Consider the following 56,819-nt stretch of genomic DNA (forward strand, 5'->3'; position numbering starts at 1 on the left):
CAGCTGGACCTGATCAGCTTCTTCTTCACTCTCGCCGCGCTCCATCATATCGCGCAGCGTGAAGCGGGTGACCACCTGCGTCAGGGTCATCGGCTCGTCAATCTCAGATCCTTCAAGCATTTCGGTCATCCAGCTGAAGAGCTGGTTAACGTTTTTCATGCGCATTTCTGCCGCTTTCGGGCTGGCGGAGGTTTCATACAACCAGGATTCGTAATCAATGCCGTGGATCAGGTCGCGTACTGCCGCCACGGGTTCGCGCTCTGCCAGACGCTGCACCTCACCCAGCCAGTGGGTAAATCGGGTTAAGGCGTCATAGCCGCGCCCGGTCAGGGTCTGGCTCAGCCCCATATCGAAGCTGGCGGTGAACAGACTTTTGTTGCGGGTCATCGCCCATTCACCCAGCTTTTGCAGCGTCGCAGAGCCAATCTCGCGCTTCGGCGTATTTACAATGCGCAGGAAAGCGCTGTCGTCATCCGGGTTGGTCAGCACGCGCAGATAAGCCAGCAGATCCTTGATTTCCGGACGCGAAAAGAACGACGTACCGCCGGAGATTTTGTAGGGGATGCGGTTCTGCATCAGCATCTTTTCAAAGACGCGCGACTGGTGGTTTCCGCGATAGAGGATCGCGTAATCCTTGTATTCAGTTTTGTTGACGAAGTGATGGGCAATCAGCTCGCCGGTTACGCGCTCCGCTTCGTGCTCTTCGTTATTGGCGCTAAGGACTTTCAGCTCGGTCCCGTAACCCAGTTCAGAGAACAGGCGCTTCTCAAAGACGTGCGGGTTGTTGGCAATCAGGATGTTCGCCGCCTTCAGGATACGCCCGGAAGAACGGTAGTTCTGCTCCAGTTTAATCACCTGCAACGCCGGGAAGTCTTTGCTCAGCAGCACCAGGTTTTGCGGACGTGCGCCACGCCAGGAGTAAATCGACTGATCGTCATCACCTACGACGGTAAAACGCGCGCGCTGTCCTACCAGCAGCTTCACCAGCTCGTACTGGCTGGTGTTGGTATCCTGGTATTCATCCACCAGCAGGTAACGAATTTTGTTCTGCCAGCGCTCGCGCACCTCTTCATTCCGCTGAAGCAGCAGCGTCGGCAGCAGGATCAGATCGTCGAAATCCAGTACGTTGCAGGCTTTCATATGCGCGTCGTACAGGCCATAGCAGTGGGCAAAGATGCGGTCACGCTCGCCTTTGGCACTTGCCGCAGCCTGGGCCGGCGTCATCAGATCGTTTTTCCAGTTCGAGATCGTCGAGATCAGCTGTTGCAACAGCACTTTGTCATCTTCGATCAGCCCTTCCGTCAGCTCTTTGAGCAGCGCCACCTGGTCGGTGTCATCAAAGAGCGAAAAGTTGGACTTCATTCCCAGCGCCGCGTATTCGCGCTTGATGATATCCAGACCCAGCGTGTGGAAGGTGGAGATCATCAGCCCGCGCGCCTCTTTACGGCCCAGCGTCTGGCCGACGCGCTCTTTCATCTCACGCGCCGCCTTGTTGGTAAAGGTGACCGCCGCGATATGGCGCGCCTGGTATCCACAACCCCGAATTAAGTGGGCGATTTTGTTGGTGATCACGCGTGTTTTACCGGATCCCGCTCCCGCCAGCACCAGGCAGGGTCCGGTGACGAATTCGACAGCTTGTTGTTGTCCGGGGTTTAAACGCATAAATGATCACTCAATGAAAGTCGGGAGAGGAGGAAAAACGCGTGGTAGTATACCGATCGTAAACTCGTTGACTCAAGGCACGATCATGGCAAAAACAGCAGCAGCACTGCATATCCTTGTTAAAGAAGAAAAACTGGCACAGGATCTGCTCGAACAGATTAAAAACGGCGCCGACTTCGGCAAACTGGCGAAGAAACACTCGATTTGCCCGTCAGGCAAACGCGGTGGTGACTTAGGCGAGTTCCGCCAGGGCCAGATGGTTCCGGCGTTTGATAAAGTGGTCTTCTCCTGCCCGGTGCTGGAGCCAACCGGCCCACTGCATACGCAGTTCGGCTATCACATTATCAAAGTGTTATACCGCAACTAATCAAAAGCCCGGTGCATTAACTCACCGGGCTTTTTTATTTGAGTGTTCCAGCGTTCAGATACCGTCGCCGTATTCGAAGGTGTGGTGAATACCGTTAAAGTGCTGATCCATATCCATCGACGGTTTATCGCTGTCTGGCTTACCGACGATGCGCGCCGGGACGCCAGCGGCGGTGGTGTGCGGCGGTACAGGCTGGAGCACAACCGATCCCGCGCCAATTTTTGCGCCGCGTCCGACTTCAATATTGCCAAGGATTTTAGCACCCGCGCCAATCATCACCCCTTCACGAATTTTCGGATGGCGATCGCCGCTGGTTTTACCGGTACCGCCCAGCGTAACGGATTGCAGAATCGACACGTCATCTTCGATCACCGCCGTTTCACCGACAACAATGCCGGTGGCGTGATCGAGCATGATCCCGCGGCCAATTTTCGCCGCCGGGTGAATATCGACCTGGAAGGTCACGGAAACCTGGTTTTGCAGGAAGATGGCCAGCGCGCGGCGTCCCTCATTCCATAACCAGTGGCCGATGCGGTACGCCTGTAAGGCGTGGAAGCCTTTGAGATACAGCAGCGGCGTGGAGTATTTATCCACCGCCGGGTCACGCGTGCGCACGGCCTGAATATCGCAGGCGGCAGAAGCAATCATTTCCGGATCGGCAGCGTAGGCCTCTTCCACCACCTCGCGAATAGCGATAGCAGGCATGATAGGGGAAGCCAGTTTATTGGCGAGCATGTAGCTCAGGGCGCTGCCGAGATTTTCGTGCTTGAGTAGCGTCGCGTGATAAAAACTGGCCAGCATGGGCTCACAGTCGGCCAACGCTCGGGCTTCGGCTTTAATATTATTCCAGACGATATCCAGTTCTTCACACGGCATTGCTTGCTCCAGACGATAGTTAATGACCAGCCAGTTCTGCGCTGGCTGGGTCATTCAGGTGACGATACTTCCCGGCTAATTGCTGCTGCGCTCGTCCTTGCGCGCACGACCTAATAAGGTCAATGCTGCCTCGCGCGCATTTTTTCCGCAATACAATACCTGATAAATTTCCTCGGTTATTGGCATTTCGACACCGAAACGATGCGCCAATTCGCGAACTTCTTTGGTATTGCGATAGCCTTCAACCACCTGACCAATCTTCTCCTGCGCGCTTTTGACATCGCTGCCCTGTCCGAGCATCATGCCAAAGCGGCGGTTACGCGACTGGTTGTCGGTGCAGGTCAGCACCAGGTCGCCCAGCCCAGCCATCCCCATAAAGGTGGCCGGATCGGCGCCCAGCGCTTCGCCCAGGCGTGACATTTCGGTCAGGCCACGGGTGATCAGCGCCGTACGCGCATTCGCGCCGAAGCCGATGCCGTCAGACATCCCGGCCCCGATGGCAATGACGTTCTTCACCGCGCCGCCCAGCTGTACGCCGATAAAATCAGGGTTGCTGTACACGCGGAAGCTTTTGCCGCAGTGCAGCAGTTGCTGAAGATCGTCGGAAAATGCCTGGTCGGTGGACGCCAGCGAGATCGCCGTCGGCAAGCCCGCAGCCAGCTCTTTGGCGAATGTCGGCCCGGAGATCACCGCCAGCGGGATCGCTGTTCCCAGCGCTTCGCGGGCAACGTCCTGCAACAGACGTCCGGTTTCCGCTTCCAGCCCCTTCGTCGCCCACACAATACGCGCATCCGCACGCATCAGCGGCTTAATCTGACGCAGGACTTCGCCAAACACATGGCTTGGCACCACAATCAAAATATTGCGGCTGGCCGCCAGCGCGGTTGCGAGGTCGCTTTCCAGATACAGAGAGTCAGGGAACGGAACGTCCGGGAGAAACGCCACGTTGCAGCGGTCGTGTTGCAACGTCGCGATATGTTTTGGATCGTGGCCCCACAGGACCACGTCGTGACCATTTCTTGCCAGTGTGATGGCAAGAGCGGTGCCGTAAGAGCCGGCACCGATCACAGTCATTGACGCATTAACAGTGCTCATCAGGCATCCTGATGTTGTTCGGCACCTTCGCCAGCCTGCTGCTGTAGATAGTTCATAAACAGCGCATCAAAGTTGACTGGCGCAAGGTTCAGTTGCGGGAATGTACCGCGAGAAACCAGGCTGGTGATGCATTCACGCGCATACGGGAACAGGATGTTCGGGCAGTATGCACCCAGGCAATGCGCCATCTGGTTACCTTCGATGCCGCCGATAGAGAAGATACCGCCCTGCTGGACTTCGCACAGGAATGCAGTTTCTTCGCCCAGGGAGGCGGTCACGGTGACACGCAGTACGACTTCATACACGTCATCCGCCAGCTGGGTGGATGCGGTATCCAGATCAAGTTTAACCTCTGGCTGCCAGTCTTTCTGGAAAACGTGCGGCGCATTTGGCGCTTCGAAAGAGACATCCTTGGTGTAGATGCGCTGGATCTGGAAAGTCATCTCGGTGTTGTTTTGTTCTGACATGGAAAAACCCTTTTTAATTGTCCTAAAGTCTCTAGCTCAGCAGCGGATCGAGTCCACCGCGGGCGTCGAGCGCATACAAGTCATCACAGCCGCCAATGTGCTGCGCATCAATAAAAATCTGTGGAACCGTTGTGCGACCACTGCGTTGGATCATCTCTTCGCGTTTAATCGCGTCACCATCAATCGGCAGTTCCTTAAACGTTACGCCTTTGCTGGACAGCAGCGCTTTCGCTCGGTGGCAGAACGGGCACGTTGCTTTGGTGTAGATCTCAATATTGGCCATCACTTAACTCCTTATTTACCGCGCACTAAAGGAAGATTCTCCCCGCTCCAGCCGGAGATGCCTTCTTTCAGCACCGTTACGTTTTCAAAGCCTGCTTTATGCAGTGCGTTGGCAGATTCCTGCGCCTGCATGCCAGTGCCGTCAACAACAATAATCGGCTGGGCTTTATGCTTCTCCAGCTCACCAATGTTGTTCGCTTTAATTTCCGCTGGCAGCAGGTTGATAGCACCTGCAATATGGCCCTTGCGGAAATCGTCGCGCTGACGCAGATCGACAACCACGGCGTCCTCTTTGTTGATCAGACGTGTCGCTTCACCGCGGGTGATCACCTTAATTTTAGACGTCAGTCCCTTAAATGTGGTGAACAGTACAGCGACCAGCAGGCCAATCCACGCGATGCTCAGAACCGGGTGGCGGCTAACGAATTGCATAATTTCTTGCATGGGGGGTAACAACTCCCGACTAAGTGATTAAAAAAACCAGGACAGGAGTATACCTGTGCGCTGTGGCAAATACAGCCAGCGACATAAAGCTAATCTATTTTCTGCGGCATGCCACGTAAAAAAAGCCTCAAAATGGCCTGAGAACAGCCTTGCCCCCGCGCTTTCTTTGATCTTCTGCGGCTATTTTATCGATTCAGCTGTAGTAAAATTACGCAAATTTTTTGTCTCTTGAGCATGAGGTTGTCGCAATGTCGGTTTCTAAAAAACCTATGGTACTGGTGATTCTGGATGGCTATGGCTACCGTGAAGATCAACAGGATAACGCCATTTTCAACGCCAAAACCCCGGTTATGGATGCGCTATGGGCAAAACGTCCCCACACCCTGATTGATGCGTCTGGTCTGGAAGTCGGCCTGCCGGATCGTCAGATGGGCAACTCTGAAGTGGGTCACGTTAACCTGGGCGCAGGCCGTATCGTTTATCAGGACCTGACGCGCCTGGACGTTGAAATCAAAGAACGTACATTCTTTGCCAACCCAACGCTCACCGGAGCAGTTGATAAAGCCGTTGCCGCAGGCAAGGCCGTTCATATTATGGGCCTGCTCTCTGCGGGCGGCGTTCACAGCCACGAAGATCACATCATGGCGATGGTAGAGCTGGCCGCTGAGCGCGGTGCGGAAAAAATCTATCTGCACGCCTTCCTGGATGGTCGCGATACGCCGCCACGCAGCGCAAAAGGTTCTCTGAAAGCCTTTGAAGATAAATTTGCCGCACTGGGCAAAGGCCGCGTGGCATCCATCGTTGGTCGTTACTATGCCATGGACCGCGACAACCGCTGGGACCGCGTTGAGCAAGCCTATGATCTGCTGACCCTGGCAAAAGGCGAGTTCCAGTTCCCGACCGCCGTTGAAGGCCTGGAAGCGGCTTACGCGCGTGATGAAAACGACGAATTTGTGAAGGCAACCGTGATCCGCGCTGAAGGCCAGGCCGATGCCGCTATGGTAGATGGCGATGCGCTGATCTTCATGAACTTCCGTGCTGACCGCGCGCGCGAAATCACCCGCGCCTTCGTCAACAGCGATTTCGACGGTTTCGCCCGTAAGAAAGTGGCGAAGATCGATTTCATCCAGTTGACCGAGTATGCAGCGGATATCAAAGCCCCATGCGCGTATCCACCCGCTTCCCTGGAAAATACCTTCGGCGAGTGGATGGCGAAAAACGATAAAACGCAGCTGCGCATCTCCGAAACTGAGAAGTATGCGCACGTGACCTTCTTCTTTAACGGCGGCGTAGAAGAGCCGTTTAAAGGCGAAGACCGCATCCTGATTAACTCACCGAAAGTCGCCACATACGATCTCCAGCCAGAAATGAGCTCTGCGGAGCTGACCGAAAAACTGGTGGCCGCGATCGAAAGCGGTAAATACGACACCATCATCTGTAACTATCCGAATGGCGACATGGTGGGCCACACCGGCGTGATGGAAGCTGCCGTTAAAGCGGTTGAAGCGCTGGACCACTGCGTTGAGCAGGCCGCGAAAGCGGTTGAATCCGTGGGCGGCCAGCTGCTGATCACCGCTGACCACGGTAACGCAGAACAGATGCGTGACCCGGCAACCGGTCAGGCGCATACTGCCCATACCAACCTGCCTGTTCCACTGATTTATGTAGGTGATAAGTCAGTGAAAGCAGTGGAAGGCGGCAAGCTTTCCGACATCGCGCCAACCATGTTGTCGCTGATGGGTATGGAAATCCCTGAAGAGATGACTGGCAAGCCGCTGTTCATCGTGGAATAATCGCTCCCCATGAGGGGAAAGGCGATTTTTTCAATCACATGGGTCGTGAAGCCGTTTCGGTTATCAGTCAGACCTCTGCTTTGCGCCAGCGCACTCAGCGCTGGCGTATTGCTGTGCGCCGCATCTGCCCACGCGGATGACCGCGACCAGCTCAAATCCATTCAGGCCGATATCGCCGCCAAAGAGCGTGTGGTACGCCAGCAGCAGCAGCAGCGCTCTGCCCTGCTTGCCCAGCTTAAAAAGCAGGAAGAGGCCATTTCCGCCGCCGCGCGTAAGCTGCGTGAAACGCAAAACACTCTTGCCCAGCTCAATAAGCAAATCGATGAAATGAACGCGTCGATTGCGAAACTGGAGCGTCAGCGCGATGCCCAGGAGCGCAACCTTGCTGCACAGCTTGACGCCGCTTTCCGCCAGGGTGAGCACACAGGCCTTCAGTTGATCCTCAGCGGTGAAGAGAGCCAGCGCGGTCAGCGTTTACAGGCCTATTTCGGCTATCTCAACCAGGCTCGTCAGGAGACCATTGCGCAGCTGAAACAGACGCGCGAAGAAGTCACCACGCAAAAAGCCGAGCTGGAAGAGAAGCAGAGCCAGCAGCAAACGCTGCTCTACGATCAGCAGGCGCAGCAGGAGAAGCTTGAGCAGGCGCGCAATGAGCGTAAGAAGACGCTCGCCGGGCTGGAGTCCTCTATCCAGGCAGGACAAAGCCAGCTGAGCGAAATGCGCGCCAACGAATCCAGACTGCGTAACAGCATTGCCCGGGCAGAAGCCGCGGCCAAAGCGCGCGCCGAAAAAGAAGCGCGCGAAGCGCAGGCGGTGCGTAATAAGCAGCAGGAAGCCTCCCGGAAAGGCACCACCTACAAACCGACTGAAAATGAACGTTCCCTGATGTCGCGTACCGGCGGCCTCGGCTCCCCGCGTGGTCAGGCTTACTGGCCCGTTCGCGGTACGATCCTGCATCGCTATGGCGAACAGTTGCAGGGTGAGCTACGTTGGAAGGGGATCGTTATCGGTGCGTCTGAAGGTAGCGAAGTGAAAGCCATCGCCGATGGCCGCGTGATCCTGGCCGACTGGCTACAGGGTTACGGGCTCGTGGTGGTGGTCGAGCACGGTAAAGGCGACATGAGTCTTTACGGCTACAACCAGAGCGCGCTGGTCAGCGTTGGCACTCAGGTGCGCGCGGGTCAACCCATTGCCCTTGTGGGCAGCAGTGGCGGTCAGGGCCGCCCGTCACTCTATTTCGAAATTCGTCGTCAGGGTCAGGCGGTCAATCCACAGCCGTGGTTGGGAAGATAAGTTTTGCTTCAATTTCGTCGAATTGTTTTTTCCGTCGTCAGCGCACTGGCGCTGGCTGCACCGGTTTATGCAGGCAAACTCGCGATTGTGATTGATGACTTCGGTTATCGACCACACTATGAAAATCAGGTGCTGGCGATGCCGTCAGCCATCTCTGTCGCCGTCCTGCCTAATGCGCCTCACGCGCATGAAATGGCGACCAAAGCGCACAATGGCGGCCATCAGGTTCTCATCCATCTGCCGATGGCCCCTCTCAGCAAGCAGCCGCTGGAAAAAGATACCCTGCGTCCGGACATGAGCAGCGACGAGATCGATCGCATCATCCGCGATGCATACAATAAAGTGCCGTATGCCGTGGGTCTGAATAACCATATGGGCAGCGCGATGACCTCCAGCCTGTACGGTATGCTGAAAGTGATGCAGGCGCTGGAGCGTTACAATCTCTACTTCCTCGACAGCATGACCATCGGCAACAGCCAGGCGATGCGTGCCGCTCAGGGGACGGGTGTAAAAGTCATCAAGCGCAAAGTCTTCCTGGACGACTCCCAGAACGAAGCGGATATCCGCGTGCAGTTCAACCGCGCGGTTCAGCTGGCGCGCCGTAACGGTTCGGCGATTGCCATTGGGCATCCGCATCCGTCTACCGTTCGCGTTTTGCAGCAAATGTTGCCGGGCTTACCCGCCGATATCACGCTGGTACGTCCGAGCGATCTGCTCAATGAACCTCAGGTGGATACTTCCCGTCCGGGTAGCGCGCAACCACCCGCAACGCAGCCGCGTAATCCATTCCGCGGCGTGAAGAACTGCTCGCTGAAACAGCCGCCTGAACCGGTCTATGCAACCCGCTTCTTCACGGTGATTGGCGAAAGCATCAGCAGCAGTACGCTGGTTAAATACGTCCAGCAACAGTGGCAGGGTTGGGGAAAAAAAGCCTGATCGGCTAACGCCTATTCTGCCAGATAAGAGTCCGACTGCTCTTTTGCAACGGACTCTTTCTTTTCTCGATCCTGATACCAGGCCTTGAAATACTTCAAAAAACTGTACGCCGTGGCATAAAACCCTGTCACCACACCCACTTTGCCCTTACGCCACGCACCGCTAAACAGATACCATTTGAAAAATGCGCCGATAGCGCTGATCGCGCCGCGACCAAGAGAGGGACGTATCGTCTGATATTGAACCAGGCGAGTGGTATATCCGTTTAATTTATTGAAAAGTTCATGCAGTGAATAAAACGTATCATGTCTGACATAGCCAGGAATACGTTCAGAACGGAGAAAACCTTCAACCTGATCGTCTACTGGTCGGTTATTAAATCGCGACTGCGTACGGTTAAAAAGACGCACCGGATAATCCGGAGATGAGACTGGATAAATCGTTCGGACATTTTCTCCCAGAACAAACCAGTGACGACATATCCGCCACGCCATATCCGATTCGGGTTCATCGCCCATTTTTAATTTTAAAATAGCACCAACGGTTTCTTGATCGAGTATTTCGTCACTGTCCATGCACAGCACCCAGTCGTTGTGCGCATGGGATATGGCATGGTTCATCTGCTCGCCGTGCCAGCTATATTTTTTGAATATGGGCGACAATCCATAACTCTGGCAAATATATATCGTTGCGTCTGTACTGCCGGAATCAACTACAACGAATTCATCCGCTATTTTTAAAAGAGGAGGAATAACATCGTGCAACGTTCTTTCGGAGTTAAACGTTAATAAGCAAACCGTTATTTTAAACATATTCTCGCTCTCTCAAAAACAACATAAAATTTTTGCGCTAATACTATCGAATTGAGAAGAGGCGATTAAAGTCTTAAATCGCACTTTTAAAATAAGCGCGTTTAAAACCTTTCCTTATAAAAAGACAAAGAAATACAAAAAATCTATTTTATTTCAGTAAATTCTTTATAATGCGGTCAGATGAAGGGTAGCATACGGATTCAGACATGCCGCAAAAACGTAAAATCCTCCTCCTGGACACAGGCAAAGAATGGGGGGGAGGTACCAACAGTATGCTTGAGCTTCTGAAGCGAATCAACCGCGACAAATTCGACATTACCTGTTGTTTTTACAGTGATTATAGTCGTGCTGAAGGTCAAACGATAGGCCAGGTGCTCAACAGCATTGGGATCCCATTACTCGTTATCCCTCAACGTAAGCAACCGGCATGGGCAAAACTCCTGAAAGAAGCGGGACGTGGTCTGCTGTTTTTCTCGCGTTCGGCGCGCAAAGCATTTACGCGGCATATTGATACCCTGTGGCGTATCCGGCCCAACGTCAGCAAGATCGAGACCATTTTCAGGGAAGGTGGATTCGATACGCTGTATATGAACAACCAGCCAGGCTCTAATGAAGAAGGGTATCTGGCGGGCGCAAACCTGCGTGCACGGATAATCCAGCACTGCCGGATTGAACCAGTGCTGACCCCGCCGCTGGTGAAGCTGGTGAATGCCCATGCCACAAAAATCATTGCCGTCTCGCACGGCGTTGAACGCGTGCTACTTCAGCATGGCGTCCGGCCAGAGCTGTGTACCACGGTCAGCAATGCCATCGACATCCATCAGCCTTTGCCGGACCGATGCGCGATGCGCCAGCGACTGAATATTGAAGACGATACGTTTGTATTCGGCAGCATTGGCTCGTTAATCCCTCGTAAGGCCAACCACCACACGCTGGAGGCGCTGGCACAGTTCAGCCAGAGACACCCGCAGGCAAAATGGAAAATGGTGCTGGTCGGTGAAGGGGCTGAACGCGGCGCGCTGGCTGCACAAGCTGATGCATCAGGTATTGCTGAGCACGTCATTTTTACCGGTTTCCAGAACACACCTTTTGACTATCTCGCCACTTTTGACGCGTTCATTCTGGCCTCGCAGAGCGAAGGCTTGCCCCGCGTCGTGCTGGAAGCAATGCTGCTCAACATCCCCGTGATTGGTTCAAAAGTGACCGGCACGGCAGAATTGATCGACCATGAGTCGACCGGGCTGCTGTTCCCCTGGAGCGACGTGTCGCAACTTGCTCAACATCTGGATAATATCTGGCAGGATCCTGCTCTGCGCGCCCGGCTCGCCGCAGCCGCGCACCAGAATGTCTGCAACATGTATGCCATTGAAAGCTATGTTAACGGTGTCGAGGCCGTTCTTGGCGCGCAATAACCAAACGAGAAGAACATGTTTAAATTCCTGAATGCTCGCTACCGCCACATTACCGGGCGTCATAACATTCCTTACGCTTCCCTTCCGGTCACGCGCGATCTCGTTGCGGTTGATTCCATTGTGATCCCGTGTACGGGCGCGGATTTCGTCGAAGAGGCGTTATTGTCAGCGACCTTTGCAGAGCGTTATGCCTCTGACGTCAGCGAGATTGTTATCGTCAGCGATCAGCCTGAATCCGCTTTCGGCGAACTGCCGCCAAAAACCCGCGTTGTTACCCTCACGCTTCCAAAACGTGAAGAAGGTTACCGCTATAAGCAGATCTACCTCAGTCGTCTGGTGAAGCTTAACGCTCCGTTGCAGGCGCGCGGTGAAGGTGTGCTGATGATCGACTCCGATCTCAACCTGCTTAAAATGCCAGAGATCAACATGGCGGATATGCACATCTACTCCAGCTTCCGTCAGGGCAAAATGATTGCCAAGCTGGACGGTGCGCCAGCGGAGAAAGTGCCGGCGTATTACAAAGAAACGGTGCGCCCGTATCTGGTCGATCACGTTAACGGCGCGTTTCTTGCCGCCACCAAAAAGACCTGGCGCCGTATCTGCCCGCTGTGGCTGACGCTGTTCCAGGATACCTGGGAGCTGATGGACGATACGCAGCCGCCGACCGATCAGCTGCCGCTCGCTGCGCTGCTGGACATGCTGGATGTCAAAACGGTTAACCTGGGCGACTGGATGAACTGGCCGGTCTCCAAGAAGATCGGCGGACAGGAAGCCGTTGTGCCGAAAGAGGTGATTGGCGCGCACGGCGGTTTCCCGCTTTCCGAATGGCAGAAGTATCTGGAATCACCGGATAATAAGCTGCTGTTCAAAGGTCAGGATTACACCCGCAAGGTGCGTTACCTGACGGACGAAGAGAAAAAGAATCAGTAAAAAAGGGGCCTCAGGCCCCTTTTTGATTACTTATCCCAGCTCAGGATCACTTTCCCTGACTGGCCGGAACGCATTGCGTCGAAGCCCTGCTGGAACTCATCGATGGAGAAACGGTGAGTGATAATCGGGGACAGATCCAGACCGGACTGGATCAGCGCAGCCATCTTGTACCAGGTTTCGAACATCTCGCGGCCATAAATGCCCTTAATGAACAGCCCCTTGAAGATGACTTTGTTCCAGTCGATGGACATATCTGACGGCGGAATACCCAGCATCGCGATACGGCCTCCGTGGTTCATGGTGTCGAGCATGGTGCGGAACGCCGGTGGCGCGCCGGACATCTCCAGACCCACGTCAAAGCCTTCGGTCATGCCCAGCTCTTCCATCACGTCTGTCAGGCTCTCTTTCGAGACATCCACCGCGCGGGTGACGCCCATTTTGCGCGCCAGCGACAGGCGGTATTCGTTCACGTCGGTGATCACCACGTTGCGCGCACCCACATGCTTCGCCACGGCTGCCGCCATAATGCCGATGGGGCCCGCGCCGGAAACCAGCACGTCTTCACCCACCAGGTCGAAGGAGAGCGCCGTGTGTACCGCGTTGCCGAACGGGTCGAAGATGGAGGCCAGATCGTCAGAGATATTGTCCGGGATTTTGAACGCGTTAAACGCCGGGATCACCAGGTATTCCGCGAAGCAGCCCGGACGGTTCACGCCCACGCCGACTGTGTTGCGGCACAGGTGCGTACGCCCACCGCGACAGTTGCGGCAGTGACCGCAGGTAATGTGGCCTTCACCGGAGACGCGGTCGCCAATGTTGAAGCCTTTCACTTCCTGGCCAATGCCGACCACTTCGCCGACATATTCGTGGCCGACAACCATTGGCACGGGAATGGTTTTTTGCGACCACTGGTCCCAGTTATAGATGTGAACGTCAGTACCGCAGATGGCGGTTTTACGAATTTTGATCAGCAGATCGTTATGACCGACTTCCGGCTCCGGCACGTCGGTCATCCAAATCCCTTCTTCCGCTTTCAGTTTGGATAACGCTTTCATCACACGTCCTCAGGCAATTACGCCCAGCTGTTTGCCGATGCGGGTAAAGGCTTCCACCGCACGTTCAATTTGTTCAGGCGAGTGCGCCGCAGACATCTGGGTGCGGATACGCGCCTGACCTTTTGGTACCACCGGGAAGAAGAACCCGGTCACGTAAATCCCTTCTTTCTGAAGCTCACGAGCAAATTTCTGCGCGACAACCGCGTCGCCCAGCATCACCGGAATGATCGCATGGTCAGCGCCGGCCAGGGTGAATCCTGCGGCACTCATTTTTTCACGGAACAGGCGGGCGTTAGCCCACAGGCGGTCGCGCAGCTCAGCCCCGGATTCCACCATCTCCAGCACTTTAATAGAGGCGGCTACAATCGCCGGCGCCAGGGAGTTGGAGAACAGGTACGGGCGGGAGCGCTGACGCAGCCACTCAACCACCTCTTTGCGCGCAGCAGTGTAGCCGCCAGACGCGCCACCAAGCGCTTTGCCCAGCGTACCGGTGATGATATCTACGCGGCCCATTACGTCGCAGTATTCGTGGGAGCCGCGGCCATTTTCGCCGACAAAGCCAACCGCGTGAGAGTCATCCACCATTACCAGCGCGTCGTATTTATCCGCCAGATCGCACACGCCTTTCAGGTTGGCGATCACGCCGTCCATGGAGAACACGCCGTCGGTGGCGATCAGCACGTGGCGGGCACCGGCTTCACGGGCCTCTTTCAGGCGGGCTTCCAGCTCAACCATGTCGTTGTTGGCGTAGCGGAAACGCTTCGCTTTGCACAGGCGTACACCGTCGATGATGGAGGCGTGGTTCAGGGCGTCGGAGATAATCGCGTCTTCTGCACCGAGCAGGGTCTCAAACAGACCGCCGTTGGCATCGAAGCAGGAGGAGTACAGAATCGCGTCTTCCATTCCGAGGAAGTTCGCCAGCTTTTGCTCAAGCTGCTTGTGGCTGTCCTGGGTACCGCAGATAAAGCGAACGGAGGCCATGCCGAAGCCGTGGGTATCCATGCCGTTTTTCGCCGCGGCAATCAGCTCAGGGTGATTCGCAAGACCTAAATAGTTGTTCGCGCAAAAGTTGATCACATGGCTGCCGTCGGCAACGGTGATGTCCGCCTGCTGGGCAGACGTGATAATACGCTCTTCTTTGAACAACCCTTCCGCACGTGCGGTGTCGAGGTCGCTGTTTAACTGTTTGTAAAAATCACCACGCATTGCAATTCTCCAGACTCGGCAAATTTTGGCACATATTACCCAAACCAATAGTTCATGACGAGATGACGCCGTATCTCTTCTCGTTTTTGCAGCATAAATCACGTGTACCCCTGCTGCATATCGGTGAATGGCTGAAGACCGGGCATTGTGATGATATGATAAAGAGATTAGCGTTCGGGATGTTCCCCGGACTCCACACTTCAAAGGTTACAGTTATGATCATCGTTACCGGCGGCGCGGGCTTTATCGGCAGCAATATTGTTAAGGCCCTCAATGACAAAGGCATCACCGACATCCTGGTGGTGGACAACCTGAAAGACGGCACCAAGTTCGTAAACCTGGTGGATCTGAACATCGCTGACTACATGGATAAAGAAGACTTTCTTATCCAGATTATGGCGGGTGAAGAGTTCGGCGAGATCGAAGCCATCTTCCACGAAGGGGCCTGTTCCTCCACCACCGAGTGGGACGGCAAGTACATGATGGACAACAACTATCAGTACTCCAAAGAGATCCTGCACTACTGCCTGGAGCGTGAAATTCCGTTCCTGTACGCCTCTTCCGCGGCAACCTACGGTGGGCGCACTTCAGATTTCATCGAATCCCGCGAGTATGAGCAGCCGCTGAACGTTTACGGTTACTCCAAATTCCTGTTTGATGAGTACGTGCGTCAGATCCTCCCAGAAGCAAACTCTCAGATTGTCGGCTTCCGCTACTTCAACGTCTACGGACCGCGCGAAGGCCACAAAGGCAGCATGGCGAGCGTGGCGTTCCACCTGAACACCCAGTTAAATAACGGCGAAAGTCCGAAACTGTTCGAAGGCAGCGACGGCTTTAAGCGTGACTTCGTCTACGTAGGCGACGTGGCGGCAGTGAACCTGTGGTTCCTGGAAAACGGCGTGTCCGGCATTTTCAACCTGGGCACAGGCCGCGCGGAATCCTTCCAGGCGGTGGCAGACGCGACGCTGGCTTACCATAAGAAAGGCAGCATCGAGTACATTCCGTTCCCGGATAAGCTGAAAGGCCGCTACCAGGCATTCACCCAGGCGGACCTGACTAACCTGCGCGCCGCAGGCTACGACAAGCCGTTCAAGACCGTTGCCGAAGGCGTAACGGAATATATGGCCTGGCTGAACCGTGACCGCGATATAAATTCACAAAATCATTCGAGCGGTATCAAGGCGGCAACTAAGTGAATCTCCGGGAGCTTACAAAAGTAAGTGACTGGAGTGAACGCAGGCAGCCAACGCAGAGACAGCTTGAAGGATGAAGTGAATGAAAATACTGGTGATCGGCCCGTCCTGGGTGGGCGACATGATGATGTCGCAAAGTCTCTATCGCACGCTCAAGGCGCGTTATCCCCAGGCGATAATCGACGTGATGGCACCCGCATGGTGCCGTCCGCTGTTATCGCGTATGCCGGAAGTGAACGAGGCGATCCCGATGCCGCTCGGCCACGGGGCGCTGGAAATCGGTGAACGCCGCAAACTCGGCCATAGCCTGCGCGAGAAACGCTATGACCGCGCATATGTCCTGCCAAACTCCTTCAAATCCGCTCTTGTGCCCTTCTTTGCGGGCATCCCGCACCGTACCGGGTGGCGCGGTGAAATGCGCTACGGCCTGCTTAACGACGCCCGGGTGCTGGATAAAGAGGCCTGGCCTCTGATGGTAGAACGCTACGTGGCGCTGGCCTACGACAAAGGCGTGATGCGCAGCGCGAAAGATCTGCCGCAGCCGCTACTGTGGCCGCAGCTCCAGGTAAGCGACGGGGAGAAATCCCACACCTGCAACGCGTTTGGCATTTCGTCCGAACGCCCGATGATTGGCTTCTGCCCCGGCGCGGAGTTTGGTCCGGCAAAACGCTGGCCGCACTATCACTACGCAGAGCTGGCGAAACAGCTGATCGACGAAGGCTATCAAATTGTGCTGTTTGGCTCGGCGAAAGATCACGAGGCGGGCAATGAAATTCTCGCCACGCTCAGCACCGAGCAACAGGCCTGGTGCCGAAACCTGGCCGGGGAAACGCAGCTCGAGCAGGCGGTTATTTTGATTGCCGCCTGTAAAGCCGTTGTCAGCAACGACTCTGGCCTGATGCACGTCGCCGCCGCGCTGGATCGTCCGCTGGTGGCGCTGTATGGCCCGAGCAGCCCGGACTTCACGCCGCCGCTGTCGCACAAAGCGCGCGTGATCCGTTTGATCACCGGCTACCACAAGGTACGTAAAGGTGATGCCGCAGAAGGCTACCATCAGAGTCTGATCGACATTACGCCGCAGCGCGTTCTCGAAGAGCTCAACGAACTTCTGTTGAGCGAAGAAGGATAACGAATGCGGGTATTGATCGTTAAAACCTCTTCGATGGGCGATGTGCTGCATACGCTGCCGTCACTGACGGACGCGATGCGGGCCATTCCCGGCATTCGTTTTGACTGGGTAGTGGAAGAAGGCTTCGCGCAGATCCCCACCTGGCACGAAGCGGTTGACCGCGTGATCCCGGTGGCCATTCGCCGCTGGCGCAAAGCATGGTTCTCCGCACCGATTAAAGCCGAACGTAAAGCCTTCCGCGAAGCGGTGCAGGCCCGGCGTTACGACGCGATCGTTGACGCTCAGGGCCTGGTGAAAAGCGCCGCGCTGGTCACGCGTCTGGCGCACGGCGTAAAGCACGGCATGGACTGGCAAACCGCCCGCGAACCGCTGGCGAGCCTGTTCTATAATCGTCGCCACCATATTGCGAAGCAACAGCACGCCGTGGAACGTACCCGCGAGCTGTTCGCGAAAAGCCTGGGCTATGCAAAACCTGAAGCCCAGGGTGACTACGCTATTGCACAGCATTTTTTGCGCGAGACGGAGGAGCATGCCGAACCGTATCTGGTGTTCCTGCATGCCACAACGCGCGACGATAAGCATTGGCCGGAAACGCACTGGAGAAGGCTGATTGAACTAATGCAACCTTGCGGTATCCATATTAAACTCCCGTGGGGTGCAGAACATGAGCGGCAGCGTGCGGAGCGTCTGGCAGCAGGCTTTTCCCACGTTGAGGTGTTACCCAAACTCACGCTGGCGCAAGTTGCCGCACAGCTGGCGGGCGCTAACGCCGTCGTTTCTGTGGATACAGGGTTAAGCCATTTAACCGCCGCACTGGATCGTCCTAATATCACGATTTTCGGCCCGACCGATCCGGGGTTGATCGGGGGTTACGGTAAAAACCAGCATCAGATGGTCAGCCCTACGCAACAAACGAAGGATATTAGCGCAGATGCTATTTTTTCATTTTTACAGGGCAGCCATCGGCTTTCCAACAGGGATATTTAACCCATGAGTTATGTATTTCTGCTGATTTTACTCTTTCCGGTGAAACTCCTCCGGAAGCTGTTTCGAAAAGACACGGGCAAAAACCTTGTCATTCAGACAGCCAAAATCGGTGACTTTATTAATGCGACACCTCTTCTGGCATATCTGCAAAAAAGCGATGTGTTGGTCAGTCGCAGCGTTGGTGCGCTGGCGAAGCATGATGAGACTATCGAGCAGATCTATTTTATTGAGCAGCATAAGCGCAACCTGTGGCGTAAACTGTGCTTCGCGTGCAGGATCATGAACCGCTACGACAACGTCTACCTGCTACAACCCAACAGCGTGAACCTCTTTTTTGCCGCCGTCTGCAATGCTAAAAACAAACAATTTTTAACCATTTACACGCGCAGGTGGTATCACGGGATTTTCTATCTTGCGGCTGACGGTACCGTTGAGCATGGCAAAAAAACGCTTTCGGTGACGAACTACCTGAAACTGGCCGACCGCGCACTCACATGGCAAGACTCTCCCAAGCACGCCACAAAGCCGCTCTTTGAACCGACGACCTGGCCGGCCATTCTTGATAAACCTGACGTTATCCGCATCGGCATCAGTATTGCGGCGGGCAATAAAGCCAAAACCGTCCCTCCGGTTATCTGGAAGCGGATTGTTGATCAACTCGCTGATTTACCCTGCGAGTTTTATGTCTTCGGCGCGCCAAATGAACAGTCGTGGATGGACGATATCACCCGCCTTTACGGTGAAATCCCTAATTTTATCAATCTTATTGGCAAAATTTCGCTGGAAGAGCTTCCCTGGGCCATTTCTAAGATGGACTGTTATATCGCGTCTGACTCGGGGAATGTGTATATCGCAGACGCCGTTGGCGTTCCGGTAGTCCTGCTGTTTGGTCCGTGTTGTCACTATGAACAACGTCCGCTTGGCAATGTGTTGCTGATCGGGAATGACGACAACATTTGTTCTTATGTGTTTGAAACGCGCTATTACTTCCCGCAAGAACGGGAAGCACTATTCTCTGTCACTGACTCCGCGTTACACGATCTTCAGCAGTTTATCCGTACATTACCCAAAGCCCGCTCACTGGCTAGCGCTACCGACGCTCAAGGAAACTAATTTTTATGGCTTTTTTAAGCGTCATTATTGCTGCGCATAACGCTGAAGCTACGCTGCATGCCACGCTTTCAAGCCTGCTGGCAGCCACCGTTCAAGACACTGAAATTATTATTTTTAATGACAGTTCTGAGGATACCACGCAGGCAATAATTGAAGAGTGGTCACCTAAATTTCCTCAGATCATAACGCGCACCGTGAACTTTCGTAACGTCGGCCGGGTACGAAACAGTGCTGTCGCACTGGCATCCGGTGAATATATTACGATGCTCGACAGTGACGATTGCTTAAAGCCGGGCAGCCTCAGGGACGCAATTACCTTTCTGAAAGCGCAACGTCCGGATATGTTACTGACACGTTTGCTTGAGATTCGCGATCCCCGGAAAATGACTTCAGACTGGCAGGGATTCAACCCTGTGCCATTGTCACAACATGAAGCAGTCGCTCGTTTCTTACGCCATAAAGACTTTCAGGCGCATCTCATTGGCCAGTTTATTCATCGTAGCCTGTACGAGAGCAACCCTATTCCTCCAATGTTATGTTATGAGGATTTCGCTGTCTTCCCCGGAATGTTGATGCAGTCGAGCAAAATAGTCTATCAACGCCAGGGGCATTATTATTACGTCAAGCGTCGCGACAGTTTGTCGAGCAGTCTGGACGCCAGCAAAATATCAACGCTTGTCGAATGCACGTTACAGATGGAAAGAACATTTCCGTCAAGCTACAGGCATCTTGTCAATTGCCACTGGTTTGATATTTACAGCAACCATCGGTCCTGTCTTACAGACCAACAATTGCAACTCGTGAAACAACGCGTAAAGGCCATGTACACATTGTCTTTTTTCCTGTCCACCGATGTTCGTTTTAGCTACAAAAAAAGGGTTATTGAGGCGTTATGGAAAAAATAAAACCACGGCTATATCAACTGACGATTGCTTTGAGCCTCATCTCTTTGATGCTGGCACTAGTCAGTTCAGGGAAGCAAAGAGAGTTTTTCTATATTGCTATTTACGTCAGTATTATTGGCCTGGCTTTCGAATATAAAAAAATCACTCTTCGACCTTTTACTATAGCGCTGCCCATTTTGCTGATTGGGTTACTTAACCTCGGCTGGTACTTAATCTATGAGTATCATAACGAGGGACTCAATCTTTACAGCGACTATCTAGGCGCAAGCAAAAAGTTAATTTTAGCGAGTATCCTGATTTTCTATATTGACCGCTTTAAGTTTTACATTGATAAAGACAACTTCAGGAAATTTTTCTTCTACGCAGCGGCCTTAGGGTTTGTGCTCGCCACAGGATATGGCTTGTGGCAGGCCTCGCAAGGTATGACTCGCGTTGAGATGGCAATTAACCGTGCCACCGTTTCAGCCTATGTTTATTCTGTCCTGTCACTGGCTTTCGTATACAGTCTTTACCTTCAGCAGAACGTGAAGCTGTATGTTGTCGCGGGTTTCACTATATTAATCTCTTACTTCGTCATACTGTTGACGGGTACCCGTGCTGCGATGGGTTTATATCTGCTTCTGGCGATAGTGCTCACGCTATATCATTTCAGAAAAATTCATCTCAAATCCACTCTCATCTTTTTATGCATTGTGGCCGGCATTGTCGTCGTAAGCTACAAACCGTTGATTGCACCGAAAATAACGCAAACCCAAATTGAAGTTGAGAAATATCAGCAAGGCTATGACCGCACGTCACTGGGCGCACGTTTTTCGATGTGGACTGTCGGGATCGAGAATGGTCTTGCACATCCGTTGGGGCAATCACTTGAAGAGCGTGAAACGTGGACACGGCAGTATATAAAAGACGGTCATCCTCACCTTGGCAGTGCACTCGAATACATCAAGGTCCACCTGCATAATGAATTTATAGAGAAATATTCATTGCAGGGGATCCCCGGCGTGGCGGTAATGCTCTTTTTCTTCGTTTCGATGATTGTGTATGCCCTACGAAACAGAAACGCACTGCTGCTAACCTCGATGCTACTTTTGCTTTTGTATGGTCTGACGGATGTCATACTGCTCAGTTCAGAAGCCTTAATCTTCTTTATGGTTTTGTTTGCATTAAGTACACCTTTCACCCAAACAAAGCAGCAATAGCAAATATGCCCGCCTGGCGGGCATAACTATTTTTTGTACTGGTAAAACTCCGCCAGCGTCATCCCCACGGTCTTATCTGATAACCAGGTAAAGAGCTGCTCCAGATCCTGATAAAGCCCCTCAATCGCGGCCTCGTCTTTAAAAGTAGGGCTCCCGCCAGGCATAAATTCCGACGAATGCAGCATGAACTCTACGTAGTCATTTCCCTGAGACAGGCACTGCTGCGCAACCTTAATCATCTCCTGCGCGTTACCGCCGGACGGGCGTAACCAGTTAACTGACGGAGAACGGTACTTACCGCGCAGACGATCGTAACCCTGCTTCAGGGAATTCAGCCATGCCGGGTGTTTATACTGGATGCTCATTGGCACTTCGAGGAGAAGGCTGTTTCCCGGCCGGGAAATGTCGTCTACGTCCAAAAAGTAGGCACGATCGGGAAAATGCTGGTAATTCGTTCCGCCATTACCCTGCGGGGCACCTTTCGCGTTGCGCCAGTTCACGCGCGGCGTAACGGAACAATCTACCTGATACCCCAGCTCAATCAGCAACCGGGCGTAACGGCTGTCGAATGCCCAGCGCCCGGCGCGATGGCTGAGCATTTTTGTCTGGAAGGTCTCTTCCAGTAAGCGGGTCATGAACAGCACTTTCTCACGCATGACCTCGTCTGAAAACTCAATCAGATAAGGCTGCCAGCGCCAGTCATCACCGGTCAGATCGTGCTCCGGAGGGCTGTTCCAGGCATGGAGATGCATTCCTACCTCGCCCTGCCCCCGGGCTATGACCTCTTTCGCGAACTCAATGAACACCGGTTCGACGGCCATCTCGTAATTGGTGAGCCAGACAGGCTTAAAGCCGAAACGCTCGCAAAGCGTCTGAAACCGCGCCAGGTAGCGCGCGTTTTCCGTTTTGATGACCCGGTGGTTCTGCCAGAGATTATCCCCTTCGGTATCGATCGTGATGATAAACGCTGGTTTTTTCATAATGAGTCCGCAAGACAAAATAGTTAGCGCTATGTTACGCACGCCCGAAAGCAGGAGTAAACCCTTCCAGGGAAATTCCTGACATTATGGAGAAAGAGTGCAAGTCGTTACCAGGTCTATTAGAATTGCCAACAGTACAACGCCGATAAGATGATGATGAATAACTTACCTGACACGCCTGATTTGCGCATTTTACTGATTAAACTTCGCCATCATGGTGACATGTTACTCACCACCCCCGTCATCAATTCATTGCGCCAGAAATGGCCTGAAGCCCAAATCGACGTGCTTCTCTATGAAGAGACGCGAGACATGCTCGCCGCGCATCCGGCAATCGGTACGATCTATGGTATCGATCGTAAATGGAAGCAGTTGGGGACGCTGAAACACCTGCAAAAAGAGTGGCAGTTGCTTCGTGCTTTACGCGCTCAGCATTATCATCTGGTGATCAATCTTGCCGATCAGTGGCGCAGCGCACTGGTTACCCGCTTCACCGGCGCACCGGTTCGGCTCGGGTTCGCTTTTAACAAGCGCAATAATGCCTTCTGGCGTTTTTGTCACAGTGAACTGGTCTCGGTCGCCAGCCATCAGTCGCTGCACACCGTTGAACAAAACCTGTCCATACTGAAACCATTACCCGTTGCCGCCAGACCCGACGTCACCATGGCTTACAGCGCGGATGACTGGCACCATGCTCATCACAAGCTGACACAAAAGGGTGTGGGGGAACGCTATATCGTTATTCAACCCACTTCACGCTGGTTCTTTAAGTGCTGGGACGAAGGCAAAATGGCGCAAACTATCGCCGCATTGCAGCAGGACGGCCACACTATCGTCCTTACGGCGGGACCGGATAAGAAAGAGCTGGCGATGATTGACCGCATTCTTGCCGCCTCCCCGCAGACAGGTGTTGTATCGCTGGCAGGGCAGTTAACCCTGCGCCAGCTGGCCTCGCTTATCGATCACGCAGCCCTGTTCATTGGCGTTGACTCCGTCCCCATGCACATGGCCGCCGCCCTTCAGACGCCCTGCGTGGCGCTGTTTGGCCCATCAAAGTTGACGTTCTGGTCGCCATGGCAGGTTAACGGCGAGGTCATCTGGGCTGGTAACTACGGCCCGCTTCCCAACCCTGACGCCATTGATACAAAAACGACGGAACGTTATCTCGACGCCATCCCCGTTGATGCTGTCGTCTCCGCCGCAAGGAGATACCTGCAATGAAGCTTCATCGTCTGGCCATTGTGCGCCAAAAATATCGGCCGGATGGGGGAGCAGAACGTTTTGTCTCCAGGGCACTCACCGCGCTGAGCAATCAAAATCTTGAGCTCAACGTCATCACCCGCGAGTGGCAGGGCGAAAAGCAGGACGACTGGCATATTCATATCTGCGATCCACGAAAGTGGGGCCGCATCAGCCGTGAACGCGGCTTTGCACACGCCGCGCGCGCGCTGTGGCAGCAACAGCAGTTTGATATTGTACAGAGCCACGAACGTATTCCGGGCTGCGATATTTACCGCGCCGGAGATGGTGTACATCGACGCTGGCTGCTACAGCGTACGCGTATTCTTCCCGCCTGGCGCGCTAAGCTGCTCATGCACGATCGCTATCACCGCTACGTGATGAACGCCGAACGTGAAATGTACCAGGCTCCCGAGTTGAAAGCCGTTATCTGTAATGCGGAGATGATCAAGCGCGAAATCGTCGAAGACTTTGATATTGACGCAAAAAAGATACATGTGATTTATAATTCAATAGATTCCCGCCGCTTCGTTCCGGCAGAAGAGAGGCAGCGCGCTGTACTGCGTAAGCAATTTGGCTTACCCGCTGATGCCGTCATTTTCTGCTTCGTGGGTTCAGGGTTTGAACGCAAGGGGCTGGCAAGCGCTATTCAGGCTATAGCAGGAACATCGGCGTGGCTGGTTGTGGTCGGTCAGGATAAAGCGGAAAGCCGTTATCGCGACCTCGCCCGTTCATTAGGCTGTGAGGGGCAAATCCGTTTCCTGGGAATGCAAAAAGAGACGCTGCCATTTTATCAGCTTTCTGATGGTTTACTGCTGCCGACGCTGTATGATCCTTTCCCTAACGTCATACTTGAAGCAATGGCCTGTGGATTGCCCGTCATTACGTCAGAGAGTTGCGGTGGTTCAGAATTTATTGAGCAAGGCCAGAACGGGTTTTACTGTGATGCACTTGATATCCACACATTGAAGGAGGCCGTCATGTCCATCCCTTCACTGGAAAAAAATAACAATATGGGGCTTGCGGCGCGTGAACGCGTTAGAGAAGCAACCCCTGAAAAACTATCAAGTCAGCTTATTTCGCTTTATCAAAAATTACTGGATTAATAATGCGCATCCTAATGATTATTGATGGTTTACCCGGTGGAGGAGCCGAAAAAACGGTTCTCACCCTCTCCAGCGGACTGACAGAACTGGGGCATCAGGTCACCCTTTTCTCCTTACGGAAGGTGTGCGACTACGCCATTCCGGAAGGCATCGATTTTCAGGTCGTGCAGGATACCTGTAAAAAACCCTGGCGGAAGCTGACCGAGATCCCGCGTCGCGCCCGTTTGCTGGATCGCGCCATTGAGCAGGCAGAACGCAGCGGTAAATTTGACGTTGCCTTCTCGCATCTGCATAAAACCGACCGTATCGTGGCGCACAGCCGCGTGCTGGATCGGGATAAGGTCTGGTTCTGCATACACGGGATGTTCTCCTTTTCCTATTTGCGCCATCGCAGCGGGCTTTCTCGCTGGTTTAAGCATTATAAAATTCGTCATACCTATGAAAACCGCAACGTGGTGGCGGTATCCGGCGCCGTGCTGCACGATCTGTCTGAAGTACTCGCGATCCCCCTGCGGCGCAAAGCGGTTATCCATAACCCCTTCGATATCCCTGAAATTCAGCGTCTGGCGGAAGCGCCCTTTAAGATGCAGGGGCAGAATTATATTATCCACGTTGGTCGTTTTCATGAGCACAAACGTCACGACCGGCTGCTTCGCGCGTTCGCGATGAGCAAGATTGACGCATCGCTGGTGTTGATGGGCAAAGGCTCTGACGTGAAAATAAACCAGCTCAAACAGCTTGCCGCTAAGCTGGGAATTGAAAACAAGATCGTCTTCCGCCCGTTTGAAACCAATCCTTATCCGTGGATCAAAGGTGCACGCCTTTTAGTGTTAAGTTCCGACTGCGAAGGTTTTGGTAATGTACTGGTAGAGTCCATTATCTGTCAGACCCCACCGGTGAGTACAAACTGCCCTGGCGGCCCTGCTGAGATCCTTACTGGCCCCCTGGCGCGCGGTCTGACCGCGTTAACCGACGAATCACTGGCGAATACCCTGGCAGAACTGTATGCCTCTCCGCCGGTTGTTGATCGCGAAACGATCGCATCGTTCGGTATCAACGCCATTTGCCAGCAATACATTGCTTTGGTCGACAACCAAAAATAATCAGGTTTCATATGCAAAATTCAGCGCCTTTATTAAGCGTGGTGGTTGCCGTTTATAACGGTGAAGCTTTTCTCGATCAGTTCTTTACCTGCCTTGTAAATCAACACATCGACAGTATGGAAGTCATCATCGTGAATGACGGCTCCACTGACCGCTCGATGCAGATTGTCGAAAAATGGCGCGAACAGCTGCCACAGATGCAGGTCATTGAACAACCTAATCAGGGCGTGTCCATCGCGCGTAATACCGGCCTGGCCGTTGCGACCGGCCAATATCTCTCTTTCCCGGATATTGATGATGTCTTCAAACCCGGCATGTACCAGCGTCTGCTGGATATGGCCGTCACGCAGAACCTGGATGTCGCCACCTGCAATGGCAACTACGTCTGGGAAAATAACAAAAAACCGTCTCGCCCTATCTTCCCTGAAGATAAGCTCGCCTCAACGAGCGTCATGAATGGCGCGGCATGGTTAAAAAAGGCGCTGGATTCACGTAAGTTCCTGCATGTGACCTGGCTGAATATCTATCGTCACGATTTTATTCGTCAGCACGGCTTTCGTTTCGAGCCTGGCCTGCGCCATCAGGATATCCCGTGGACGACTGAGGTGCTGCTTGCTGCGGAACGCGTTCAGTACACCAGCGAACGCTTTTACGACTACTACATTCACTCCGCCTCGGTATCGCACACCCCGGATAATGACGACACGCTGATTCGCTCAGCGCGCCATTACATGAAGATCCTGAAGATGCTTGATGCCATTAACCAGCGCTACCCGGATAAAGTGAAAAATATCCCGGCCTGTCACTGGCAAATCGCCAAAGAGGGTCTGGGAATTATTCATACCTTCGACAACATGAAGGATGAAGCGAAGAAATCAATGATAATCAAAGAGTTCTTCGACACCGGGATCTGGAAGCTCATCTGGAAAAGTGCCAAAAGCCCGCGTTTGCGCTGGCGCCTGGGCCGACGCTACTTCCGTTTAAAACGGTATCTGGCATAAGAGATAGCTTTAGCACGCTTAAATGCTTAGAATTTCCCGGCCGAAACTAAAAAAACGGATAATCGCTTGGAATTGTTGTATACCGCCCTGCTCTACATCATTCAGCCACTGGTGTGGCTGCGACTGTTGCTTCGTAGCCGTAAAGCGCCTGCGTACCGTAAACGCTGGGCCGAACGCTATGGCTACTGCCGCAATAAAGTGGCGCCGGACGGTATTCTGCTGCATTCCGTGTCAGTCGGGGAAACGCTGGCCGCCATTCCACTGGTGCGTGCCTTACGCCACCGTTATCCGTCACTGCCCATCACCGTCACCACGATGACGCCAACCGGCTCAGAGCGCGTGATGTCTGCCTTCGGTAAAGACGTGCATCACGTCTACCTGCCGTACGATCTCCCCTGCGCCATGAACCGTTTCCTGAATACCGTTCGCCCTAAACTGATAATCGTCATGGAAACTGAACTGTGGCCGAATATGATTTCCGCCCTGCATGCCCGTAAAATTCCTTTGGTTATCGCCAACGCGCGTCTGTCGGAACGCTCGGCGAAAGGGTACGGCAAGCTGGGTAAATTTATGCGTCGCCTGCTCAGCAAAATTACGCTGATCGCCGCGCAGAACGAAGAAGATGCCGCGCGCTTTATCGCCCTCGGCCTGAAGCGCAACCAGCTTGCGGTCACGGGTAGCCTGAAGTTCGATATTTCCGTCACCCCTGAACTCGCCGCCCGTGCGGTAACGCTGCGTCGTCAGTGGGCGCCGCGTCGCCAGGTCTGGATTGCCACCAGCACCCATGACGGCGAAGAGGCCATTATTCTTCAGGCTCACCGCCAGCTGCTGGAAAAATTCCCTGATTTACTGCTGATTCTGGTTCCTCGCCATCCTGAGCGTTTTAAAGATGCCCGGGAGATGGTGCAAAAAGGCGGTTTCAGCTTCACCCTGCGCAGCAGCGGCGAAATCCCCTCTGGCAGCACGCAGGTGGTGATTGGCGATACGATGGGCGAACTGATGCTGCTGTACGGGATTGCCGATCTTGCATTCGTTGGCGGAAGCCTGGTGGAGCGCGGTGGTCATAACCCGCTGGAGCCGGCAGCCCACGCCATTCCCGTGCTGATGGGTCCACACACGTTTAACTTCAAAGATATCTGCGCGAAATTGCAGCAAGCCGATGGCTTAATCACCGTGACCGATGCGGACTCGGTGGTCAAAGAGGTCTCAACCCTTCTGACTGACGAAGATTACCGCCTGTGGTACGGTCGTCACGCCGTTGAAGTCCTGCATCAGAACCAGGGTGCACTGACCCGTCTGCTGCAACTTTTGCAACCTTACCTGCCGCAGCGGAGCCACTAATGTCAACGCGTCTGTCGGTCGTGATGATCGCCAAAAACGCCGCCGACCTGCTTCCGGATTGCCTGGCCTCTGTTGCCTGGGCTGACGAAATCGTCATTCTCGATTCCGGAAGTACGGACAATACGGCGGACGTTGCCCGTGCAGCCGGGGCAAAAGTCTTTACCGACACCGACTGGCAGGGCTACGGTATTCAGCGTCAGCGTGCGCAGAGTTACGCCACGGGCGATTACGTGTTGATGATCGATACCGATGAGCGCGTCACCCCGGAACTCCGACAGGCCATTCAAACGGTGCTTGCCGCGCCACAGCCCGGCGCGGTCTACAGTATCGCGCGTCGTAACTATTTCCTGGGCCGCTTTATGCGCCACAGCGGCTGGTACCCCGACCGCGTGATGCGCCTCTATGCCCGCGAGCGTTATCAGTACAACGACAACCTGGTCCATGAGTCTCTGGCCTGCGATAACGCTCAGGTCATCCCCCTGACGGGCGATCTGCTTCATCTGACCTGCCGCGATTTCGCCAGCTTCCAGCGGAAACAGCTGAACTATGCCACCGCCTGGGCACAGGAGCGGCATGCGCGCGGCAAGAAGGCCACGCTGACCGGCATCTTCACCCACACGCTGGGCGCGTTTCTGAAAACGCTGCTGCTACGTGGTGGCGTGCTGGACGGCAAACAGGGCTGGTTACTGGCGGTAGTGAATGCCCAGTATACTTTCAATAAATACACCGAGCTGTGGGCGCTGAACCGCGGCTACTCAGAGAAAACGTGAGCCATGAGCACAAAAGCGATTTATCCGGGTACCTTCGATCCGATCACTAACGGTCATCTTGATATCATCACCCGTGCGGCGTGTATGTTCGACAAGGTGATTCTGGCCATTGCCGCCAGCCCGAGCAAAAAGCCGATGTTCGACCTGAACGAACGCGTGCAGCTTGCCACCGATGCGATTTCGCATTTGTCGAATGTTGAGGTCGTCGGATTCAGCGATTTGATGGCAAACTTTGCCCGTGCTCAGCAGGCCAATATCCTGATCCGCGGTCTTCGCGCGGTAGCAGACTTCGAATATGAGATGCAGCTGGCGCACATGAACCGCCATCTGATGCCGGAGCTGGAGAGCGTATTCCTGATGCCCTCCAAAGAGTGGTCCTTCATCTCTTCTTCGCTGGTAAAAGAGGTGGCGCGCCATCGCGGGGACGTTACCCACTTTCTGCCGGTTAACGTCCACCAGGCGTTGATGGAAAAGTTAAAGTAACCCTACTTCTGGCACTGACGACAGTAAAACGTGGCGCGCTGAGCGTGCTTCGTGGCAATAATCGGCGTCCCGCATGCTCTGCACGGTTCCCCCTTACGACCATAAACCTGCAACTCCTGCGCAAAATAGCCCGGCTTCCCGTCGCTTTGCAGAAAATCCTTCAGCGTCGTCCCGCCCTGCTCAATTGAGCGCAGCAGTACCGCTTTAATCACTCTGACCAGCAGCTCGCACTCCTGCGCAGACAGCGAAGAGGCCAGCCGATCGGGATGGATCCCGGCGGCAAACAACGATTCGCTGGCATAGATATTCCCCACGCCCACGACCAGCTTGTTATCCATCAGCCAGGGTTTGATCGGGGTTTTCTTTCTCGCGCACTTCTCTTTGAGATAATCCGCGTTAAACGCCTCTGAGAGCGGCTCAGGTCCAAGATGCGCCAGCACGTTGTGCCCTTCCAGCTCTTTGGTCCACAGCCATGCACCAAAGCGACGCGGGTCGGTGTAACGCAGCACCTTGCCGTTACTCATCACCAGATCAACGTGGTCGTGCTTTTCCGCAGGCAACTCTTCGGTGAGGATGCGCAGGCTTCCCGACATGCCCAGATGGATAATGATCCAGCCGTCAGGCAGCTCCAGCAGCAGGTATTTCGCGCGGCGCTGTACGCTCAGGACGGGTTTATCGCTTAACGCGTGGATCTCATCGGACACCGGCCAGCGCAGACGCCCGTTGCGAACGACAGCATGAAGAATAGTCGCGCCAACCAGATGGGGCTCAATGCCGCGGCGGCTGGTCTCTACCTCAGGTAATTCAGGCATGGTTCCTCCGTTGAGATGCAGAATGCAAAAAACCCCGCAGATGCGGGGTTTTTCAATACAAGGAGACTAAAATTATTTGATTTTAGCTTCTTTGTACAGTACGTGCTGGCGTACAACTGGATCGAATTTTTTCAGTTCCAGTTTTTCCGGCTTAGTACGTTTGTTCTTCGTGGTGGTGTAGAAGTGACCTGTACCAGCAGAAGAAACCAGCTTGATTTTCTCGCGAATACCTTTAGCCATGATTTATTTCCTCTTTAAGTACTTAGTACTTTTCGCCACGGGCACGCAGTTCGGACAGAACTGTATCGATGCCTTTCTTATCGATTACACGCATACCTTTAGCAGATACGCGCAGGGTGACAAAACGCTTCTCGCTCTCAACCCAGAAACGGTGAGAGTGCAGGTTCGGCAGGAAACGGCGTTTAGTCGCGTTCAGTGCGTGGGAACGGTTGTTACCGGTCACCGGACGCTTGCCAGTAACTTGGCAGACTCGGGACATGTCTATTCTCCAAAAATCAAATTAGCTCGAGCTTCGTATGGGGTATCGGCGCCTCGTCAGGCTTTACAGCCCGGTCATCGCATAGTTCTATTGAACTCTCGATTGCCAGGCCCAAATGCCAAACCCGAGATTCTCAAAGGTGGCGTAGTATACGCTGACTCGGCGGTGTGCTCAAGTCCCGAACAGACAAAGATCCCGATGGATCGCGAGAAAAGGCCTAAATCCAGCCACGTTCGGCAAAAGAAATGTACTCTCCGCGGCCAATTATCAGATGGTCCAGCACACGAATGTCCATGAATTGACAGCATTTGATAATACGTTCGGTAATTGCTTTGTCAGCTCTGCTTGGTTCTGCACAGCCAGAGGGGTGATTATGCGCGAGGATCACGCCGGCTGCATTCACTTTTATCGCTTCCCGCACAATTTCTCGCGGATGCACCTCAACGTGGCTCAATGTTCCCGAAAAAAGGCGGGTATGTTTCAGTACCCGGTTTTTGTTGTCGAGAAAGATCACCATAAAGATCTCCCGCTCCAGATCGGAAAGCTGGCTTTGCAGAAATTCGCGGGTCATATCGGGGGTGAGGATCGGGTCTTCTTCCTCCATACGCACGTTGTAAAATCTCCGGGCCAGCTCGGCAATGCCCCGTAACTGGGCATATTTCGCCACGCCAATACCCTCAACGTGCGTAAACGCCTCCAGCTCGGCGGTCAACAATCCATACAGTGAGCCGAAATGCTCTATCAGCTCTTTCGCCAGCGTAAATACCGTTTTCCCCGGCGTGCCTGTGCGTAAAAAGAGCGCCAGCAGCTCGTCGTCCTTTAACAACGTGACGCCATGGCGCAGCATTTTTTCACGCGGTAGCAGCAGTTCAGTCTCTTCCATGCCCGGCCTCCTTCTGTTTGCCATTATGCTGCCACAGGCAAATTCGGGGCTCGACGCTGGCGTTTCGTTCTTGCGTAGCGCCTCGCAAAGTGAATTAAGGACATCATCACCCCGTTTTAGGGATTGTGATAAAATGCCCGCTCTCTGGTGAAACCCAACAGGAAAGAATCATGATGAGCCTGGCCGGTAAAAAAATCGTTCTTGGCGTCAGCGGCGGTATTGCTGCCTATAAAACGCCAGACCTGGTGCGCCGTTTGCGCGAGCGCGGGGCCGACGTACGGGTCGCGATCACCGAAGGCGGCAAAGCCTTTATCACCCCGCTGAGCCTGCAAGCCGTCTCGGGATACCCGGTATCCGACAGCCTTCTCGACCCGGCAGCCGAAGCCGCAATGGGCCATATTGAGCTGGGGAAATGGGCCGATCTGGTTATCCTTGCCCCCGCCACGGCAGATGTAATTGCCCGCGTGGCGGCCGGGATGGCGAACGATCTGGTAACGACCATTTGCCTCGCCACGCCTGCGCCCGTCGCGGTTGTACCCGCAATGAACCAGCAGATGTATCGCAACGCCGCTACCCAGCATAATCTGGATACGCTGGCCTCGCGCGGCCTGCTAATTTGGGGACCGGAGAGCGGCAGCCAGGCCTGTGGCGACGTGGGGCCAGGGCGTATGCTCGACCCATTGACGATTGTTGATATGGCCGCCGCCCATTTCTCGCCTGTCAACGATCTGCAACATCTCAACATCATGATTACCGCGGGCCCCACGCGCGAGCCGCTGGATCCGGTGCGATACATCACCAACCACAGCTCCGGCAAAATGGGCTTTGCAATTGCTGCCGCGGCAGCCAAACGCGGCGCGAACGTGACGCTGGTGAGCGGCCCGGTGTCGCTTACCACCCCTGCGTTTGTGCGGCGTATTGATGTAACTACCGCGCTGGAAATGGAAGCCGCCGTACAGGCGCATGCTCAACAGCAGCATATTTTTATCGGCTGTGCGGCCGTCGCTGATTACCGCGCCGAAACCATTGCCGACGCCAAAATTAAAAAGCAAGGTGATGAATTAACAATAAAAATGGTGAAGAACCCGGATATCGTTGCCGGTGTCGCCGCATTGAAAACTCATCGTCCTTACGTTGTTGGGTTTGCCGCAGAAACGAATAATGTGGAAGAATATGCCCGGCAAAAACGTACCCGCAAAAACCTCGATTTGATTTGCGCGAACGACGTATCGCTGTCCACGCAAGGATTTAACAGCGACAGCAACGCATTGCACCTTTTCTGGCAGGATGGAGATAAAGTCTTACCGCTTGAGCGCAAAGAACTCCTGGGCCAACAATTACTGGACGAGATCGTTACCCGTTATGATGAAAAAAATCGACGTTAAGATTCTGGACCCGCGCGTTGGCGAGCAATTTCCGCTGCCAACGTATGCCACCTCCGGCTCTGCCGGTCTTGACCTGCGCGCCTGTCTCGATGACGCCGTAGAACTGGCGCCGGGTGCAACGACCCTGATCCCGACCGGGCTGGCGATTCACATTGCTGACCCGTCACTGGCAGCGGTGATCCTGCCGCGCTCTGGCCTGGGCCATAAGCATGGCGTCGTGCTGGGTAACCTGGTCGGCCTGATCGACTCTGACTATCAGGGTCAGCTGATGGTATCCGTCTGGAACCGTGGCCAGGACAGCTTCACCATTGAACCGGGCGAGCGTATTGCGCAGATGGTGTTTGTACCGGTGGTGCAGGCAGAATTTAACCTGGTGGCAGACTTCGACGCTACCGACCGTGGCGAAGGCGGCTTCGGCCATTCCGGGCGCAAATAACCGCCCGACAAACACGCATCTCACAGCGCCATAATGCAATAACAAACCGCAAACGTCAGTTTGCGGGTCGCTGTGTGGTTGCCAGCCTGACAAGTGCTTATTTTCAGGGGTATTTTGTAACATGGCAGAAAAACAAACCGCGAAAAGGAATCGTCGCGAAGAAATACTTCAATCTCTGGCTCTGATGCTTGAATCCAGCGACGGCAGTCAACGCATCACCACCGCCAAGCTGGCGGCCTCTGTGGGCGTGTCAGAGGCGGCGCTGTATCGTCATTTCCCGAGCAAAACCCGGATGTTCGACAGCCTGATCGAGTTTATCGAAGATAGCCTGATCACGCGCATCAACCTGATTCTGAAGGATGAAAAAGACACCAGCACGCGTCTGCGTCTGATTGTGCTGCTGATTCTGGGCTTTGGTGAACGTAACCCGGGTCTGACCCGTATTCTGACTGGCCACGCGCTGATGTTTGAACAGGATCGTCTGCAAGGCCGTATAAACCAGCTTTTTGAACGTATCGAAGCCCAGCTTCGTCAGGTTCTGCGCGAGAAGAAAATGCGGGAAGGCGAGGGATATAATACGGATGAGACGCTGCTGGCAAGCCAGATCCTTGCATTTTGCGAAGGGATGCTCTCCCGGTTTGTGCGCAGCGAGTTTAAATATCGACCAACGGACGATTTTGACGCCCGCTGGCCGTTAGTGGCAGCACAATTACAGTAACGCCATCGCCGGATGGCGGCTTCGCCTTATCCGGCCTACGAACAGGTAGGCCCGGTAAGCGTAGCGCCACCGGGCAACGCAATTAAACCCCGAACTCTTCGCGATACGCTTTTACCGCCGCCAGGTGATCCGCCATCTCAGGCTTCTCTTCCAGATATGCAATCAGGTCTGTCAGCGTGATGATAGAGATCACTTTGCAGCCATAATCGCGTTCCACTTCCTGAATAGCAGAGATGTCGCCACGCCCGCGTTCCTGACGATCGAGCGAAATCAGCACACCCGCAAGCGTTGCACCGTTAGCCTGGATAATTTCCATCGATTCACGGATCGCGGTGCCTGCGGTGATCACGTCATCCACCAGCATCACGCGGCCCTGCAACGCACTGCCTACCAGATTGCCGCCTTCACCGTGGGTTTTGGCCTCTTTACGGTTAAAGCAGTACGGTACGTCGCGGTCATGGTGCTCCGCCAGCGCCACCGCCGTGGTGGTTGCAATTGGAATGCCTTTGTACGCGGGGCCAAACAGCAGATCGAAATCAATCCCGGAATCTACCAGCGCTTCGGCATAGAAGCGGCCTAACAGTGCCAAATCGCGCCCGGTATTAAACAGCCCGGCGTTGAAGAAATACGGGCTTTTACGACCGGATTTCAGCGTGAACTCGCCAAACTTAAGTACCTGCTTGTTAAGCGCAAACTCAATAAACTGGCGCTGATACGATTTCATGGATTTGCTCCTTTGTCTTTTCAGTCTTACAGGCAAAAAAAAGGCGACTCATTGGTCGCCTTAAAATCAATTTTCTAACGCCGCTTTCTGCGTCGCTACAATAGATTCAATACCCCCTCGGGCCAACGCCAGCAAGGTGAGCAGTTCTTCGTGAGTGAATGGCTCGCCTTCTGCCGTGCCCTGCACTTCAATGATGCGACCATCTTCGGTCATCACCACGTTCATGTCGGTTTCTGCGGCAGAATCTTCAACGTATTCCAGATCGCAAAGCGCTTCGCCGTTAACAATACCAACGGAGACAGCAGCAACCATCCCTTTCATTGGGTTGGTTTTCAGCTTACCGGCGGCAACCAGCTTGTTCAGCGCATCTGCCAGCGCCACACAGGCACCGGTAATGGAGGCCGTACGCGTGCCGCCATCGGCCTGGATCACGTCGCAGTCCAGCGTGATGGTGAACTCACCCAGCGTTTTTAAGTCAACCGCGGCGCGGAGCGCACGTGCGATCAGGCGCTGGATCTCCATAGTACGGCCGCCCTGCTTACCTTTTGCCGCTTCACGGGCATTACGGGTATGGGTTGCGCGCGGCAACATACCGTATTCGGCGGTGATCCACCCCTGCCCCTGACCTTTCAGGAAGCGAGGCACGCCCTCTTCGATGGACGCGGTGCAAAGCACTTTGGTGTCACCAAACTCAACCAGCACGGAGCCTTCAGCGTGTTTTGTATAGTTACGGGTCAGGGTGACGGGACGCACCTGGTTGGTGCTACGACCTGCTGGACGCATGATGGATTCTCCGGCTTGAAACGAATGTGGCTGCGCATTATACGGATAAAGGACGCTTATTCCTATCCTGAGAAGCCCCTGAAAGCTATAATCCCCCCATCTCTCCTTTAAAAACGGGAATGTCTATGATCCGCAGTATGACCGCCTACGCCCGGCGTGAAATCAAGGGTAGCTGGGGTAGCGCTACCTGGGAAATGCGCTCGGTAAACCAGCGCTATCTGGAAACATATTTCCGTATGCCGGAACAGTTCCGCAGCCTGGAGCCTGTGGTGCGTGAGCGTATCCGTACGCGTCTGACCCGCGGGAAAGTGGAATGTAACCTGCGTTTTGAGCCCGATGCCAGTGCACAGGGCGAACTGATCCTGAACGAAAAGCTGGCAAAACAGCTGGTTAATGCGGCGAACTGGGTCAAAATGCAAAGCGATGAAGGCGAGATCAACCCGGTTGATATTCTGCGCTGGCCTGGCGTGATGGCCGCCGGAGAGCAGGATCTGGACGCGATTACCGCTGAAATCCTGGCTGCACTCGACGGCACGCTGGATGACTTTATCGTTGCCCGCGAAACCGAAGGCCAGGCGCTGAAAGCGATGATTGAGCAACGCCTTGAAGGCGTGAGCGCCGAAGTGGCTAAAGTGCGCGCTCATATGCCAGAAGTGCTGCAATGGCAGCGTGAGCGTCTTGTCGCCAAACTGGAAGAGGCGGAAGTCCAGCTGGAAAACAACCGTCTGGAACAAGAGCTGGTGCTGATGGCGCAGCGTGTAGACGTGGCTGAAGAGCTGGATCGTCTGGAAGCGCACGTTAAAGAGACCTACAACATCCTGAAGAAGAAAGAAGCGGTAGGCCGCCGTCTCGACTTTATGATGCAGGAGTTCAACCGCGAGTCGAACACGCTGGCGTCTAAGTCTATCAATGCAGAGGTGACCAATTCAGCAATTGAACTGAAGGTCCTGATTGAGCAGATGCGCGAGCAGATCCAGAATATCGAGTAATACCTTTCAGGGTGGTGTCTGGCACATCACCCATTACTTTTTCTAATCCATATTTATCCTTACTTTCTTTGTCTCCCGCCTTATCACAAGCCCGTCTGCCATGCGTTGATAAATTTGTGTAGGGCAAATCCCCTCGCCTTAGAAAATCTCAATCGTGATCTTGCGCACAAATCGCTAACCTCCTCCACTTCATTCCGGAGGGTTTATGCTGCTTCACATTCTCTATCTTATTGGCATTACCGCTGAAGCCATGACCGGCGCGCTTGCCGCCGGACGTCGCCGAATGGACACCTTCGGCGTGATCATTATTGCCACGGCCACTGCGCTCGGCGGCGGGTCCGTGCGCGATATCCTGCTTGGCCATTATCCGCTCGGCTGGGTTAAAAACCCTGAGTACGTCATTATCGTGGCAACGGCAGCCGTGTTAACCACGATTGTAGCCCCGGTGATGCCTCATCTGCGCCGCTTGTTCCTGGTGCTGGATGCGCTTGGGCTGATTGTTTTTTCCATCATTGGCGCACAAATTGCTCTCGATATGGGTGAAGGCCCGGTTATCGCCACCATTGCGGCGGTGATCACGGGCGTGTTTGGCGGGGTGCTGCGCGATATGTTCTGCAAACGTATCCCGCTGGTTTTCCAGAAGGAACTGTATGCCGGCATCTCCTTTGCCGCGGCAGTGCTTTATGTCGCCTTGCAGCACTATGTCACAAACCACGATGTGGTCGTTATCTCCACGCTGCTGTTTGGTTTCACGGCGCGTATGCTGGCATTGCGCCTGAAGCTGGGCCTGCCGGTTTTTCATTACAAGCACAACGCGCATTAAGGTCAGAACCCGTTAATGTGCTGCTCAGCCAGCCACCTTGCCAGCCTATCAACGGGAGGCGCATGCAGCCAGTTAACGACCTGCTGCGCCTTCTCTTCACCTGTTCCCGGCAAAGCCTGCCAGTCAGCAGCGCTCCGCTGATTCAGCGCCTGCCACGACGCCGCCCCAACCGCATTCAGCGTGGCTTTTGTCAGCGGGATCCCCATCGCTGTGACCCAGCGAATAAAAGGTTGTTTGCGCACAATATTAAAACGATGCCAGAGCGATAACCCGCGCCCGGCGGAAAAGCCAGGCGTGGACTGTAGCTGCGCCTGCGTCAGTGTTAACCACGAAAAAATATGCTCGAAACGATGCGTCTGATGAAGCGTTCGCCAGCCCGCCTCGCCTAACCCCTCGATCCCTAGCCCTTGTTTTGAGCTAAGCCACGTCAACCGGGCAAAGAACTGTTCCATACACGCTGGTGAGGCATAAAAACAGGTCAGCGAGTGGTACTGCAGGGCCGGAGGTTCTGGTTTTTTCCTGTTCGCTCCCCGCCAGACAACTCGATCGAATCGGGGGATTCCCTGCCCGGCGAGGCTTATCAGAACCTGATCGCCGGGAACAATATCCAGCCGCTGCCAGCGTGTGACCGACCCCAGGCTCACCCGCCGCACCTGTTTATCATCAAGCTTTACTGGATCCAGTTCGGCTACAACGGACACCTTGCCCGTTCGCCCGACGCCAAACTGTATCCCTCGCACTTCAGCAACCTGAGCGACAGGCGTATATTTCCATGCGACAACCCAACGCCCTTCACCGGGTAACCAACCGTCGCCCGCGGGTTCATCCGCTGAACGCACCACAATGCCGTCCGTGGCAAAGGGCAATGCTGTTGTATGCCACGCTGAACGCTGCGCTTCGACCGCATTCACAGACGCGGCGGGCAGCGTATAACGCGCCGTCAGGGTGAACCCGGCTTTTGACAACGCATCCAGAGATACCTGCATCTCTTTAGGTCCATCCGGCCAGGCCCAGATAAACACGCCGAGCTGCCTGAGAAGTGCGCTATCGTTATGACGCATCATGGCGCCCACCACTTTTGCCCGCATGTTCATCCCCCCCATCTGACGCTGGATGTGGTTTTCATGAATCCAGAACAGTTCACCCTGTAAGACGCTATTTGCCAGGGGGCCGGACAGGTTTTGCGGAACAGAGGGGATTGATCGAACCTGCGCCGTCCAGTCTTCACCTTTCACACCGTTGCCACGGCTAATGGCCCGGACAAGCTTCCCGCCCTGGTACACCAGCGTCACAGCCACGCCATCCACTTTGGGCTGCATCCAGAGATGTTGCCGGGCTCGCATCCACTGGCTGAGCTCAGCTTTACTGGCAACCTTATGCACGCCCGTATGCGCAACCGGGTGTGTCACACTACCTGTCAGAGGTGGCGGTCTCTCTTCGGAAGAGACATGACCAAAGCAGCGCTGCCACTGGTTCAACCGCGCGTTAAGCTGATCGTACACCCCGTCATCAACGTCACTGACTCCCTGCTTCCAGTAAGCATCGTCCCAGCGTTTGATCTGCGCGCTCAGCGCTACAATTTCCTTTTCTGCTTTTGCCTGCGACCATACCGGGCATACCGCTAACCCGGTGCTACACCACAACAGCGCAAACCCGCTTATCCATCGCCACATTATTACCCCTCCTTTGCGTTGGAGGAGGTATAACCCGGTATTGAAAACGACGCGAATGGCAACGTTACGCTTTACGAGGCGTTATCCAGCGTTTCTTTTTGTTGCTGCAAACCGCAGACAAAACCTGAAAACGGCACGCAAAATTTAATCATCCACGGGAAAAAGTGTGACAAAGGCTACGTCACACAGCGGCGACGTGTATAATAAGCCCGTATGTAGGACTTCTTCGTTAACACATACAAAAGACTCTCATGGCTCAAGGCACGCTTTATATTGTTTCTGCCCCTAGTGGCGCGGGTAAATCCAGCCTTATTCAGGCACTGTTAAAAACCCAACCGTTGTACGATACGCAGGTTTCTGTTTCTCACACCACGCGAGCACCGCGTCCGGGTGAGGTGCACGGTGAACACTATTTCTTTGTGAATCACGACGAATTCAGAGCGATGATTGGCAGAGACGCGTTTCTTGAACACGCAGAAGTATTCGGTAACTACTACGGTACTTCGCGTGAAACCATTGAGCAGGTTCTGGCGACCGGCGTGAACGTGTTCCTGGATATCGACTGGCAGGGCGCGCAGCAAATTCGTAAGAAAATGCCTGATTCGCGCAGTATTTTTATTCTACCGCCATCGAAAGATGAACTGGATCGTCGCCTGCGTGGTCGCGGCCAGGATAGCGAAGAAGTTATCGCGAAGCGTATGGCACAGGCTGTTGCAGAAATGAGCCATTACGCGGAATATGATTACCTTATTGTGAATGATGATTTTGATGCCGCGCTGAGCGATCTCAAAACTATCCTTCGCGCAGAACGTCTGCGTATGAGCCGCCAGAAGCAGCGACATGACGCATTAATTACCAAACTGTTGGCAGACTGAACCCACTTTCAGTATCATGCCCAGTCATTTCTTCACCTGTGGAGCATTTTAAGTATGGCACGCGTAACTGTTCAGGACGCTGTAGAGAAAATTGGTAACCGTTTTGACCTGGTACTGGTCGCCGCGCGTCGCGCTCGTCAGATGCAGGTAGGCGGTAAAGATCCGCTGGTACCGGAAGAAAACGATAAAACCACCGTTATTGCACTTCGCGAAATCGAAGAAGGTCTGATCAACAACCAGATCCTCGACGTGCGTGAGCGCCAGGAGCAGCAAGAGCAGGAAGCCGCAGAACTGCAGGCCGTAACCGCCATTGCTGAAGGTCGTCGTTAATTAAACCTGCGGGTCGCCCTTGTATCTGTTTGAAAGCCTGAATCAACTGATTCAAACCTACCTGCCTGAAGACCAGATTAAGCGTCTTCAGCAGGCGTATCTCGTTGCACGTGACGCTCACGAGGGCCAGACACGTTCAAGCGGTGAACCCTATATCACGCACCCGGTAGCGGTGGCCTGTATTCTGGCCGAGATGAAACTCGACTACGAAACGCTCATGGCCGCCCTGCTGCATGACGTGATTGAAGATACCCCTGCCACCTACCAGGACATGGAACAGCTGTTTGGCAAAAGCGTTGCCGAGCTGGTGGAAGGGGTCTCTAAGCTTGATAAGCTGAAATTCCGCGATAAGAAAGAGGCGCAGGCCGAAAACTTTCGCAAGATGATCATGGCGATGGTGCAGGATATCCGCGTCATTCTCATCAAACTTGCTGACCGCACCCACAATATGCGCACGCTGGGCTCACTTCGCCCGGATAAACGTCGCCGCATCGCCCGTGAAACCCTCGAAATCTACAGTCCGCTGGCGCACCGTTTAGGTATTCATCACATTAAAACCGAGCTGGAAGAGCTGGGTTTTGAAGCGTTATACCCAAACCGCTATCGCGTGATTAAAGAGGTGGTGAAAGCCGCACGAGGCAACCGTAAAGAGATGATTCAAAAGATCCTCTCTGAAATCGAAGGGCGCTTGCAGGAAGCCGGTATTCCATGCCGCGTCAGCGGTCGCGAAAAGCATTTGTACTCTATTTACTGCAAAATGGTGCTCAAAGAGCAGCGTTTTCACTCGATCATGGATATCTACGCGTTCCGCGTCATCGTCCACGACTCGGACACCTGCTACCGCGTGCTGGGGCAGATGCATAGCCTGTACAAGCCACGTCCGGGGCGCGTCAAAGATTACATCGCCATTCCAAAAGCGAACGGATACCAGTCTTTGCACACCTCGATGATTGGCCCGCACGGCGTTCCGGTTGAGGTGCAAATTCGTACCGAAGACATGGATCAGATGGCGGAAATGGGTGTCGCGGCGCACTGGGCTTATAAAGAGCACGGCGGCGAAAGCAGCACCACCGCGCAAATCCGCGCCCAGCGCTGGATGCAGAGCCTGCTGGAGCTGCAACAGAGTGCAGGTAGCTCGTTTGAATTTATCGAGAGCGTTAAATCCGATCTCTTCCCGGATGAGATTTACGTTTTCACGCCGGAAGGGCGCATTGTCGAACTGCCTGCGGGCGCGACACCGGTCGACTTCGCTTACGCCGTGCATACCGATATCGGCCATGCCTGCGTGGGTGCCCGCGTCGACAGGCAGCCTTATCCGCTGTCGCAGCCGCTCTTCAGCGGGCAGACTGTCGAAATTATTACCGCGCCGGGCGCACGTCCTAACGCCGCCTGGCTGAACTTTGTCGTGAGCTCAAAAGCGCGCGCAAAAATCCGCCAGCTGCTGAAAAATCTCAAGCGCGACGACTCCGTTAGCCTGGGGCGTCGTCTGCTCAATCACGCGCTGGGTGGCAGCCGCAAACTGGCAGAGATCCCACCAGAAAACATTCAGCATGAGCTGGAGCGTATGAAGCTCGCCTCGCTGGATGACCTGCTGGCAGAGATTGGCCTCGGAAACGCCATGAGCGTGGTCGTGGCGAAGAACCTGCAACAGGGCGAAACGACAGCCGTTCCTGCTAACGCGCAAAATCATGGTCACCTGCCAATCAAAGGCGCTGACGGGGTGCTCATCACCTTCGCCAAATGCTGCCGCCCTATCCCGGGCGACCCGATTATTGCGCACGTCAGCCCGGGTAAAGGGCTGGTGATCCACCACGAATCCTGCCGTAACATCCGTGGCTATCAGAAAGAGCCTGAGAAGTTCATGGCGGTCGAATGGGATAAAGAGACAGCGCAGGAATTTATCACTGAAATCAAGGTGGATATGTTTAACCACCAGGGTGCACTGGCGAACCTGACGGCAGCGATCAACACGGCCTCGTCAAACATTCAGAGCCTGAATACTGAAGAAAAAGATGGCCGCGTTTACAGCGCCTTTATTCGCCTGACCGCCCGTGACCGCGTACATCTGGCCAATATTATGCGCAAGATCCGCGTGATGCCGGATGTCATTAAAGTCACCCGTAACCGAAACTAGCATTATGAATTCAACACGTTACGAGCGAATCTGCGAAATGCTCGCCAGGCGTCAGCCTGATCTGACGGTCTGCATGGAGCAGGTCCATAAACCTCATAACGTCTCTGCTATCGTTCGCACCGCAGATGCCGTCGGCGTGCATGAAGTCCACGCCGTCTGGCCAGGCGCACGTATGCGTACCATGGCCTCCACCGCCGCAGGCAGCAACAGCTGGGTATCCGTGAAAACTCACCAGACTATTGGTGAAGCGGTCTCGCACCTGAAAGGGCGTGGCATGCAGGTTCTGGCAACCAACTTCTCTGCTAAAGCCGTGGATTTCCGTGAGATCGATTACACCCGTCCGACCTGCATTTTAATGGGCCAGGAGAAAACGGGGATCACGCAGGAAGCACTGGATTTGGCTGACCGGGACATCATCATTCCGATGATCGGCATGGTCCAGTCACTCAACGTGTCGGTCGCCTCAGCGCTGATCCTGTATGAAGCGCAGCGCCAGCGTCAGAATGCCGGAATGTACGAGCGCAGCAACAGCATGCTGCCGGAAGAGGAGCAGCAGCGCCTGCTGTTTGAAGGTGGCTATCCGGTGCTGGCTCGCGTTGCGAAGCAGAAGAAATTGCCTTACCCCCACGTCAACGCGCAGGGCGAAATTGAAGCCGATGCCGAGTGGTGGTCCACCATGCAGTACGCAGGGTAAATCATGAAAGGCCGCCTGCTGGACGCCATACCGCTCAACAGCCTGACGGGCGTGGGCGCGGCACAAAGCAGTAAACTGGCGAAGATTGGCCTGCACACCGTGCAGGATCTCCTGCTCCACCTCCCCCTGCGTTACGAAGACCGTACTCAGCTTTATAAAATTGGCGATCTGCTGCCCGCTATTTACGCCACCGTTGAAGGGGAAGTGCTGAACTGCAACATCACCTTTGGCGGACGCAGGATGATGACCTGCCAGATCAGCGACGGCACCGGCATTCTCACCATGCGCTTTTTCAACTTCAATGCGGCGATGAAAAACAGCCTTGCCACTGGACGACGCGTACTTGCGTACGGTGAAGCCAAACGGGGCAAATACGGCGCGGAGATGATCCACCCGGAATACCGCGTGCAGGGCGATCTCAGCTCACCTGAGCTACAGGAGACGCTCACGCCGGTCTATCCAACCACCGAAGGCATTAAGCAGGCCACGCTGCGCAAGCTCACCGACCAGGCGCTGGAGCTGCTTGATACCTGCGCCATTAACGAGCTGCTGCCACCGGAGCTAGCGCAGGGCATGATGAGCCTGCCGGAGGCGTTGCGCACCCTGCACCGTCCGCCGCCGACGCTTCAGCTCATAGACTTAGAAAGCGGTAAACACCCCGCACAACGGCGTCTTATCCTTGAGGAGTTACTGGCTCATAACCTGAGCATGCTGGCCCTGCGCGCCGGTGCGCAGCGTTTCCACGCTCAGCCTTTAGGCCAGCGTGATGAACTCAAAGATAAGCTGCTGGCCTCACTCCCGTTTAAACCCACCGGCGCACAGGCGCGGGTTACCGCCGAGATTGAACGCGATATGGCGCTGAATGTGCCGATGATGCGCCTGGTGCAGGGCGACGTGGGTTCCGGGAAAACGCTGGTTGCCGCGCTGGCCGCTTTACGCGCTATCGCCCACGGCAAGCAGGTGGCGCTGATGGCGCCGACAGAACTGCTGGCCGAGCAGCACGCCAACAATTTCCGTAACTGGTTCGCCCCACTGGGGATCGAAGTGGGCTGGCTGGCCGGGAAGCAGAAGGGCAAAGCACGTCTTGCGCAGCAGGAAGCCATTGCCAGCGGGCAGGTGCAGATGATTGTCGGCACGCACGCCATTTTCCAGGAACAGGTGCAGTTTAACGGCCTGGCGCTGGTCATTATCGACGAACAGCACCGCTTTGGTGTTCATCAGCGTCTGGCGCTGTGGGAGAAAGGTCTGCAACAGGGCTTCCACCCGCATCAGCTGATCATGACCGCCACGCCGATTCCGCGCACCCTGGCGATGACGGCCTATGCCGATCTGGATACCTCCACCATCGACGAGTTGCCGCCGGGCCGAACGCCGGTGACCACGGTTGCCATACCGGACACGCGGCGCAGCGACATCATTGACCGCGTGCGCAACGCCTGTACGCAGGAAGGGCGTCAGGCGTACTGGGTCTGCACCCTGATTGAAGAGTCTGAGCTGCTGGAAGCGCAGGCTGCCGAAGCCACATGGGAAGAGTTAAAGCTCGCCCTGCCAGAGCTGAACGTCGGTCTGGTTCACGGGCGCATGAAGCCTGCCGAGAAGCAGGCGGTGATGCAGTCGTTCAAACAGGGCGAGCTGCACTTACTCGTTGCGACCACGGTTATCGAAGTGGGCGTGGATGTGCCGAACTCCAGCCTGATGATTATTGAGAACCCGGAGCGTCTGGGCCTGGCGCAGCTCCACCAGCTACGAGGCCGCGTGGGCCGTGGCGCGATCGCCTCTCACTGCGTGCTGCTCTACAAAGCCCCGCTGTCGAAAACCGCGCAGATGCGTTTGCAGGTATTACGCGACAGCAATGACGGCTTCGTCATTGCGCAAAAAGATCTGGAGATCCGCGGCCCGGGTGAACTGCTGGGCACACGTCAGACGGGTAACGCCGAATTTAAAGTGGCGGATTTGCTGCGCGATCAGGCCATGATCCCCGAAGTACAACGCCTTGCGCGTCATATTCATGAACGCTACCCCGAACAGGCGGCAGCGTTAATTGAACGCTGGATGCCGGAAACCGAGCGGTATTCCAACGCCTGACGATCAGCCAAACATTGGCAGCATCAGGTAGAGCTTAATGACCAGCGCGTTGACGATATCAATGAAGAATGCGCCCACCATCGGCACCACCAGAAACGCCATGTGCGACGGGCCGAACCGTTCGGTGATCGCCTGCATATTCGCGATGGCCGTTGGTGTCGCTCCCAGACCAAATCCACAGTGACCCGCAGCCAGTACCGCCGCATCATAGTTTTTGCCCATCATGCGCCAGGTAACAAAGATGGCATACAGCGCCATAAACACGGCCTGTACCGCCAGGATCGCCACCATCGGCAGCGCCAGCGAGGCCAGCTCCCACAGCTTGAGGCTCATCAGCGCCATCGCCAGGAACAGCGACAGGCTGACGTTCCCCAGCACGGACACCGCGCGTTCGAAGACGCGGTAGAAGCCCATCTGCGCCAGACCGTTGCTCAGGATCACCCCGATAAACAGCACGCAGACAAAGGTTGGCAGTTCGAAAGCCGTTCCCGCCAGCCATTGCGCAACGATTTTGCCCACGGTGAGGCAGATGGCAATCATGGCGATGGTTTCAATCATCACCAGCGAGGTGATGCTGCGACCAACGTCCGGTTTTTCGAACGCGGTCGGCACCATTTCATCGTCTGGTCTGCCTTCCGGCGTAGTGGAATGTTTCACCAGATAGCGCGCCACCGGGCCGCCAATCAGCCCGCCAAGCACCAGGCCAAAGGTCGCGCAGGCCATTGCCACTTCCGTTGCGTTTTCAAAGCCATAGCGTTCGATGAACAGCTTGCTCCACGCCGCGCCCGTTCCGTGGCCACCTGACAGGGTAATCGACCCCGCCAGCAGACCCATCAGCGGATCCAGCCCCAGCAGCGACGCCATACCGATGCCGATGGCGTTTTGCATCAGCAGCAGGCCCACCACGACAATCAAAAACACGCCCAGCACCTTGCCACCCGAACGCAGGCTTGCGAGGTTAGCGTTCAGGCCGATAGTGGCAAAGAAGGCCAGCATCAACGGATCTTTCAGGGACATATCAAAATCAATTTCCCAACCCATGCTTTTTTTCAGTACCAGCAGGGCCAGCGCCACCAGCAATCCACCGGCTACAGGTTCAGGAATGGTGTACTTTTTCAGAAAGGAAACACTGTGTACCAGCTTGCGACCAAGCAGAAGAACCAGCGTTGCGGCAACTAGGGTCGACAACGTATCGAGATGAATCATAAAAGGCTCCTGTTATGCGCGTGTTCCATACACACGCGGCGTTATCCTGGGCCGGGTGATGCTCGTCATGAGCCGCCGGCGCGAAAAGTGTAATTTTTTTTTCCTGTTCGTTGTAGAAAACCTGCTCACACCGGCAGATTTTCTCTCTTTTTTTTGCTGGCAATCGTTTGCTTTTACCAGGTGGTCAGCTAAAATGCCCGCTTTTCCACCGTGGGATTGCCGCCGATGTCTGTTAACACTCTGGAGTCTGCTGATGCGCAACCGATTGCGCAGAAGCAAAACAGTGAACTGATTTACCGCCTTGAAGATCGTCCCCCGCTGCCTCAAACCGTGTTTGCCGCCTGCCAGCATCTGCTGGCGATGTTCGTTGCGGTCATCACGCCGGCTCTGCTGATTTGTCAGGCGCTGGGGTTACCGGCGCAGGATACGCAACACATCATCAGTATGTCTCTGTTCGCTTCCGGTGTAGCCTCCATCATTCAAATTAAAGCCTGGGGTCCGGTGGGTTCGGGGTTGCTGTCGATTCAGGGCACCAGCTTTAACTTTGTGGCGCCGCTGATCATGGGCGGTACGGCACTGAAAACCGGCGGCGCAGATGTCCCGACGATGATGGCGGCGCTTTTCGGCACCCTGATGCTGGCAAGCTGCACAGAGATGATCATCTCCCGCGTTCTGCACCTTGCGCGCCGGGTGATCACCCCGCTGGTCTCCGGCGTGGTGGTGATGATTATCGGCCTGTCGCTGATTCAGGTGGGTCTGACCTCCATCGGGGGCGGCTACGCGGCAATGAGCGACCATACCTTCGGCGCGCCGAAAAACCTGCTGCTGGCAGGCGTGGTGCTGGCGATCATTATTCTGCTTAACCGCCAGCGTAACCCGTACCTGCGCGTGGCTTCGCTAGTGATCGCCATGGCGGCCGGTTACCTGCTGGCGTGGGCGCTGGGCATGCTGCCGGAAAACACCACCCCAACCAACAGCGCGTTGATTACCGTGCCAACGCCGCTCTACTACGGCCTGGGCATTGACTGGAGTCTGCTCCTGCCACTGATGCTGGTCTTTATGATCACCTCGCTGGAAACCATTGGCGATATCACTGCCACCTCCGACGTGTCCGAGCAGCCGGTCTCCGGCCCGCTGTACATGAAACGTCTGAAAGGCGGCGTGCTGGCGAACGGACTGAACTCGTTTGTCTCGGCGGTGTTCAACACATTCCCGAACTCCTGCTTCGGCCAGAACAATGGCGTGATCCAGCTGACCGGGGTTGCCAGCCGCTACGTGGGCTTCGTGGTGGCGCTGATGCTGGTGGTCCTCGGCCTGTTCCCGGCGGTGAGCGGGTTTGTACAGCACATTCCCGAGCCGGTCCTGGGCGGCGCGACGCTGGTCATGTTCGGTACCATCGCGGCCTCCGGCGTGCGTATCGTCTCCCGCGAGCCGCTGAACCGCCGCGCAATCATGATTATTGCGCTGTCTCTCGCCGTAGGACTTGGCGTCTCCCAGCAGCCGATGATTTTGCAGTTTGCCCCGGACTGGGTGAAAAACCTGCTCTCTTCCGGCATCGCCGCGGGCGGTATTACCGCTATCGTGCTGAATCTCATTTTCCCGCCTGAAAAGAACTGATCCCCACACGGCAGGCTGTCAATGCCTGCCGTGACATCTCTTTACACCATTCCCGCCTTGAGCATTGCGCATAAATCGTGCATAACACCCTTATGTGCGTTTCGCGGGAAGGAAGACCATGAAATTTATTGGAAAGCTGCTTATCTATCTTCTGGTAGCCCTGCTCATTGTAGTGCTCGCCTTTTATTTTCTGCTCCAGACCCGCTGGGGCGCATCGCAGGTCAGTAGCTGGATCACGGTGAATACCGATTACGAGCTCAACTTTGACCTGATGGATCACCACTTTTCATCCCCTTCTCACATCCTTCTGGAAAACGTCACCTTCGGACGAGATGGCAAACCGGCCACGCTGGTCGCTAAAAAAGTGGATATTGGCTTAAGCAGCCGCCAGATCACCGACCCGCTGCATATGGACGCCATCACCCTGTTCGATGGCACGCTGAATTTATCTCCACAGACGGCGCCGCTGCCGTTCCAGGCCGATCGTCTGCAACTGAATAACATGGCCTTTAACAGCCCGAATACGGAGTGGGATCTCAGTGCGCAAAAGGTGACCGGCGGCGTCAGCCCGTGGCAGCCCGAGGCGGGGAACGTACTGGGGAAAAATGCGCAAATCCAGATGAGCGCCGGGTCGCTCACGCTCAACGGCATACCGGCCAACAACGTGCTGATTCAGGGACAACTCAACGGCAAAGAGGTGGTGCTCAATACCATCGGTGCCGATATGGCGCGCGGCTCGCTTACGGGGTCGGCTCAGCGTAATGCCGACGGTGGCTGGGTTATCGACACCCTGCGTCTGAATGAGATACGCCTGCAAAGCGACAAATCGCTGCTGGATTTCTTCGCCCCTCTCTCCACCCTGCCTTCGTTACAGATTGGGCGGCTGGAAGTGACCGATGCCCGTCTACAGGGGCCAGACTGGGCGGTAACCGACCTCGATCTCAGCCTGCGTAACCTCACCCTGAGTAAAGGTGACTGGCAAAGCCAGGAGGGACGGTTATCCATGAACGCCAGCGAATTTATCTACGGCTCGCTGCATCTTTTTGACCCTATCCTGAACGCGGAATTCTCCCCGCAGGGCATTGCGCTGCGTCAGTTCACTTCCCGCTGGGAAGGGGGCATGGTGCGCACCTCCGGCAACTGGCTGCGCGACGGGAACGCGCTGGTGCTGGACGACGTTGCCATTGCCGGGCTGGAATATACGCTTCCGGAAAACTGGAAAACGCTGTGGATGGATCCGCTCCCGGCATGGCTGAACAGCGTGACGCTGAAAAAATTCGGCCTGAGCCGCAACCTGGTGATCGACATCGATCCGGCGTTCCCATGGCAGATCACCTCCCTCGACGGTTATGGCGCTAATCTGCGTCTGGCGCAAGACCACAAGTGGGGCGTGTGGGGCGGTAACGCAACCCTGAACGGGGCGGCAGCAACCTTTAACCGCGTCGACGTGCGACGCCCGTCGCTGGCGCTGAATGCCAACGCCGCAACGGTAAACATTACCGACCTGAGCGCCTTTACCGAGAAAGGGATCCTGGAAGCGACCGCCACCGTGTCACAGCTGCCACAGCGACAAACCACCGTGAGCCTGAACGGGCGCGGTGTACCACTCAACGTTTTGCAGCAGTGGGGCTGGCCAGCGCTGCCGATTGCGGGCGACGGCAATATTCAGCTCACCGCCAGCGGCAGCGTGCAGGCGAATGCGCCGCTGAAGCCGACGGTGAACGGGAAGCTGAGCGCGGTGAATATGGATAAACAGCAGGTGCAACAGACGATGACCGGCGGGATGGTGTCGGCGGTGGCTCCGGCACAGTAAAAAGCCGGGTGGCGGCTTCGCCTTACCCGGCCTACGAGGTTTTGGTTCCCTCTCCCCGTGGGTGAGGGCATCAGACCGCATAATTACCGTAGGCCCGGTAAGCGAAGCGCCACCGGGCATTTTTCCAGCTCAGAGGTGGATCACCACCTCATCCCCCTCGGCTTTCACCACCACACCCCACTCGCTGCCCGCATGTGAACCGCCTTTTACGCCGCCGACCTTCTGCACGTTGCGCAAGCACACCGACCAGTTTTGCGCATCTCCCGTGCCGGTAAAGGTCACGACGTCGCCCTGACGTGACGCCTTCAGCGTAAACAACACGGAACCGTCCGCCGCAGGCACTTCACTCACCGCCGTTGCGCCATCGCTCAGGTTGAAAAGCTGGAAGGCCGTCCCCTCGTGCCACGCATAGTCCGGCTTCTGGTTATTATTGCCGAGCGCCAGCAGCGTGTTGTCGCGCACATAGATCGGCAGGCTCTGGAAATCGTGCTGCTGCTTATGCCAGCGGCTGCCCTCGATTTCATCGTTGTGCCACAGGTGCGTCCAGCGCCCTTCCGGCAGCCAGAACTGCACGTCGCCCGCCTCGGAGAACACCGGCGCCACCATCATCGAATCCCCCAGCATGTACTGGCGGTCGAGGTAATCGCACGCCGGATCGTCCGGGAACTCCAGCATCATCGCCCGCAGCATCGGCGTGCCGAACTCGTGGGCCAGCGCTGCCTGACGATACAGGTACGGCATCAGCTGGCATTTCAGCTGGGTGAAGTGGCGCACCACGTCGCAGGACTCATCATCGTACGCCCACGGCACGCGGTAGGATTTGCTGCCGTGCAGGCGGCTGTGGCTGGAGAACAGCCCGAACGCGCACCAGCGTTTGTAGACGTGCGCCGGAGCGGTGTTTTCGAACCCGCCGATATCGTGGCTCCAGAATCCGAAGCCGGACAGGCCAATCGACAGCCCGCCGCGCAGGCTTTCCGCCATCGATTCATAGTTGGCGTAGCAGTCGCCGCCCCAATGCACCGGGAACTGTTGCGCACCCACGGAGGCAGAACGGGCAAACAGCACCGCCTCTTCTTCTCCCACCGTCTCTTTCAGCACGTTCCACACCAGTTCGTTGTAGATGTAGGCGTAATGGTTGTGCATCTTCTGCGGATCGGAACCGTCAAACCACTGGACGTCCGTCGGGATACGCTCGCCGAAGTCGGTCTTGAAGCAGTCGACGCCGATCTCCACCAGGCCTTTCAGCTTGTCGGCGTACCACCGGCACGCGTCCGGGTTGGTGAAGTCGTAGATCGCCAGCCCCGGCTGCCATTTGTCCCACTGCCACAGGGAGCCGTCCGGGCGCTTCAGCAGGTAGCCCTTCTCTTTCAGCTCCCGGAAGATCGGCGATTTCTGGCCGATGTACGGGTTGATCCACACGCAGACCTTCAGCCCTTTCTCTTTCAGGCGGCGGATCATCCCTTCCGGATCCGGGAAGGTCATCGGGTCCCACTCGAAGTCGCACCACTGGAAGGCTTTCATCCAGAAGCAGTCGAAGTGGAACACGTGCAGCGGCAGGTCGCGCTCGGCCATGCCGTCGATAAAGCTATTGACCGTCGCTTCGTCGTAGTTAGTGGTGAAGGAGGTGGTCAGCCACAGGCCGAACGACCACGCCGGCGGCAGCGCCGGACGGCCGGTGAACTGCGTATAGCGGTTTAATACCTCTTTTGGCGTCGGGCCGTCGATCACGAAGTACTCCAGATACTCCCCTTCCACGCTGAACTGCACTTTGGACACTTTCTCGGAGCCGACTTCAAACGAGACATTTTCCGGGTGATTCACCAGCACGCCATAACCACGGTTGGTCAGGTAGAACGGGATGTTTTTGTAGGACTGCTCGGTGCTGGTGCCCCCGTCGCGGTTCCAGGTTTCGACCGTCTGGCCGTTGCGCACCAGCGCGGTAAAGCGCTCGCCCAGGCCGTAGACCGTTTCCCCCACGCCCAGATCCAGACGTTCAAACACATAGTTGCGATCGGTGTTGGTATCCTGCACGTAGCCGTTGTTTTTCAGCTGGCTGCCGGTAATGCGCTGGCCGTTGCGCAGGAAATCCAGCGCCCAGAACTCGCCTTTGGCGACGCGCACGCTGACGCTGCCGCTTTTCAGCTCGGCAAATTCGGCGTTGTTTTCAATCTCAACTTTTACATCCTTCAGAACGTTCAGCGGATAGTGCGGGCCGTTGTTCAGCGCGCCCTGGAAGTGCTCAATGCGCACCCCGATAATCCCTTCCTGCGGAGCAAACAGGCGCACCGTGAACATCAACGTGTCGAGCTGCCAGGTGCGTTCGCGCACGTCACGCGGCGCCACATACACCACCAGGTCATTGCCCTGCTGCTCCACGTCGAACACCTGTACCGGATACGTCACGTTAAGGCCCGGTTGGATAAGCCAGTTTCCATCACTGATTTTCATGCTTACGTCCTCTTAGTTCTGCAATTCTTTGCTGACCGGCAGGTTTTCAAACTCCTGCTGATTGCGGCGCGCGCCCTGCGCCAGCTCGCGCAGGATTTTGGTCAGGAAGGGGGTTTTCAGCGTGTAGTAGCGTCTGGCGATAATGGCGCTCAGCACGTAGCAGATCGCCGGAGCCAGCGTAAACAGACCGATAATGATGCTGATGGTCGCGCTGTTCTGGGTTTTGGCTGCCGCGTCGTAGCCGCCGCCTGACAGCATCCAGCCGATCATCGCCCCGCCCAGCGCCAGGCCGAGCTTCAGCACGAACAGCGTGCCCGCAAAGCTGATGCCGGTCAGACGTTTGCCGTTGGTCCATTCGCCGTAGTCGACGGTATCGGACATCATTACCCACTGAATCGGCGTCACCAGTTGGTGCAGCACGCCGATAACGAAGATGAAGCCGAACATCAGCACGGTGGCATGCATCGGCACGAAGAACATCGCCATGCTGACCACCGCCAGCGCGGCGTTGGTCCACCAGAAGATGCTGACCTTGCACTTCCAGTCGGTGAGCGGTTTCGCCAGCGCCGAGCCAATCAGGTTGCCGACGCAGTAGGTGGTCAGGAACGCGACGAACACCTCCGGCGAGCCCATGATCCAGGTGCAGTAATACATCATCGCGCCGCCGCGCACGCAAACGGCGAGAATGTTGAGGATGGTCAGCACGCCGACGATGCGCCACTGGTCGTTTTGCCAGATATCGCGCAGGTCTTCCCGCATGGAGGTGGTGCTTGGCGGCACCTGGATGCGCTCTTTGGTAGTAAAGAAGCAGAACGCCAGCATCAGGAACGCGACCACCGACAGCACGGCGATCCCGCCCTGGAAGCCGAACGCCTTATCGTCGCCGCCGATCAGGTTCACCAGCGGCATCATCAGCACCGTGGAGAGCATGCCGCCCGCCGTCGCCAGCACAAAGCGCCAGGACTGGAGGGAGATACGCTGCGTCGGGTCGTTGGTAATTACGCCGCCCAGCGCGCAGTAGGGGATGTTGACCACGGTATAGAGCAGGGTCAGCAGCGTGTAGGTGATGGCTGCGTAAACCATTTTGCCGTTAAGGCTGAGGTCCGGCGTGGTATACGCCAGCACGCAGACGATGCCGAACGGGATCGCGCCGAACAAAATCCACGGACGGAACTTGCCCCAGCGGCTGCGGGTGCGGTCGGCAATCAGCCCCATGCACGGGTCGGAGATCGCATCCAGCGCGCGGGCCAGCAGGAACATGGTGCCGACAAACCCGGCGGGAATACCAAAAATATCGGTGTAGAAAAACATCATGTAAAGCATGACGTTATCAAAAATGATATGGCTGGCGGCGTCTCCCATGCCGTAGCCAATCTTCTCTTTTACTGACAATACTTCGCTCATATTTTTATCCTTCACGCTGTAGGGGGCGCTGAGACCGGTTGCATTGGTTTTAAACCATTGTTTCAGGAGCGGGTATTGCGTTTTCTGGTTAAGAGATTACGTTTCTTGTTTTTTGTGATCGGGATAAAAGTTGATGAGCACGAAATGCTAACCTGAGGATTTTCTTAAGAATTAGCTGAAACAGGGGGATTCAGGTCAAAAGAGAGGTGAAAAAAGTGGTGTGGGGTATGTGGTAAATGCCTGAAAGTAGCTATAATGCGCCCCGCCTCCATGTAGCAATGCAGGCGCGGAAGATCGTCATCTCCGGTGAGGTGGCTGGACTTCAAATCCAGTTGGGGGCGCCAGCGTTCCCGGGCAGGTTCGACTCCTGTGATCTTCCGCCAATGTTGCTCCCTACCCATCCGGGGAAGTCTTAAAAACCCTTTATTTTCAATCATAATAGTGGGTTAATTATCCGAAGCAGTCCGACAAGATCTCCCTGAATCCATGAAAAATATGTATAGTGATGTGTATAGATTTTTTATACACATTTTTGGCTTATACACATGGCACTTACAGATATACAAATCAAACGAGCAAAGCCTCAAGACAAGCCATACACATTGAACGACGGGCAAGGCCTGTCACTACTAATCAATCCAGACGGCTCAAAGGGCTGGCGGTTTCGCTTTCGTTTTGCCGGTAAAGCACGGCTAATGTCATTTGGCAGCTACGACCTTGTGAGTCTTGCAGAAGCACGTGAGAAACGCGATACAGCTCGTAAGCAGGTAGCAAACGGCATAGACCCAGTGGAAGAACGTAAAGCCCAAAAGCTGGCACAGCAACTCTCAACAGAGAACTCATTCGAAGCCATATGTCGAGAATGGCACACCAACAAAGCTGACCGCTGGACAGTGGCCTACCGCGAAGAAATCATTAAGACATTTGAACAAGATGTGTTCCCGTTCATCGGTAAACGCCCTATTAGTGAAATCAAACCGTTAGAACTTCTTGAAGTATTGCGACGAATAGAGAAGCGTGGAGCATTAGAGAAAACACGTAAGGTGCGTCAGAGGTGCGGTGAGGTTTATCGCTACGCAATCATAACTGGCCGTGCTGAATACAATCCTGCGCCTGATTTAGCCATCGCTCTGGCTGTTCCTAAGCAAAAACATCATCCATTTCTATCTGCCGAAGAATTGCCTCATTTTATTCGGGATCTCGAAGCGTATACCGGTAGCATCATCACCAAAAATGCTACGAAGATAGTCATGCTGACTGGTGTAAGAACGCAGGAGATGCGCTTTGCTACGTGGGAAGAAGTAGACCTCGAAAAAGGTATATGGGAGATACCAGCGGAACGTATGAAAATGCGTAGGCCACATATCGTTCCTTTATCTACTCAGGTAGTTGACCTATTTAAACAGCTCAAACCTATCACCGGCCATTATCCATACATTTTTATTGGCAGGAATAATCGTAGCAAACCGATCTCGAAAGAAAGTGTTTCACAAGTGATTGAACTTCTTGGCTACAAAGGACGTGCTACAGGCCACGGATTTAGACATACTATGTCGACAATATTACATGAGCAGGGATTTGATAGTGCTTGGATCGAAATCCAGTTAGCGCATGCGGATAAGAATTCTATAAGGGGAGTATATAATCATGCTTTATATCTTGAACAAAGAAGAGAAATGATGCAGTGGTATGCTTCTTTACTATATAAATAACAATTGGGTTGAAAATTCATAGAGGAAATAAGTCATATGGAATTAAAAGAGAAGATAGATATTTATAAACTCTGCATTGACATGGCAGATAAGACTAGTGAGCGCAGACTAAAGACTAATGCATTCATTATAGCAATTAACACAGGCCTTATATCACTTAATAGCTACCTATCAACTGCGGGGTTATCACAAACTGCATGGAGTTCAATTATATGCCTTGTATGTATCATAGTGAATCTGTACTGGATGTTCCTAGTTTCAACATACAAAAAAATAAACGAAGCAAAATATGAAACAATAAACAAGATAGAAAATGACAACAACTTTCCTTTCAAGCCGTTTAATGAAGAGCATGACTACCTTAAATCAAAGTGTTATTTCCATTTAACTTCAATTGAACGTTTAATCCCCCTAACTCTTATTATTTTGAATGTAGTTATAATATTTTTTACATTTAATTCGGAAACCAAACCCACTCCACAAATGACAATAATAAACATTGTTGCCGAAAGGGCTTAATTATATTTAAGTATGGCATTGATCGTATCAACGCCATACTTTATTGTCATTGAATTAATAAATGTACTCTCAATATGTTTTGCATAAGAAAGGTATCCCTTCAACTTATAAACATCCTCAGCACTTAACTTATTAAGTGTATAATGATGTATTAAACTACTAATTATTCTTTTATTTTTACGACCCAATGACAATTGGCCGTCATTGTTTATAACTATTCCTGTGACTCGGCGACTCACAGATTTTGATGTATAGATCGTTTTTTTATCATTCAGCCTTAAATGCGGCGACGGTATTTTTCGTAAAATTTTGATTATGTTTTTTTGAAAGCCTATAAGCTTTCCTTTCTCATTGCATGAAAACGTTAGATCATCCGCATATCTTGTATAGGTAATGCCCTCTTTATTACATAGATCTGTAACTTGCACATCAAATTCGTAAAGAACAGCATTTGAAATAAGCGGCGAGCTTGGGGCGCCAACACTTAAAGTAAGACCACTTTTTTTTGTTTTTTTATAAAAAAATATTTTATCAATTAATAAAAGGTTAAATGAATTATCTTCAAACCCGTTTTTTATTAAGACATTTCGCAAATCACTGGGTTTTATACTATTGAAAAAATCTGAAAAATCTAACTTAAGAAAATATTCATTTTCTTTGTGTTTTTGCGCATTTTCTTTGATGCTTTTCCCTTTTACATATGCAAATGCACTTTCATGAATTGGTAAAAAAGCAGCTATTTTTTCAATGATAATTCGTTGCATAACCTTCAACTCACGTGAAGGTTGAGCAATTTCACGAACGCCACCACTATTTTTTGGTAAATAATATTTTTTATAGCGATATGGCGCTGTATTAATAAAAACCATAACGTTAGGTGATGGAAGAAGGGTCTTTTTAGAAATAATATCAATTATGTTCATTGATCCTCTCCTTTATCGAATTCAATGCTAACCGCCTTTTCTTATCATCACACCTTGCTACATCATTAATAAAAAGTAGCAAATCAGCTTTTATGCCAACCTCATCAACCGTAAAGCCAGATTTGTTTTTACCCAATCTAATGCTTCCTTTTGAG

Annotated in this window: 55 protein-coding genes and 1 tRNA gene (2 of these 56 running past the window's edge); 34 read left to right on the forward strand and 22 right to left on the reverse strand. The window is 54.3% G+C overall.

What is annotated here, in order from left to right:
• Nucleotides 1-1,662 carry the 5' portion of a DNA helicase Rep gene (gene rep / locus SK51_RS03310; protein ID WP_022646642.1) on the reverse strand. 363 nt of this gene lie to the left of the window's left edge, so the window shows 1,662 of its 2,025 coding nt (coding positions 1-1,662); it begins with the start codon at nt 1,660-1,662; the stop codon falls past the left edge of the window.
• Nucleotides 1,663-1,747: 85 nt separating this feature from the next.
• Between rep and ppiC the strand changes: the two genes are divergently transcribed.
• Nucleotides 1,748-2,029 (forward strand): peptidylprolyl isomerase PpiC, encoded by a 282-nt coding sequence (ppiC, locus tag SK51_RS03315; protein WP_006812396.1) that lies wholly within the window; start codon nt 1,748-1,750, stop codon nt 2,027-2,029.
• A gap of 54 nt (nt 2,030-2,083) precedes the next feature.
• On the opposite strand, the gene cysE is transcribed toward ppiC, so the two are convergent.
• From cysE to SK51_RS03340, 5 genes are all read right to left on the reverse strand, one after another.
• Entirely contained in the window at nt 2,084-2,905 is an 822-nt protein-coding gene (gene cysE, locus SK51_RS03320; RefSeq protein WP_022646641.1) for a serine O-acetyltransferase, read from the reverse strand.
• 75 nt (nt 2,906-2,980) lie between these two features.
• Nucleotides 2,981-4,000, reverse strand: a complete 1,020-nt coding sequence (gene gpsA, locus SK51_RS03325) for an NAD(P)H-dependent glycerol-3-phosphate dehydrogenase (protein ID WP_006812398.1) — start codon at nt 3,998-4,000, stop codon at nt 2,981-2,983.
• Nucleotides 4,000-4,467: a protein-export chaperone SecB gene (secB, locus tag SK51_RS03330; protein WP_003860835.1), complete on the reverse strand. Its 468-nt coding sequence runs from the start codon at nt 4,465-4,467 to the stop codon at nt 4,000-4,002. The genes gpsA and secB overlap by 1 nt, the downstream gene beginning before the upstream one ends.
• A 31-nt stretch (nt 4,468-4,498) precedes the next feature.
• Nucleotides 4,499-4,750, reverse strand: a complete 252-nt coding sequence (grxC, locus tag SK51_RS03335) for a glutaredoxin 3 (protein WP_003860837.1) — start codon at nt 4,748-4,750, stop codon at nt 4,499-4,501.
• A gap of 11 nt (nt 4,751-4,761) precedes the next feature.
• Nucleotides 4,762-5,193 carry a rhodanese-like domain-containing protein gene (locus tag SK51_RS03340; RefSeq protein WP_003860840.1) on the reverse strand — a complete coding sequence of 144 codons (432 nt, stop codon included), beginning with the start codon at nt 5,191-5,193 and terminating at the stop codon, nt 4,762-4,764.
• 248 nt (nt 5,194-5,441) lie between these two features.
• Between SK51_RS03340 and gpmM the strand changes: the two genes are divergently transcribed.
• The 3 genes from gpmM to SK51_RS03355 are packed head-to-tail and all read left to right on the forward strand — an operon-like array spanning nt 5,442 to nt 9,215.
• Nucleotides 5,442-6,986, forward strand: coding sequence for a 2,3-bisphosphoglycerate-independent phosphoglycerate mutase (gene gpmM, locus SK51_RS03345; protein WP_023305218.1), 1,545 nt, complete (start codon nt 5,442-5,444; stop codon nt 6,984-6,986).
• A 33-nt stretch (nt 6,987-7,019) separates the two neighbouring features.
• A complete protein-coding gene (envC, locus tag SK51_RS03350) occupies nt 7,020-8,279 on the forward strand; it encodes a murein hydrolase activator EnvC (RefSeq protein ID WP_230259580.1) in 1,260 nt (419 codons plus the stop codon).
• 3 nt (nt 8,280-8,282) lie between these two features.
• Nucleotides 8,283-9,215, forward strand: a complete 933-nt coding sequence (locus SK51_RS03355; RefSeq protein WP_032670899.1) for a divergent polysaccharide deacetylase family protein — start codon at nt 8,283-8,285, stop codon at nt 9,213-9,215.
• 11 nt (nt 9,216-9,226) lie between these two features.
• On the opposite strand, the gene SK51_RS03360 is transcribed toward SK51_RS03355, so the two are convergent.
• Nucleotides 9,227-10,027 carry a glycosyltransferase family 2 protein gene (locus tag SK51_RS03360; protein WP_023305217.1) on the reverse strand — a complete coding sequence of 267 codons (801 nt, stop codon included), beginning with the start codon at nt 10,025-10,027 and terminating at the stop codon, nt 9,227-9,229.
• 206 nt (nt 10,028-10,233) lie between these two features.
• Between SK51_RS03360 and SK51_RS03365 the strand changes: the two genes are divergently transcribed.
• The gene (locus SK51_RS03365) at nt 10,234-11,439 is read left to right on the forward strand and encodes a glycosyltransferase (RefSeq protein WP_023305216.1); all 1,206 of its coding nucleotides are present in this window, start codon (nt 10,234-10,236) and stop codon (nt 11,437-11,439) included.
• A 15-nt stretch (nt 11,440-11,454) separates the two neighbouring features.
• Nucleotides 11,455-12,369 carry a hypothetical protein gene (locus SK51_RS03370; RefSeq protein WP_023305215.1) on the forward strand — a complete coding sequence of 305 codons (915 nt, stop codon included), beginning with the start codon at nt 11,455-11,457 and terminating at the stop codon, nt 12,367-12,369.
• A gap of 26 nt (nt 12,370-12,395) precedes the next feature.
• Here SK51_RS03370 and tdh read toward each other — a convergent pair whose 3' ends face one another.
• Nucleotides 12,396-13,424: an L-threonine 3-dehydrogenase gene (gene tdh, locus SK51_RS03375; RefSeq protein ID WP_017383610.1), complete on the reverse strand. Its 1,029-nt coding sequence runs from the start codon at nt 13,422-13,424 to the stop codon at nt 12,396-12,398.
• A 9-nt stretch (nt 13,425-13,433) separates the two neighbouring features.
• Complete coding sequence (gene kbl / locus SK51_RS03380; protein ID WP_015570030.1) at nt 13,434-14,630, reverse strand: glycine C-acetyltransferase; 1,197 nt, start codon at nt 14,628-14,630, stop codon at nt 13,434-13,436.
• A gap of 215 nt (nt 14,631-14,845) precedes the next feature.
• Here kbl and rfaD point away from each other — a divergent pair, with 215 nt between their 5' ends.
• From rfaD to SK51_RS03410, 6 genes are all read left to right on the forward strand, one after another.
• Complete coding sequence (gene rfaD, locus SK51_RS03385) at nt 14,846-15,826, forward strand: ADP-glyceromanno-heptose 6-epimerase (protein WP_022646634.1); 981 nt, start codon at nt 14,846-14,848, stop codon at nt 15,824-15,826.
• A 79-nt stretch (nt 15,827-15,905) separates the two neighbouring features.
• On the forward strand, nt 15,906-16,952 hold the full coding sequence (gene rfaF, locus SK51_RS03390; RefSeq protein ID WP_023305214.1) for an ADP-heptose--LPS heptosyltransferase RfaF: 1,047 nt from the start codon (nt 15,906-15,908) through the stop codon (nt 16,950-16,952).
• Nucleotides 16,953-16,955: 3 nt separating this feature from the next.
• The gene (gene rfaC, locus SK51_RS03395; RefSeq protein ID WP_022646632.1) at nt 16,956-17,939 is read left to right on the forward strand and encodes a lipopolysaccharide heptosyltransferase RfaC; all 984 of its coding nucleotides are present in this window, start codon (nt 16,956-16,958) and stop codon (nt 17,937-17,939) included.
• Nucleotides 17,940-17,942: 3 nt separating this feature from the next.
• Nucleotides 17,943-19,052: a glycosyltransferase family 9 protein gene (locus tag SK51_RS03400; protein WP_023305213.1), complete on the forward strand. Its 1,110-nt coding sequence runs from the start codon at nt 17,943-17,945 to the stop codon at nt 19,050-19,052.
• Between the two features lie 5 nt (nt 19,053-19,057).
• On the forward strand, nt 19,058-19,957 hold the full coding sequence (locus SK51_RS03405; protein ID WP_023305212.1) for a glycosyltransferase family 2 protein: 900 nt from the start codon (nt 19,058-19,060) through the stop codon (nt 19,955-19,957).
• The gene (locus SK51_RS03410; RefSeq protein ID WP_023305211.1) at nt 19,945-21,156 is read left to right on the forward strand and encodes an O-antigen ligase family protein; all 1,212 of its coding nucleotides are present in this window, start codon (nt 19,945-19,947) and stop codon (nt 21,154-21,156) included. Before SK51_RS03405 ends, SK51_RS03410 begins: the two co-directional genes overlap by 13 nt.
• A gap of 26 nt (nt 21,157-21,182) precedes the next feature.
• On the opposite strand, the gene SK51_RS03415 is transcribed toward SK51_RS03410, so the two are convergent.
• The gene (locus tag SK51_RS03415) at nt 21,183-22,136 is read right to left on the reverse strand and encodes a polysaccharide deacetylase family protein (protein WP_022646628.1); all 954 of its coding nucleotides are present in this window, start codon (nt 22,134-22,136) and stop codon (nt 21,183-21,185) included.
• Between the two features lie 150 nt (nt 22,137-22,286).
• Here SK51_RS03415 and rfaQ point away from each other — a divergent pair, with 150 nt between their 5' ends.
• The 7 genes from rfaQ (at nt 22,287) to coaD (ending at nt 29,179) form a co-directional block, all read left to right on the forward strand.
• Nucleotides 22,287-23,357, forward strand: coding sequence for a putative lipopolysaccharide heptosyltransferase III (gene rfaQ, locus SK51_RS03420; RefSeq protein WP_023305210.1), 1,071 nt, complete (start codon nt 22,287-22,289; stop codon nt 23,355-23,357).
• Nucleotides 23,354-24,481 (forward strand): glycosyltransferase family 4 protein, encoded by a 1,128-nt coding sequence (locus SK51_RS03425; protein WP_023299023.1) that lies wholly within the window; start codon nt 23,354-23,356, stop codon nt 24,479-24,481. Before rfaQ ends, SK51_RS03425 begins: the two co-directional genes overlap by 4 nt.
• A gap of 2 nt (nt 24,482-24,483) precedes the next feature.
• Nucleotides 24,484-25,584, forward strand: a complete 1,101-nt coding sequence (locus SK51_RS03430; protein ID WP_023305209.1) for a glycosyltransferase — start codon at nt 24,484-24,486, stop codon at nt 25,582-25,584.
• Nucleotides 25,585-25,595: 11 nt separating this feature from the next.
• Nucleotides 25,596-26,585 (forward strand): glycosyltransferase, encoded by a 990-nt coding sequence (locus SK51_RS03435; protein ID WP_023299021.1) that lies wholly within the window; start codon nt 25,596-25,598, stop codon nt 26,583-26,585.
• Nucleotides 26,586-26,651: 66 nt separating this feature from the next.
• Nucleotides 26,652-27,926: a lipid IV(A) 3-deoxy-D-manno-octulosonic acid transferase gene (gene waaA, locus SK51_RS03440; RefSeq protein WP_048206584.1), complete on the forward strand. Its 1,275-nt coding sequence runs from the start codon at nt 26,652-26,654 to the stop codon at nt 27,924-27,926.
• Nucleotides 27,926-28,696, forward strand: coding sequence for a glycosyltransferase family 2 protein (locus SK51_RS03445; protein WP_022646623.1), 771 nt, complete (start codon nt 27,926-27,928; stop codon nt 28,694-28,696). Before waaA ends, SK51_RS03445 begins: the two co-directional genes overlap by 1 nt.
• 3 nt (nt 28,697-28,699) lie before the next feature.
• The gene (coaD, locus tag SK51_RS03450) at nt 28,700-29,179 is read left to right on the forward strand and encodes a pantetheine-phosphate adenylyltransferase (protein ID WP_022646622.1); all 480 of its coding nucleotides are present in this window, start codon (nt 28,700-28,702) and stop codon (nt 29,177-29,179) included.
• Between the two features lie 2 nt (nt 29,180-29,181).
• On the opposite strand, the gene mutM is transcribed toward coaD, so the two are convergent.
• The 4 genes from mutM to radC all read right to left on the reverse strand — a co-directional run bounded on the left by mutM (nt 29,182) and on the right by radC (nt 31,373).
• Nucleotides 29,182-29,991 carry a bifunctional DNA-formamidopyrimidine glycosylase/DNA-(apurinic or apyrimidinic site) lyase gene (gene mutM / locus SK51_RS03455; RefSeq protein ID WP_023305207.1) on the reverse strand — a complete coding sequence of 270 codons (810 nt, stop codon included), beginning with the start codon at nt 29,989-29,991 and terminating at the stop codon, nt 29,182-29,184.
• Nucleotides 29,992-30,063: 72 nt separating this feature from the next.
• A complete protein-coding gene (gene rpmG, locus SK51_RS03460) occupies nt 30,064-30,231 on the reverse strand; it encodes a 50S ribosomal protein L33 (protein WP_003024094.1) in 168 nt (55 codons plus the stop codon).
• Between the two features lie 22 nt (nt 30,232-30,253).
• Nucleotides 30,254-30,490, reverse strand: coding sequence for a 50S ribosomal protein L28 (rpmB, locus tag SK51_RS03465; protein ID WP_002436699.1), 237 nt, complete (start codon nt 30,488-30,490; stop codon nt 30,254-30,256).
• Between the two features lie 217 nt (nt 30,491-30,707).
• Nucleotides 30,708-31,373: a RadC family protein gene (gene radC / locus SK51_RS03470; protein WP_022646621.1), complete on the reverse strand. Its 666-nt coding sequence runs from the start codon at nt 31,371-31,373 to the stop codon at nt 30,708-30,710.
• Between the two features lie 173 nt (nt 31,374-31,546).
• Between radC and coaBC the strand changes: the two genes are divergently transcribed.
• The 3 genes from coaBC (at nt 31,547) to slmA (ending at nt 33,912) form a co-directional block, all read left to right on the forward strand.
• Nucleotides 31,547-32,758 carry a bifunctional phosphopantothenoylcysteine decarboxylase/phosphopantothenate--cysteine ligase CoaBC gene (gene coaBC, locus SK51_RS03475; protein ID WP_087878399.1) on the forward strand — a complete coding sequence of 404 codons (1,212 nt, stop codon included), beginning with the start codon at nt 31,547-31,549 and terminating at the stop codon, nt 32,756-32,758.
• Complete coding sequence (dut, locus tag SK51_RS03480; protein WP_015570042.1) at nt 32,736-33,194, forward strand: dUTP diphosphatase; 459 nt, start codon at nt 32,736-32,738, stop codon at nt 33,192-33,194. The genes coaBC and dut overlap by 23 nt, the downstream gene beginning before the upstream one ends.
• 121 nt (nt 33,195-33,315) lie before the next feature.
• The gene (slmA, locus tag SK51_RS03485; protein ID WP_003860901.1) at nt 33,316-33,912 is read left to right on the forward strand and encodes a nucleoid occlusion factor SlmA; all 597 of its coding nucleotides are present in this window, start codon (nt 33,316-33,318) and stop codon (nt 33,910-33,912) included.
• Nucleotides 33,913-33,994: 82 nt separating this feature from the next.
• On the opposite strand, the gene pyrE is transcribed toward slmA, so the two are convergent.
• Both pyrE and rph read right to left on the reverse strand, forming a co-directional pair.
• Complete coding sequence (gene pyrE / locus SK51_RS03490) at nt 33,995-34,636, reverse strand: orotate phosphoribosyltransferase (RefSeq protein ID WP_023305206.1); 642 nt, start codon at nt 34,634-34,636, stop codon at nt 33,995-33,997.
• Between the two features lie 66 nt (nt 34,637-34,702).
• The gene (gene rph, locus SK51_RS03495; protein WP_023305205.1) at nt 34,703-35,419 is read right to left on the reverse strand and encodes a ribonuclease PH; all 717 of its coding nucleotides are present in this window, start codon (nt 35,417-35,419) and stop codon (nt 34,703-34,705) included.
• A gap of 125 nt (nt 35,420-35,544) precedes the next feature.
• On the opposite strand from rph, the gene SK51_RS03500 reads away from it, so the two are divergent.
• Together SK51_RS03500 and SK51_RS03505 are read left to right on the forward strand one after the other, a co-directional pair.
• Nucleotides 35,545-36,408, forward strand: coding sequence for a YicC/YloC family endoribonuclease (locus SK51_RS03500; protein WP_003860907.1), 864 nt, complete (start codon nt 35,545-35,547; stop codon nt 36,406-36,408).
• 205 nt (nt 36,409-36,613) lie between these two features.
• Nucleotides 36,614-37,231: a trimeric intracellular cation channel family protein gene (locus SK51_RS03505; protein ID WP_023299016.1), complete on the forward strand. Its 618-nt coding sequence runs from the start codon at nt 36,614-36,616 to the stop codon at nt 37,229-37,231.
• Nucleotides 37,232-37,233: 2 nt separating this feature from the next.
• Here SK51_RS03505 and ligB read toward each other — a convergent pair whose 3' ends face one another.
• A complete protein-coding gene (gene ligB, locus SK51_RS03510; protein WP_023305203.1) occupies nt 37,234-38,904 on the reverse strand; it encodes an NAD-dependent DNA ligase LigB in 1,671 nt (556 codons plus the stop codon).
• 251 nt (nt 38,905-39,155) lie between these two features.
• Here ligB and gmk point away from each other — a divergent pair, with 251 nt between their 5' ends.
• Genes gmk through recG form a run of 5 tightly spaced genes read left to right on the forward strand, consistent with a single transcriptional unit; the run spans nt 39,156 to nt 45,022 of the window.
• Nucleotides 39,156-39,779: a guanylate kinase gene (gene gmk, locus SK51_RS03515; RefSeq protein ID WP_006177710.1), complete on the forward strand. Its 624-nt coding sequence runs from the start codon at nt 39,156-39,158 to the stop codon at nt 39,777-39,779.
• 54 nt (nt 39,780-39,833) lie between these two features.
• Complete coding sequence (rpoZ, locus tag SK51_RS03520; RefSeq protein WP_000135058.1) at nt 39,834-40,109, forward strand: DNA-directed RNA polymerase subunit omega; 276 nt, start codon at nt 39,834-39,836, stop codon at nt 40,107-40,109.
• A 19-nt stretch (nt 40,110-40,128) separates the two neighbouring features.
• The gene (spoT, locus tag SK51_RS03525) at nt 40,129-42,243 is read left to right on the forward strand and encodes a bifunctional GTP diphosphokinase/guanosine-3',5'-bis pyrophosphate 3'-pyrophosphohydrolase (protein ID WP_022646616.1); all 2,115 of its coding nucleotides are present in this window, start codon (nt 40,129-40,131) and stop codon (nt 42,241-42,243) included.
• Nucleotides 42,244-42,247: 4 nt separating this feature from the next.
• On the forward strand, nt 42,248-42,937 hold the full coding sequence (gene trmH / locus SK51_RS03530; protein WP_048206585.1) for a tRNA (guanosine(18)-2'-O)-methyltransferase TrmH: 690 nt from the start codon (nt 42,248-42,250) through the stop codon (nt 42,935-42,937).
• Between the two features lie 3 nt (nt 42,938-42,940).
• Complete coding sequence (recG, locus tag SK51_RS03535; RefSeq protein WP_023305202.1) at nt 42,941-45,022, forward strand: ATP-dependent DNA helicase RecG; 2,082 nt, start codon at nt 42,941-42,943, stop codon at nt 45,020-45,022.
• 3 nt (nt 45,023-45,025) lie between these two features.
• Here the strand turns inward: recG and gltS are convergent, their stop codons facing one another.
• On the reverse strand, nt 45,026-46,228 hold the full coding sequence (gene gltS, locus SK51_RS03540; protein WP_006812438.1) for a sodium/glutamate symporter: 1,203 nt from the start codon (nt 46,226-46,228) through the stop codon (nt 45,026-45,028).
• Between the two features lie 225 nt (nt 46,229-46,453).
• Between gltS and xanP the strand changes: the two genes are divergently transcribed.
• Both xanP and SK51_RS03550 read left to right on the forward strand, forming a co-directional pair.
• Nucleotides 46,454-47,845, forward strand: a complete 1,392-nt coding sequence (gene xanP, locus SK51_RS03545; RefSeq protein ID WP_023305201.1) for a xanthine/proton symporter XanP — start codon at nt 46,454-46,456, stop codon at nt 47,843-47,845.
• Between the two features lie 118 nt (nt 47,846-47,963).
• Nucleotides 47,964-49,658, forward strand: a complete 1,695-nt coding sequence (locus tag SK51_RS03550; RefSeq protein ID WP_023305200.1) for an AsmA family protein — start codon at nt 47,964-47,966, stop codon at nt 49,656-49,658.
• 129 nt (nt 49,659-49,787) lie between these two features.
• Here the strand turns inward: SK51_RS03550 and yicI are convergent, their stop codons facing one another.
• Both yicI and SK51_RS03560 read right to left on the reverse strand, forming a co-directional pair.
• Complete coding sequence (gene yicI / locus SK51_RS03555; RefSeq protein WP_023305199.1) at nt 49,788-52,106, reverse strand: alpha-xylosidase; 2,319 nt, start codon at nt 52,104-52,106, stop codon at nt 49,788-49,790.
• A gap of 12 nt (nt 52,107-52,118) precedes the next feature.
• A complete protein-coding gene (locus SK51_RS03560; RefSeq protein ID WP_023305198.1) occupies nt 52,119-53,510 on the reverse strand; it encodes a glycoside-pentoside-hexuronide family transporter in 1,392 nt (463 codons plus the stop codon).
• Between the two features lie 288 nt (nt 53,511-53,798).
• On the opposite strand from SK51_RS03560, the gene SK51_RS03565 reads away from it, so the two are divergent.
• The 3 genes from SK51_RS03565 (at nt 53,799) to SK51_RS03575 (ending at nt 55,741) form a co-directional block, all read left to right on the forward strand.
• Nucleotides 53,799-53,893, forward strand: a tRNA-Sec gene (locus SK51_RS03565).
• A gap of 162 nt (nt 53,894-54,055) precedes the next feature.
• The gene (locus SK51_RS03570; RefSeq protein ID WP_048206586.1) at nt 54,056-55,222 is read left to right on the forward strand and encodes a tyrosine-type recombinase/integrase; all 1,167 of its coding nucleotides are present in this window, start codon (nt 54,056-54,058) and stop codon (nt 55,220-55,222) included.
• A 36-nt stretch (nt 55,223-55,258) separates the two neighbouring features.
• Entirely contained in the window at nt 55,259-55,741 is a 483-nt protein-coding gene (locus SK51_RS03575) for a RipA family octameric membrane protein (protein WP_048206587.1), read from the forward strand.
• Here SK51_RS03575 and SK51_RS03580 read toward each other — a convergent pair.
• A complete protein-coding gene (locus tag SK51_RS03580) occupies nt 55,738-56,664 on the reverse strand; it encodes a retron St85 family RNA-directed DNA polymerase (protein ID WP_048206588.1) in 927 nt (308 codons plus the stop codon). The genes SK51_RS03575 and SK51_RS03580 overlap by 4 nt on opposite strands.
• Nucleotides 56,651-56,819, reverse strand: the 3' portion of a protein-coding gene (locus SK51_RS03585; RefSeq protein WP_048206589.1) for a retron St85 family effector protein. It continues 812 nt past the right edge of the window; 169 of the gene's 981 nt are visible here — the last part of the coding sequence; its start codon lies beyond the right edge, outside the window; the stop codon is at nt 56,651-56,653. The genes SK51_RS03580 and SK51_RS03585 overlap by 14 nt, the downstream gene beginning before the upstream one ends.

The organism is Enterobacter sp. MGH85 (assembly GCF_001037655.1).
In the GTDB taxonomy this organism is placed as follows: Bacteria; Pseudomonadota; Gammaproteobacteria; order Enterobacterales; family Enterobacteriaceae; genus Enterobacter; species Enterobacter intestinihominis.

What these genes read in the sequence shown, in the direction of transcription:
- SK51_RS03360 (WP_023305217.1), bottom strand. Translation starts at nt 10,027, where the DNA reads ATGTTTAAAATAACGGTTTGCTTATTAACGTTTAACTCCGAAAGAACG.
- gltS (WP_006812438.1), bottom strand. Translation starts at nt 46,228, where the DNA reads ATGATTCATCTCGATACGTTGTCGACCCTAGTTGCCGCAACGCTGGTT.
- ligB (WP_023305203.1), bottom strand. Translation starts at nt 38,904, where the DNA reads ATGTGGCGATGGATAAGCGGGTTTGCGCTGTTGTGGTGTAGCACCGGG.
- mutM (WP_023305207.1), bottom strand. Translation starts at nt 29,991, where the DNA reads ATGCCTGAATTACCTGAGGTAGAGACCAGCCGCCGCGGCATTGAGCCC.
- kbl (WP_015570030.1), bottom strand. Translation starts at nt 14,630, where the DNA reads ATGCGTGGTGATTTTTACAAACAGTTAAACAGCGACCTCGACACCGCA.
- dut (WP_015570042.1), top strand. Translation starts at nt 32,736, where the DNA reads ATGATGAAAAAAATCGACGTTAAGATTCTGGACCCGCGCGTTGGCGAG.
- SK51_RS03400 (WP_023305213.1), top strand. Translation starts at nt 17,943, where the DNA reads ATGAGTTATGTATTTCTGCTGATTTTACTCTTTCCGGTGAAACTCCTC.
- rpmG (WP_003024094.1), bottom strand. Translation starts at nt 30,231, where the DNA reads ATGGCTAAAGGTATTCGCGAGAAAATCAAGCTGGTTTCTTCTGCTGGT.
- SK51_RS03340 (WP_003860840.1), bottom strand. Translation starts at nt 5,193, where the DNA reads ATGCAAGAAATTATGCAATTCGTTAGCCGCCACCCGGTTCTGAGCATC.
- rpmB (WP_002436699.1), bottom strand. Translation starts at nt 30,490, where the DNA reads ATGTCCCGAGTCTGCCAAGTTACTGGCAAGCGTCCGGTGACCGGTAAC.
- SK51_RS03550 (WP_023305200.1), top strand. Translation starts at nt 47,964, where the DNA reads ATGAAATTTATTGGAAAGCTGCTTATCTATCTTCTGGTAGCCCTGCTC.
- SK51_RS03560 (WP_023305198.1), bottom strand. Translation starts at nt 53,510, where the DNA reads ATGAGCGAAGTATTGTCAGTAAAAGAGAAGATTGGCTACGGCATGGGA.
- rfaD (WP_022646634.1), top strand. Translation starts at nt 14,846, where the DNA reads ATGATCATCGTTACCGGCGGCGCGGGCTTTATCGGCAGCAATATTGTT.
- ppiC (WP_006812396.1), top strand. Translation starts at nt 1,748, where the DNA reads ATGGCAAAAACAGCAGCAGCACTGCATATCCTTGTTAAAGAAGAAAAA.
- coaBC (WP_087878399.1), top strand. Translation starts at nt 31,547, where the DNA reads ATGAGCCTGGCCGGTAAAAAAATCGTTCTTGGCGTCAGCGGCGGTATT.
- SK51_RS03410 (WP_023305211.1), top strand. Translation starts at nt 19,945, where the DNA reads ATGGAAAAAATAAAACCACGGCTATATCAACTGACGATTGCTTTGAGC.
- gpsA (WP_006812398.1), bottom strand. Translation starts at nt 4,000, where the DNA reads ATGAGCACTGTTAATGCGTCAATGACTGTGATCGGTGCCGGCTCTTAC.
- yicI (WP_023305199.1), bottom strand. Translation starts at nt 52,106, where the DNA reads ATGAAAATCAGTGATGGAAACTGGCTTATCCAACCGGGCCTTAACGTG.
- SK51_RS03505 (WP_023299016.1), top strand. Translation starts at nt 36,614, where the DNA reads ATGCTGCTTCACATTCTCTATCTTATTGGCATTACCGCTGAAGCCATG.
- radC (WP_022646621.1), bottom strand. Translation starts at nt 31,373, where the DNA reads ATGGAAGAGACTGAACTGCTGCTACCGCGTGAAAAAATGCTGCGCCAT.
- trmH (WP_048206585.1), top strand. Translation starts at nt 42,248, where the DNA reads ATGAATTCAACACGTTACGAGCGAATCTGCGAAATGCTCGCCAGGCGT.
- SK51_RS03425 (WP_023299023.1), top strand. Translation starts at nt 23,354, where the DNA reads ATGAAGCTTCATCGTCTGGCCATTGTGCGCCAAAAATATCGGCCGGAT.
- slmA (WP_003860901.1), top strand. Translation starts at nt 33,316, where the DNA reads ATGGCAGAAAAACAAACCGCGAAAAGGAATCGTCGCGAAGAAATACTT.
- SK51_RS03415 (WP_022646628.1), bottom strand. Translation starts at nt 22,136, where the DNA reads ATGAAAAAACCAGCGTTTATCATCACGATCGATACCGAAGGGGATAAT.
- SK51_RS03445 (WP_022646623.1), top strand. Translation starts at nt 27,926, where the DNA reads ATGTCAACGCGTCTGTCGGTCGTGATGATCGCCAAAAACGCCGCCGAC.
- rfaQ (WP_023305210.1), top strand. Translation starts at nt 22,287, where the DNA reads ATGATGATGAATAACTTACCTGACACGCCTGATTTGCGCATTTTACTG.
- rfaC (WP_022646632.1), top strand. Translation starts at nt 16,956, where the DNA reads ATGCGGGTATTGATCGTTAAAACCTCTTCGATGGGCGATGTGCTGCAT.
- SK51_RS03430 (WP_023305209.1), top strand. Translation starts at nt 24,484, where the DNA reads ATGCGCATCCTAATGATTATTGATGGTTTACCCGGTGGAGGAGCCGAA.
- rfaF (WP_023305214.1), top strand. Translation starts at nt 15,906, where the DNA reads ATGAAAATACTGGTGATCGGCCCGTCCTGGGTGGGCGACATGATGATG.
- grxC (WP_003860837.1), bottom strand. Translation starts at nt 4,750, where the DNA reads ATGGCCAATATTGAGATCTACACCAAAGCAACGTGCCCGTTCTGCCAC.
- SK51_RS03370 (WP_023305215.1), top strand. Translation starts at nt 11,455, where the DNA reads ATGTTTAAATTCCTGAATGCTCGCTACCGCCACATTACCGGGCGTCAT.
- SK51_RS03365 (WP_023305216.1), top strand. Translation starts at nt 10,234, where the DNA reads ATGCCGCAAAAACGTAAAATCCTCCTCCTGGACACAGGCAAAGAATGG.
- SK51_RS03435 (WP_023299021.1), top strand. Translation starts at nt 25,596, where the DNA reads ATGCAAAATTCAGCGCCTTTATTAAGCGTGGTGGTTGCCGTTTATAAC.
- SK51_RS03580 (WP_048206588.1), bottom strand. Translation starts at nt 56,664, where the DNA reads ATGAACATAATTGATATTATTTCTAAAAAGACCCTTCTTCCATCACCT.
- SK51_RS03405 (WP_023305212.1), top strand. Translation starts at nt 19,058, where the DNA reads ATGGCTTTTTTAAGCGTCATTATTGCTGCGCATAACGCTGAAGCTACG.
- secB (WP_003860835.1), bottom strand. Translation starts at nt 4,467, where the DNA reads ATGTCAGAACAAAACAACACCGAGATGACTTTCCAGATCCAGCGCATC.
- xanP (WP_023305201.1), top strand. Translation starts at nt 46,454, where the DNA reads ATGTCTGTTAACACTCTGGAGTCTGCTGATGCGCAACCGATTGCGCAG.
- SK51_RS03570 (WP_048206586.1), top strand. Translation starts at nt 54,056, where the DNA reads ATGGCACTTACAGATATACAAATCAAACGAGCAAAGCCTCAAGACAAG.
- SK51_RS03575 (WP_048206587.1), top strand. Translation starts at nt 55,259, where the DNA reads ATGGAATTAAAAGAGAAGATAGATATTTATAAACTCTGCATTGACATG.
- recG (WP_023305202.1), top strand. Translation starts at nt 42,941, where the DNA reads ATGAAAGGCCGCCTGCTGGACGCCATACCGCTCAACAGCCTGACGGGC.
- cysE (WP_022646641.1), bottom strand. Translation starts at nt 2,905, where the DNA reads ATGCCGTGTGAAGAACTGGATATCGTCTGGAATAATATTAAAGCCGAA.
- tdh (WP_017383610.1), bottom strand. Translation starts at nt 13,424, where the DNA reads ATGAAAGCGTTATCCAAACTGAAAGCGGAAGAAGGGATTTGGATGACC.
- gpmM (WP_023305218.1), top strand. Translation starts at nt 5,442, where the DNA reads ATGTCGGTTTCTAAAAAACCTATGGTACTGGTGATTCTGGATGGCTAT.
- coaD (WP_022646622.1), top strand. Translation starts at nt 28,700, where the DNA reads ATGAGCACAAAAGCGATTTATCCGGGTACCTTCGATCCGATCACTAAC.
- rpoZ (WP_000135058.1), top strand. Translation starts at nt 39,834, where the DNA reads ATGGCACGCGTAACTGTTCAGGACGCTGTAGAGAAAATTGGTAACCGT.
- SK51_RS03500 (WP_003860907.1), top strand. Translation starts at nt 35,545, where the DNA reads ATGATCCGCAGTATGACCGCCTACGCCCGGCGTGAAATCAAGGGTAGC.
- rph (WP_023305205.1), bottom strand. Translation starts at nt 35,419, where the DNA reads ATGCGTCCAGCAGGTCGTAGCACCAACCAGGTGCGTCCCGTCACCCTG.
- pyrE (WP_023305206.1), bottom strand. Translation starts at nt 34,636, where the DNA reads ATGAAATCGTATCAGCGCCAGTTTATTGAGTTTGCGCTTAACAAGCAG.
- gmk (WP_006177710.1), top strand. Translation starts at nt 39,156, where the DNA reads ATGGCTCAAGGCACGCTTTATATTGTTTCTGCCCCTAGTGGCGCGGGT.